The sequence below is a fragment of the Arthrobacter bambusae genome, from assembly GCF_022606295.1.
Lineage (GTDB): Bacteria > Actinomycetota > Actinomycetes > Actinomycetales > Micrococcaceae > Arthrobacter > Arthrobacter bambusae_A.
In genome coordinates, this window is record NZ_JAHHZS010000009.1 from 1 (window position 1) to 56,503 (window position 56,503).

The 56,503-nt window shown below is 63.6% G+C and carries 56 protein-coding genes, 1 tRNA gene and 1 riboswitch (1 of these 58 cut by a window edge); of the genes, 11 read left to right on the top strand and 46 right to left on the bottom strand.

All coding sequences use genetic code 11. The features are described from left to right. Together KNN17_RS08005 and KNN17_RS08010 are read left to right on the top strand one after the other, a co-directional pair. On the top strand, positions 1–129 hold a 129-nt coding region (locus tag KNN17_RS08005; protein WP_274619685.1), incomplete at its 5' end, for a fumarylacetoacetate hydrolase family protein. Between the two features lie 199 nt (positions 130–328). Continuing rightward, positions 329–757 carry a universal stress protein gene (locus KNN17_RS08010; protein WP_241708244.1) on the top strand — a complete coding sequence of 143 codons (429 nt, stop codon included), beginning with the start codon at positions 329–331 and terminating at the stop codon, positions 755–757. Positions 758–989: 232 nt separating this feature from the next. On the opposite strand, the gene KNN17_RS08015 is transcribed toward KNN17_RS08010, so the two are convergent. Further along, complete coding sequence (locus KNN17_RS08015; RefSeq protein WP_241708245.1) at positions 990–2,219, bottom strand: IS110 family transposase; 1,230 nt, start codon at positions 2,217–2,219, stop codon at positions 990–992. 829 nt (positions 2,220–3,048) lie between these two features. On the opposite strand from KNN17_RS08015, the gene mobF reads away from it, so the two are divergent. Beyond that, positions 3,049–6,609, top strand: coding sequence for a MobF family relaxase (gene mobF, locus KNN17_RS08020; protein ID WP_241708246.1), 3,561 nt, complete (start codon positions 3,049–3,051; stop codon positions 6,607–6,609). Continuing rightward, complete coding sequence (locus KNN17_RS08025) at positions 6,590–7,189, top strand: hypothetical protein (protein WP_241708247.1); 600 nt, start codon at positions 6,590–6,592, stop codon at positions 7,187–7,189. Before mobF ends, KNN17_RS08025 begins: the two co-directional genes overlap by 20 nt. Positions 7,190–7,491: 302 nt before the next feature. Here the strand turns inward: KNN17_RS08025 and KNN17_RS08030 are convergent, their stop codons facing one another. The 9 genes from KNN17_RS08030 to KNN17_RS08070 form a co-directional block, all read right to left on the bottom strand. Further along, positions 7,492–8,841: a GmrSD restriction endonuclease domain-containing protein gene (locus tag KNN17_RS08030; RefSeq protein ID WP_241708248.1), complete on the bottom strand. Its 1,350-nt coding sequence runs from the start codon at positions 8,839–8,841 to the stop codon at positions 7,492–7,494. A gap of 364 nt (positions 8,842–9,205) precedes the next feature. Next, complete coding sequence (locus tag KNN17_RS08035; protein WP_241708249.1) at positions 9,206–9,718, bottom strand: single-stranded DNA-binding protein; 513 nt, start codon at positions 9,716–9,718, stop codon at positions 9,206–9,208. A 53-nt stretch (positions 9,719–9,771) separates the two neighbouring features. After that, positions 9,772–10,941: an ArdC-like ssDNA-binding domain-containing protein gene (locus KNN17_RS08040; protein WP_241708250.1), complete on the bottom strand. Its 1,170-nt coding sequence runs from the start codon at positions 10,939–10,941 to the stop codon at positions 9,772–9,774. Between the two features lie 78 nt (positions 10,942–11,019). Further along, entirely contained in the window at positions 11,020–11,529 is a 510-nt protein-coding gene (locus KNN17_RS08045; RefSeq protein WP_241708251.1) for a DUF4913 domain-containing protein, read from the bottom strand. Next, positions 11,516–13,333, bottom strand: a complete 1,818-nt coding sequence (locus tag KNN17_RS08050; protein ID WP_241708252.1) for a type IV secretory system conjugative DNA transfer family protein — start codon at positions 13,331–13,333, stop codon at positions 11,516–11,518. Before KNN17_RS08050 ends, KNN17_RS08045 begins: the two co-directional genes overlap by 14 nt. Then, entirely contained in the window at positions 13,333–14,793 is a 1,461-nt protein-coding gene (locus KNN17_RS08055; protein WP_241708253.1) for an ATP-binding protein, read from the bottom strand. The genes KNN17_RS08050 and KNN17_RS08055 overlap by 1 nt, the downstream gene beginning before the upstream one ends. Continuing rightward, on the bottom strand, positions 14,790–16,286 hold the full coding sequence (locus KNN17_RS08060) for an SCO6880 family protein (protein WP_241708254.1): 1,497 nt from the start codon (positions 16,284–16,286) through the stop codon (positions 14,790–14,792). Before KNN17_RS08060 ends, KNN17_RS08055 begins: the two co-directional genes overlap by 4 nt. Next, positions 16,279–17,676: a type IV secretion system protein gene (locus KNN17_RS08065; protein ID WP_241708255.1), complete on the bottom strand. Its 1,398-nt coding sequence runs from the start codon at positions 17,674–17,676 to the stop codon at positions 16,279–16,281. The genes KNN17_RS08060 and KNN17_RS08065 overlap by 8 nt, the downstream gene beginning before the upstream one ends. Before the next feature lie 12 nt (positions 17,677–17,688). Next, positions 17,689–17,976: a hypothetical protein gene (locus KNN17_RS08070; RefSeq protein WP_078108165.1), complete on the bottom strand. Its 288-nt coding sequence runs from the start codon at positions 17,974–17,976 to the stop codon at positions 17,689–17,691. Positions 17,977–18,328: 352 nt separating this feature from the next. Between KNN17_RS08070 and KNN17_RS08075 the strand changes: the two genes are divergently transcribed. Then, complete coding sequence (locus tag KNN17_RS08075) at positions 18,329–18,715, top strand: hypothetical protein (protein ID WP_241708256.1); 387 nt, start codon at positions 18,329–18,331, stop codon at positions 18,713–18,715. A 14-nt stretch (positions 18,716–18,729) separates the two neighbouring features. Here KNN17_RS08075 and KNN17_RS08080 read toward each other — a convergent pair whose 3' ends face one another. Next, positions 18,730–20,037, bottom strand: a complete 1,308-nt coding sequence (locus KNN17_RS08080; RefSeq protein ID WP_241708257.1) for a hypothetical protein — start codon at positions 20,035–20,037, stop codon at positions 18,730–18,732. 88 nt (positions 20,038–20,125) lie between these two features. Between KNN17_RS08080 and KNN17_RS08085 the strand changes: the two genes are divergently transcribed. Beyond that, positions 20,126–20,512 (top strand): hypothetical protein, encoded by a 387-nt coding sequence (locus KNN17_RS08085; protein ID WP_241708258.1) that lies wholly within the window; start codon positions 20,126–20,128, stop codon positions 20,510–20,512. A gap of 11 nt (positions 20,513–20,523) precedes the next feature. On the opposite strand, the gene KNN17_RS22615 is transcribed toward KNN17_RS08085, so the two are convergent. From KNN17_RS22615 to KNN17_RS22625, 7 genes are all read right to left on the bottom strand, one after another. After that, positions 20,524–21,075: an HNH endonuclease gene (locus KNN17_RS22615; protein ID WP_372489644.1), complete on the bottom strand. Its 552-nt coding sequence runs from the start codon at positions 21,073–21,075 to the stop codon at positions 20,524–20,526. Between the two features lie 411 nt (positions 21,076–21,486). Continuing rightward, positions 21,487–21,786 (bottom strand): HK97 family phage prohead protease, encoded by a 300-nt coding sequence (locus KNN17_RS22405; RefSeq protein WP_274619684.1) that lies wholly within the window; start codon positions 21,784–21,786, stop codon positions 21,487–21,489. Beyond that, positions 21,759–22,007: an HK97 family phage prohead protease gene (locus KNN17_RS22620; RefSeq protein WP_372489645.1), complete on the bottom strand. Its 249-nt coding sequence runs from the start codon at positions 22,005–22,007 to the stop codon at positions 21,759–21,761. Before KNN17_RS22620 ends, KNN17_RS22405 begins: the two co-directional genes overlap by 28 nt. 15 nt (positions 22,008–22,022) lie before the next feature. Then, positions 22,023–22,607, bottom strand: a complete 585-nt coding sequence (locus KNN17_RS08095) for a phage major capsid protein (protein WP_242598655.1) — start codon at positions 22,605–22,607, stop codon at positions 22,023–22,025. Beyond that, positions 22,568–23,659: a C40 family peptidase gene (locus KNN17_RS08100; protein WP_241708260.1), complete on the bottom strand. Its 1,092-nt coding sequence runs from the start codon at positions 23,657–23,659 to the stop codon at positions 22,568–22,570. The genes KNN17_RS08095 and KNN17_RS08100 overlap by 40 nt, the downstream gene beginning before the upstream one ends. Positions 23,660–23,685: 26 nt before the next feature. Beyond that, complete coding sequence (locus KNN17_RS08105) at positions 23,686–24,411, bottom strand: hypothetical protein (RefSeq protein ID WP_241708261.1); 726 nt, start codon at positions 24,409–24,411, stop codon at positions 23,686–23,688. Between the two features lie 53 nt (positions 24,412–24,464). Further along, complete coding sequence (locus KNN17_RS22625) at positions 24,465–25,364, bottom strand: sigma factor (protein ID WP_372489646.1); 900 nt, start codon at positions 25,362–25,364, stop codon at positions 24,465–24,467. A gap of 190 nt (positions 25,365–25,554) precedes the next feature. On the opposite strand from KNN17_RS22625, the gene KNN17_RS08110 reads away from it, so the two are divergent. Continuing rightward, positions 25,555–25,878, top strand: a complete 324-nt coding sequence (locus KNN17_RS08110; RefSeq protein WP_241708262.1) for an ArsR/SmtB family transcription factor — start codon at positions 25,555–25,557, stop codon at positions 25,876–25,878. On the opposite strand, the gene KNN17_RS08115 is transcribed toward KNN17_RS08110, so the two are convergent. Next, positions 25,832–26,338 carry a hypothetical protein gene (locus KNN17_RS08115; RefSeq protein ID WP_241708263.1) on the bottom strand — a complete coding sequence of 169 codons (507 nt, stop codon included), beginning with the start codon at positions 26,336–26,338 and terminating at the stop codon, positions 25,832–25,834. The two genes, KNN17_RS08110 and KNN17_RS08115, sit on opposite strands and share 47 nt — an antisense overlap. 223 nt (positions 26,339–26,561) lie before the next feature. Between KNN17_RS08115 and KNN17_RS22630 the strand changes: the two genes are divergently transcribed. Both KNN17_RS22630 and KNN17_RS08120 read left to right on the top strand, forming a co-directional pair. Beyond that, a complete protein-coding gene (locus tag KNN17_RS22630; RefSeq protein ID WP_372489647.1) occupies positions 26,562–26,807 on the top strand; it encodes a winged helix-turn-helix domain-containing protein in 246 nt (81 codons plus the stop codon). A 92-nt stretch (positions 26,808–26,899) separates the two neighbouring features. Next, a complete protein-coding gene (locus KNN17_RS08120) occupies positions 26,900–27,148 on the top strand; it encodes a hypothetical protein (protein ID WP_241708264.1) in 249 nt (82 codons plus the stop codon). A 36-nt stretch (positions 27,149–27,184) separates the two neighbouring features. Here KNN17_RS08120 and KNN17_RS08125 read toward each other — a convergent pair whose 3' ends face one another. Continuing rightward, positions 27,185–28,315 (bottom strand): tyrosine-type recombinase/integrase, encoded by a 1,131-nt coding sequence (locus tag KNN17_RS08125; protein ID WP_241708265.1) that lies wholly within the window; start codon positions 28,313–28,315, stop codon positions 27,185–27,187. 86 nt (positions 28,316–28,401) lie between these two features. Further along, positions 28,402–28,483 (bottom strand) — tRNA-Leu (locus tag KNN17_RS08130). Between the two features lie 196 nt (positions 28,484–28,679). On the opposite strand from KNN17_RS08130, the gene KNN17_RS08135 reads away from it, so the two are divergent. Further along, complete coding sequence (locus KNN17_RS08135; protein ID WP_241708266.1) at positions 28,680–29,285, top strand: ANTAR domain-containing response regulator; 606 nt, start codon at positions 28,680–28,682, stop codon at positions 29,283–29,285. A gap of 193 nt (positions 29,286–29,478) precedes the next feature. Here the strand turns inward: KNN17_RS08135 and pyk are convergent, their stop codons facing one another. The 11 genes from pyk to hisI all read right to left on the bottom strand — a co-directional run bounded on the left by pyk (position 29,479) and on the right by hisI (position 44,777). After that, complete coding sequence (gene pyk, locus KNN17_RS08140; RefSeq protein WP_241708267.1) at positions 29,479–30,978, bottom strand: pyruvate kinase; 1,500 nt, start codon at positions 30,976–30,978, stop codon at positions 29,479–29,481. Positions 30,979–31,035: 57 nt separating this feature from the next. Next, positions 31,036–32,493, bottom strand: a complete 1,458-nt coding sequence (locus tag KNN17_RS08145; RefSeq protein ID WP_241708268.1) for a glutamate synthase subunit beta — start codon at positions 32,491–32,493, stop codon at positions 31,036–31,038. Then, positions 32,486–37,099 (bottom strand): glutamate synthase large subunit, encoded by a 4,614-nt coding sequence (gene gltB, locus KNN17_RS08150; RefSeq protein WP_078105450.1) that lies wholly within the window; start codon positions 37,097–37,099, stop codon positions 32,486–32,488. The genes KNN17_RS08145 and gltB overlap by 8 nt, the downstream gene beginning before the upstream one ends. 262 nt (positions 37,100–37,361) lie before the next feature. After that, positions 37,362–38,600, bottom strand: coding sequence for a prolipoprotein diacylglyceryl transferase (gene lgt, locus KNN17_RS08155; RefSeq protein WP_241708269.1), 1,239 nt, complete (start codon positions 38,598–38,600; stop codon positions 37,362–37,364). 19 nt (positions 38,601–38,619) lie between these two features. Continuing rightward, a complete protein-coding gene (gene trpA / locus KNN17_RS08160; RefSeq protein ID WP_241708270.1) occupies positions 38,620–39,432 on the bottom strand; it encodes a tryptophan synthase subunit alpha in 813 nt (270 codons plus the stop codon). Then, positions 39,432–40,814 carry a tryptophan synthase subunit beta gene (gene trpB, locus KNN17_RS08165; RefSeq protein WP_241708271.1) on the bottom strand — a complete coding sequence of 461 codons (1,383 nt, stop codon included), beginning with the start codon at positions 40,812–40,814 and terminating at the stop codon, positions 39,432–39,434. The genes trpA and trpB overlap by 1 nt, the downstream gene beginning before the upstream one ends. Before the next feature lie 111 nt (positions 40,815–40,925). Further along, positions 40,926–41,744, bottom strand: coding sequence for an indole-3-glycerol phosphate synthase TrpC (trpC, locus tag KNN17_RS08170; RefSeq protein ID WP_241708272.1), 819 nt, complete (start codon positions 41,742–41,744; stop codon positions 40,926–40,928). Positions 41,745–41,746: 2 nt separating this feature from the next. Beyond that, positions 41,747–42,019 (bottom strand): HGxxPAAW family protein, encoded by a 273-nt coding sequence (locus KNN17_RS08175; protein ID WP_078105454.1) that lies wholly within the window; start codon positions 42,017–42,019, stop codon positions 41,747–41,749. Between the two features lie 89 nt (positions 42,020–42,108). Beyond that, a complete protein-coding gene (locus tag KNN17_RS08180) occupies positions 42,109–42,714 on the bottom strand; it encodes a Trp biosynthesis-associated membrane protein (RefSeq protein WP_241708273.1) in 606 nt (201 codons plus the stop codon). Next, entirely contained in the window at positions 42,711–44,291 is a 1,581-nt protein-coding gene (locus KNN17_RS08185; protein WP_078105455.1) for an anthranilate synthase component I, read from the bottom strand. Before KNN17_RS08185 ends, KNN17_RS08180 begins: the two co-directional genes overlap by 4 nt. 57 nt (positions 44,292–44,348) lie before the next feature. Then, positions 44,349–44,777: a phosphoribosyl-AMP cyclohydrolase gene (hisI, locus tag KNN17_RS08190; protein WP_241708274.1), complete on the bottom strand. Its 429-nt coding sequence runs from the start codon at positions 44,775–44,777 to the stop codon at positions 44,349–44,351. Between the two features lie 89 nt (positions 44,778–44,866). Between hisI and KNN17_RS08195 the strand changes: the two genes are divergently transcribed. Then, positions 44,867–45,511, top strand: a complete 645-nt coding sequence (locus tag KNN17_RS08195; protein ID WP_078105457.1) for a TIGR03085 family metal-binding protein — start codon at positions 44,867–44,869, stop codon at positions 45,509–45,511. 88 nt (positions 45,512–45,599) lie between these two features. Here KNN17_RS08195 and hisF read toward each other — a convergent pair whose 3' ends face one another. From hisF to KNN17_RS08265, 14 genes are all read right to left on the bottom strand, one after another. Beyond that, the gene (gene hisF, locus KNN17_RS08200) at positions 45,600–46,376 is read right to left on the bottom strand and encodes an imidazole glycerol phosphate synthase subunit HisF (RefSeq protein WP_078105458.1); all 777 of its coding nucleotides are present in this window, start codon (positions 46,374–46,376) and stop codon (positions 45,600–45,602) included. A 23-nt stretch (positions 46,377–46,399) separates the two neighbouring features. Then, positions 46,400–47,260 carry an ATP phosphoribosyltransferase gene (gene hisG, locus KNN17_RS08205; protein ID WP_078105459.1) on the bottom strand — a complete coding sequence of 287 codons (861 nt, stop codon included), beginning with the start codon at positions 47,258–47,260 and terminating at the stop codon, positions 46,400–46,402. A gap of 176 nt (positions 47,261–47,436) precedes the next feature. Then, positions 47,437–47,700, bottom strand: coding sequence for a phosphoribosyl-ATP diphosphatase (locus KNN17_RS08210; RefSeq protein WP_078105460.1), 264 nt, complete (start codon positions 47,698–47,700; stop codon positions 47,437–47,439). A gap of 115 nt (positions 47,701–47,815) precedes the next feature. Continuing rightward, positions 47,816–48,301: a 6,7-dimethyl-8-ribityllumazine synthase gene (gene ribH / locus KNN17_RS08215; protein WP_078105461.1), complete on the bottom strand. Its 486-nt coding sequence runs from the start codon at positions 48,299–48,301 to the stop codon at positions 47,816–47,818. 37 nt (positions 48,302–48,338) lie between these two features. Further along, on the bottom strand, positions 48,339–49,040 hold the full coding sequence (gene ribA / locus KNN17_RS08220; protein WP_241708275.1) for a GTP cyclohydrolase II: 702 nt from the start codon (positions 49,038–49,040) through the stop codon (positions 48,339–48,341). Next, entirely contained in the window at positions 49,037–49,732 is a 696-nt protein-coding gene (gene ribB, locus KNN17_RS08225) for a 3,4-dihydroxy-2-butanone-4-phosphate synthase (protein ID WP_139359513.1), read from the bottom strand. The genes ribA and ribB overlap by 4 nt, the downstream gene beginning before the upstream one ends. After that, positions 49,729–50,364: a riboflavin synthase gene (locus tag KNN17_RS08230; protein WP_241708276.1), complete on the bottom strand. Its 636-nt coding sequence runs from the start codon at positions 50,362–50,364 to the stop codon at positions 49,729–49,731. Before KNN17_RS08230 ends, ribB begins: the two co-directional genes overlap by 4 nt. Then, positions 50,364–51,515: a bifunctional diaminohydroxyphosphoribosylaminopyrimidine deaminase/5-amino-6-(5-phosphoribosylamino)uracil reductase RibD gene (gene ribD / locus KNN17_RS08235; protein WP_241708277.1), complete on the bottom strand. Its 1,152-nt coding sequence runs from the start codon at positions 51,513–51,515 to the stop codon at positions 50,364–50,366. Before ribD ends, KNN17_RS08230 begins: the two co-directional genes overlap by 1 nt. Beyond that, positions 51,512–52,210 (bottom strand): nicotinamide riboside transporter PnuC, encoded by a 699-nt coding sequence (pnuC, locus tag KNN17_RS08240; protein ID WP_241708278.1) that lies wholly within the window; start codon positions 52,208–52,210, stop codon positions 51,512–51,514. Before pnuC ends, ribD begins: the two co-directional genes overlap by 4 nt. A gap of 84 nt (positions 52,211–52,294) precedes the next feature. Further along, positions 52,295–52,448: riboswitch (FMN riboswitch) on the bottom strand. A gap of 99 nt (positions 52,449–52,547) precedes the next feature. Further along, positions 52,548–53,210, bottom strand: a complete 663-nt coding sequence (gene rpe / locus KNN17_RS08245) for a ribulose-phosphate 3-epimerase (protein ID WP_241708279.1) — start codon at positions 53,208–53,210, stop codon at positions 52,548–52,550. 93 nt (positions 53,211–53,303) lie between these two features. Further along, positions 53,304–54,854, bottom strand: a complete 1,551-nt coding sequence (locus KNN17_RS08250; RefSeq protein ID WP_241708280.1) for an RsmB/NOP family class I SAM-dependent RNA methyltransferase — start codon at positions 54,852–54,854, stop codon at positions 53,304–53,306. After that, entirely contained in the window at positions 54,851–55,771 is a 921-nt protein-coding gene (gene fmt / locus KNN17_RS08255; protein ID WP_241708281.1) for a methionyl-tRNA formyltransferase, read from the bottom strand. The genes KNN17_RS08250 and fmt overlap by 4 nt, the downstream gene beginning before the upstream one ends. After that, complete coding sequence (gene def / locus KNN17_RS08260) at positions 55,768–56,334, bottom strand: peptide deformylase (protein ID WP_078105470.1); 567 nt, start codon at positions 56,332–56,334, stop codon at positions 55,768–55,770. The genes fmt and def overlap by 4 nt, the downstream gene beginning before the upstream one ends. Before the next feature lie 50 nt (positions 56,335–56,384). After that, positions 56,385–56,503 carry the end of a cytochrome gene (locus KNN17_RS08265; RefSeq protein WP_241708282.1) on the bottom strand. The gene runs 763 nt beyond the window's last position, so only the last 119 of its 882 coding nucleotides appear in the window; the start codon falls outside the window, past its right edge — the gene reads right to left on this strand; the stop codon is at positions 56,385–56,387.

Consider the following 56,503-nt stretch of genomic DNA (forward strand, 5'->3'; position numbering starts at 1 on the left):
GCCCTCAAACCCGGAGACCTGATCTTCACCGGCACCCCCGCCGGCGTCTCAACCATCACCCCCGGCGACACCATCACCGGCGGGATCGACAACATAGGCAGCTTCACCATCACTATCGGAAGTCGCTGATGGCACCGAATGTGCCTGCCTCATCTGAGAATCCTTAATCTGGAGCGTGAACCCGTCCGGTTGCGCCCCGCCAAACACTGCCTGCAGCCTCCCTCTTCACCCACCATTTTCAATCGCTGTATCCGCGGGCGCTCTCACGAGCGTCCCTGAACCACACGCCGGCTAAACGGCGACCGCCGCCCATATGAGGAGCACAAACATGGACGAAATTATCATTGTTGGAGTAGACGGCAGCCCGACAGCCAAAAAGGCAGCAGAGACCGCCCGCGACCTGGCGGCCGCTCTGTCCGTCTCGCTGCACGTGCTCTCCGCCTTCGACGGGGACCGCGCAGAGACTTACGGTAGCGGGAGCGATCAGTGGATCGTTTCCGACGCCGACGGCGCAGAGACCGTGGCCAGAACCGTGGCCAGATCGTTGGACAGCGACATCAAAGTGACCTACTCGGCGGTTCGCGGGAAGCCCGCTGAGGCTCTTATCAAAGAGGCGGATCGCTTGGGCGCCCGAATGATCGTTGTAGGGAACCGCAGAATGCGCGGCATCGGGCGGGTCCTCGGCAGCGTGGCGAACAGTGTCGCCCACAACGCCCCGTGCGATATCTACATCGCCAACACCTACTACGCGGGCTAGCAAGACTGGGTGCTCTGCTACGTTTTTTGCTGACTTTCGAGGAACTACAAGAGCCCACAGCATCAACCGGAAATCAACCCTGCCGATGGCGACTTCTCCGGCTACCAGCAGTGACGGTCTTCGCCTCCGACAATGACTCAACGAATGACTGTTCACAGACCCGTGAATAGCCCAAGCAGGGCGTAGGTGACCCACCGGAGGTGTCGCTCCGGGCAATAGGTGGGTCCGGAAATCAGGCTGCGGGGTCGATGACGACGGTGTGTCCAAGGTGTTCGAGTTGGGCTACCAGGCGGCGGATTTGGGCCTGCTCGTTCCGGCGGTGCATCCAGTCCGGCCCGAGGTCGTGGTAGGGCTCGTTTCGCTCGAGCATGTAGTAGGCGCCATCGAGGATTGAGTGCGCGCCGGCGACCTGTGCACGTCTGGGGCCGCGCCGGGAAGCGATCCGGGCCTGTTGCGACGCGAGATAGGTTTTCTTGCTGCGGGCCGCCGACGCCGCAGCCTCGACCAGTGCCGAGGTGAGCCACTTGTTTCCGTGCCTCGCACGGGCCGGGGTCCTGCGCCCAGCCGACTCGTGGATCGCCGGCGCGACGCCTGCCCAGGCCGCCAGATGCCCCGCCGATGGGAACCGGGACGTGTCCCCGCCGGTTTCAGCGACAATGACTTGGGCGACTTTCAGCCCCACTCCCGGGATCGTCTGCAGCAACTCAATCTGACGGGCCCACGGCAGCGAAGCGGCCACAATGGCCTCATCCAGGCTCGCCAAAGCTGCCTCAACCCGGTCGAGGCGACCCAGCATTGCCGCAGCCAGCCGGGCATGGTCCGCATCGAAGTGACCGGTCAACGCCTCGACCAGGTCCGGGATCTTGGAGCGCATCTTTCCCTTCGCCAGCTGCGCCAAGACCTCCGGATCCGCCTCCCCAGCGATCAACGCCGCAAGCATCGCACGTGCCGAGACCGTGGTCACCGACGACGCCACCGAGGAAATCTTGATGCTGGCATCTTCGAGCATCTTCTCCAACCGACCGGCATCCCTGGTCCGGTCCCCCATCAACTGCACCCGGTAACGCGTCAGCAGGCGAAGACGGCGGATCGGCGGAGGCGGCACGAACGATGGCCGGAGCAGCCCGTGCTCCAGGAGCTGGGCAATCCACTCGGCATCCTTGACGTCGGTCTTGCGGCCAGGAACAGCCTTCATATGCGCGGCGTTAAGCAGCCAACACTCCATCTGCTCTTCCAGTGCGTAAAACGCAGGCTTCCAGTACGTGCTGGTCGACTCCATCGCCGCCAGGGTCACTCCTTGCCCGACCAGCCAGTCCCTCATCAGCTCAAGCGAGCGGGTCATGGTCCGGAACGTCCGCGTCTCCCCGTGACGGCCACCGCCGTGCCCGGGCGTGCGCACGCACACCGTCACCGACTTCTTGCCGATGTCCAACCCGGCAACACGCTCAAACATCACATCCATCAGAACCACCCACCCTTGAAGCGAGAATCGATATCGACGCCGCTTGCAGGATCCTCTGATCAGGAAACAGACCCACGTGCTCTTACGGCAACAATCCGGCACACCCACGGACCCCGCGTCATACACGTCTACGGGCTCACCCGCACCAATGTGAATAGACGTCACCAAGCGGCACCACAATTCTCACTCCTCGGCCCGCGGAAGATCCTTCCCCGCGAGCTACACCTCTGGCATCCAAGGCGACGCCGTGAGCGCTGACTCACGGCGTGTCATGTCGCGGTTGTATCCAGAGTTGATGAATGTACGTGAGCGGAAAGGTTTGCGAGGAGTGCGGGGACGGCTTTGAACCGACTCGCACCTCTCAGCGGTTCTGTTCGACGCGCTGCGCCAATAGGCAGCGTGATCGTCGACGGCGGCACCGGACGCAGAGAGCGACGGTTCCGCCGTCGAACAACAAGGGCCTCGAACCGGAGTGCGCTTCGGAGCTCGCCGCCCATCAACCTTGTGCGAGCCAAGAACGCGACGTACCCACAAAGATCTACCGACAGCGCATCGACACCCTCCAAACTTCCCTCCGATCTCAGTCATCAGACTTCGAACGCCTCGAAGCGGAGAACACAGAACAACGCGACCACATCACACTCCTCCAAAGGGAGCTCACCGGTCTGAAACGCGCCCAACGAATCAATATCCAAGACCTGGCGCACGTCGCCGCCCGATTGGTTGCAGTCTCGCACGCACAACGCGTCGCACTAGACCGCGCAACGTTGGAAATCCTCCGCCGTCGTGGATGGAAACCCGCCCTTCGGCAATCCGCCATCCCCCGGCCATGACCATGTCAATCGCGCGGCTTTCGGCCCAGTCGGGCCTGAAGTACCTGTTCAGGACCACGATGATGGACGATATGTCGCCTACTCCCCCGGACGCGACCACCTACTACATGAAAGCAGGGACACCCCAAGGGCGCTGGCTCGGCTCCGGTTTGCAAGGCATCCACCGCGCCAGCCGCGACGCAGTCACGGAAACCGACGCGAAAGCCATCTTCGATTGCGCGATTCACCCGGACACTGGTGCTCCCCTGGGCCGACCCCACGGACAACCCAGCTTCGCCCAAAAAACTCAAGGACAAACCAGCACGCGCCGCGCCGTCGCCGGTTTCGACCTCACGTTTAGCGTCCCCAAATCCGTGTCCGTGCTCTGGGCACTGAGCCCCCGGGCCCTGCAGGACCGGATCCTGCAGACCCACCACGACGCCGTCACCGCCACGCTTCGCTGGCTCGAGGAATCGGTCATCCACACCCGCGCGGGCCGGAACGGCGTCGCGCGCATCGGCACTCGCGGGGCGATCGCGGCGGCGTTTGATCATTGGGAGTCACGTTCAGGGGACCCGCAGCTGCACACGCATCTGGTCATCGCCAACCGCGTCCAGCGGATCACCGACGGCGTCTGGGTCACCCTCGACTCAAGGACGCTCTACAAGGCCGCGGTTGCCGCCAGTGAGCACTACAACGGGCTACTCTTCGACGCCCTCCACCGCCACCTCGGGACCGACCTCGACATCCGGGAGCCCGCAGCTAGCAACCACAACCCCAGCCCGCAGCTCACCGGGGTCCACGACATATTGATCCACGAATTCTCCCACCGCTCCCGCCTCATCGATCAGGAAACCGACCGCCTCGTAGCCGCATGGACCGAGGCCCACGGCACACCCCCAACAGCGACAACCACCATCAAGCTCCGCCAGCAGGCAACTCTCTCCACACGAACCCGCAAAGCCGAAACCATCGCGCCCCTGCACCAACTCTCCGTACAGTGGCGGGCACGCGCTGAAGCCACGGGCTTCGACCCCCGACTCGTGCTGGCCAACACCGTCCGGAGGTCGCGGACTGCCCCTTTCCGCTCGTTAGACTTCACCGCCGAGTGGGTGGACGCCGTCGCGTCGCTCACCCGGGAGCGGGTCGCCTCCAAGCGCGCCACCTGGAACCGTTGGAACCTCCTCGCCGAGACCGAACGGGTCTGCGTCGCGATCCGCTGCCACACACCGGAGGACCGCAACGCCTTGATCGACGCGGTCGCCACCGCTGCCGAAGCCCAATCGCTGCCCCTAAACGACTACCGGTACAGCGTCCCAGCGGACGCGCAGCCCGATCTCCGGCTCGGCAAGCGGAGCGTCTTCGACTTCCACGGTTCCCGTCTCTACACCGACACAACGACGCTCGCTTGCGAGGAGGCAGTCTTGGCGGCAAGGAACGACGGCGGCGGGCCGGCCATCCGCGCAACCCTCGCCATGGAGGCACTCGCCGGATACCAGCACCACGGTCGGTTCGGGCTGCATGAGGACCAGAGGGCCGCGGCCGCGGAGGTGCTGCTGAGCGGGAACCGGCTCGACGCCGTCGTCGGACCGGCGGGCACCGGCAAGACCACCACCCTCGGTGCAATCAAGGCCGCCTGGGAAGCAGAATTCGGACCCGGAAGCGTTGTCGGCCTCGCTCCCGCGGCGGCGAGTGCCGAAGTTCTGGCGCGAGAGCTGAGTGTGGTCACGGAGAACGTAAGCAAGTGGCTCTACGAGTCTGTCGGCGAGGGAGCCGGCCACAGGGCTGAGCGCTTCCTCGTGACGGCGGCGCGACTGGGCAATTCAGGGGCCCCAAGCACCCGTCTGGCGCAGGAAGCTACCCGGCTGGCCGCCGAGCAAAACAAGTGGCGGTTCCATCCGAACCAGTTGGTGGTCGTCGACGAGGCCTCGATGGTGTCCACCCTTCAGCTATCGGCCCTGGTGCATCAGGCCAGGGATGCCGGGGCCAAGCTCCTGTTGGTCGGCGACCCCGGGCAGCTGGATTCCATCGATGCCGGCGGTGTTCTCGGGTGGCTGGACCGGCAAGGCAAAACCAGCCAGCTGAGCACCATCTGGCGGTTCGAGCAACCTTGGGAACGTGACGCGTCGCTGAAACTCCGTGCCGGTGACTTCGCGGCCACCACCGACTACGAGGGGCACGAGCGGATCCGGCATGGCACCTATCTGGAGATGGTCGACCAGGCCTATCTGAACTGGCAATCCGACATGCATGCCGGAAAGTCGTCCATCCTCATTGCCGCGGACAACGACACGGTGAGCATTCTCAACGAACGCGCCCAAGCAGACCGCATAATCCAAGGCGCCGTGGACGCGGAGCAGACAGCACCTCTGGGCGATGGTCTGCGTGCCGGCCGCGGTGACACGGTCATCGCGCGCCGCAACGACCGCACCGTTACTGACAGCAATGGCGACTTCATCCGCAACGGCACCCTGCTCGACGTCGTAGGGGCCGGCAGGCGCGACGGATCCCTCACCGTGGTCCGCAGGGACACCGGCGCCACCGTCACGCTTCACCGCGACTATGTTGAGTCTGCGGTTGAGCTGGGCTATGCGACGACCGCCCACCGCTCCCAGGGGCTCACGGTGGACGCCGGTCACAGCGTCGTCACACGCGGGCGCCTCACGCGAGAGCTGCTGTACGTGAGCATGACCCGCGGACGCACGGGAAACCACATCTATGTCTGCGACGATGACCTTACCGATGCCGAGCCTCTTGATCCCTCTTTGCAAGCGTCATGGCGGGAGATTCTGGGAGAAGTGCTCGCTGCCGAAGGTGCCGAGCGGACTGCCCACGAAGTCCGCGAGGCCGAACGGCTCAGTTCCGACAGCTTGGAACGGCTCAGCGCCGAATACGACTACCTCGCCCAGATCGCTGCCGCCGAGGACCTGACCAAGTTCCTCGAGGTTCACTGTCCCGGAACCATTGACGAGATGCGACAATCCCCATCGTGGGGCGCCACCGTATCAGCCTGGCGCCGATCCACAGCAATCAACCGACCAAGTGCGCAGCGAGTCGTCACCAACGCATTGGAGACGTGCACGTCAGCGAATGACGTCACCGCAGTCATCCATACTCGGCTCCGCAGCTTCCTCACCGGAATGCCCGCCGGCGGGCCTGATCCCCTGGCCGAGCCGATCCACACCGCTCGTCGTGATCTCGAAAGCATGATCGGCCAGGTACGGATGCGAATTCAAGACAGGGCAGACAAAGTCACCTTCGAGGCACTCATGCATGACCCCGAATGGAAGCGGAACCTCCTGCGGATTCTCCCGCCAGGCGTGAGTTTGGATGACACATTCCCTCTGATCAGCAGAGCCGCCACCTACCGGGACAGATGGGGCATCGGCGGCTCACCCCATCCGCTGGGTCCTCTTCCGGCGGAATATGAGTGGGAACGGAAATCGCAGTACGAAAGCCTTCAACGCATCATTGAACGGACCGCGTCCAGCTCCGTCGCGCATCAACGATCTGGCCCGCGGACAGAAGACTCGGTTGCGCAGGACGTCAGCCTTATCAATGTCGGTTGGCAACTCTAAACTTGTCGGGAAGGAAGTCATGGTTTCGAATCCAGCTATCAAGCCGAAAGTCGCGACGCCCGCCCTGATTCTCGCCAGCGCGGTAATTGCCCTATGCACGGTGTTCGTTTTGCAGAACCTGGCGGTAAGTTGGCCTCCAGATGCAATCCAAGTTTTTGGCTGGGCTGCCGTGCTGCCCTCCACCTTCATCGTCTGCATCATATGGTTGCTTCGGGCCAATCGCCGTCGCGATTGGCTGGCAAATGCCAAGCTAAGATGGAGCCACCTCGAGGAGGAGAGGCGAGCTCACGGGACGACGGCGGAAATCACAGTCCTCAGCATCGATGCTCTCGAACCCACCGGATCGTGGATCACCGTTAACTGGAACCGTTTCGGGCACGTTCAGCGCGTATGGCTGGAAGCACTGGAAGAACCTATCTGGGCCGGATCCGTCCTGCTGATATCACCGGATCCGACCCAGATCAGGCCCGGTGCGCCTTGGCCGGCCACATACTATGTACAGGCTTCGAATTTCCTTGCCTGGGCGCCGGTAACGAAACTCCGTCAAAACCGAATATCAGACGCCGCGGCAATTCGATGAGCTTCAAGTAGTCAAAATCCCTCTTGCGCCGAGCTGAATTGATTGAAAGTGCTTCTCGTCGCGTCCGCTATCCGCGCGGCAGAGACCCGCAGCGCCCGGCGGTCGGGTGCTCAACACGGCGACCAACCAGTCGCATACCTGGCACCGGAATCCTCCGGAGTGTCCCGGCCTGCTCCCCCGGGAATTCGGCCTCCGGGCGGCCGCCGCGGCGTGCGGGATCCGCCCCCACTCACGGCCGCGCCCGACGCCGCCGGTAGCTGCGCAAGCCGCGGCGGGCGCATAGTGCTCGCGGACAGGGGCGGCTATTTGTACCAGATTGCAACGCCGCCGTGGTGCGAGCATGTCCCGCTGTGGTTCGCGGAGAAAGAGAGTGTGCCGTCGTTGCACAGTGCTGTCGCTCCACCACCGGGAACCGGGGCGGGAGCAGGAGCTGCCGGGGCAGGCGCCGCTGGCGCTGCTGGAGCCACCGGAGCTGGTGCTACGGGTGCGGCCGGTGCTGGTTCTGGTGCCGGAACGGGAACCTGCGCCGGTGGTTCCGGTGCAGGTGCGACGTCCTGGGCCGGGGTGTCGGGGGTGGGTTCAGGCGTTGCCGGTGGCTTCTGGTTCGTGGGGGCTGTCTCGTTCGTGCAGTCACCCAGGACGCGTGCCATGGCATCGTGTTCGGCTTGGGTCACCCACAGGTTGTAGGTGGCCTTGACGGAGATCTGCCGGGCGACGTAATCGCAGCGGTAGCTCTTGTTCGGCGGCAGCCAGGTGGCCGCGTCGCCGTCGCCCTTCTGGATGTTGGTGGGACCGTCGACGGACTGGAGGTTCAGCGGGTCGTTGGCGAAGGCGGTGCGCTGTTCCATGCTCAATTGCTGGGCGCCTGTCTGCCAGGCATCCCCAAGGGCGACGACGTGGTCGATCTGCACGGCGCTGCTGGTCGAGGCGCCGCGTACGAAGCTGATGGTTTTCGCCGTGTATGGGTCGGCCAGGGTGCCGCTTTGGACCTTGCATTGGCCACTGTTGGCATATGCGGTCCGTGTCAGGTCGCGTTTCAGCATGTCGTTGCGGGTGTCGCAGCCGTTGCGGTCGACATCGGCCCAGGCCTGGCCGAACTGGTCACGGTCGTACCCTGTCATCGGTGCCCTGCCCTTCACCGGCAACGTGGCCAGCAGATCCAGGGCTTTGGTGGCATAGGCCGGCTGGGATTTGGGCGCCGTGTAGCTTGCCGACCTGGACAGCTCGGTCACTGTGTCCGGATCCAGCGGTGTTCCTGTCTCGGTTGCCGTCGGAGTGGGGGTGGGGCTGGAGCTCGGGGAAGCTGCGGTTCCCGCGAGTTTCTGGCTGTCGGCGCTGGTCGGAGACGCCTGAAGGCCATCGTTCGGCTTCGCCGGTGCAAGCAGGCCGCCGGTAATGAGGAGCACGAGCGCGCAGCTCAGGACGATAGTCCCGGCTTTGCGGCCCCCTGGCACCATCGCCCAGGAACGCCGGCCCGTCGCGACGACATAGAGACCTGTCAGGAAAGCGAAAATCCCGGCCATGATCAGGATCCCGCCGATACCGGACCCGAAAGCGGCGGGAACAAGGAAAAGGAGCAGGAGGATGCCCACGACAATCGTGGACACAGGCAGCCGGAACCGGCGCTTTCCCGGTGGTATGTGATTCGACAACACAAGATCCCCATTCAAATATGAGACGGTGCAGCCCCCGCGCCGTCAGGCGGCGCTGCGGTTAGCGCCATCAGGGATTCTAGTATTTGAATTACAAGTTTGTAATTCGCTTGGAATTATTACGTTCCGCGTTGGGTACCGGTGGTCATGCATCAGCTGCCCACTGGCCTCAGTCCGGCCGGCGGATCTTGGAACTGAGACCTTCGTTGAGACGGCAACGACCATTCTTCGTCGTATTCAACGTGTCAATCCCCCACGTCGGGACTCAGCAATGCTGAGACCGGACACATTCCTCGGCCCTCAAAAAGCAGCAAAGTTTGTTCCCGTGCCCGGTCCCATCACCCATCCAGACGAGTTCCCTGTGCTAGTAACTCATCTCACTCCCCTGCGCTGCCCCGAAAGGGGGCACCACCACCGGGCTCCTAGTCGCAATGTTGTACACGGGAGAGGCGGCCTCCGCGTCAGCCGAGACCTCAGGGCCAACCTGAATGCCAGCCTCCGGCCCAGAAACCGCAGTGTGCGCCGAGCGCTGGTAGACGGCGGTACCGAAGCGCAGATCCGGCCCGATCGTGTCGGCGACGATGCGGCGGGCTTCTCGTTTCTCGCCGTCCTTTTCGTAGGAACGGAATTCAAGTTCCCCCGCCACAGTAACGGGGTCACCCTTCTTTAGTGAGTTCGATGCATTCTCAGCTAGAGCCCGGAAAGCCGAGACGTTGTGGAAGACAGGTTCGCCGTCTTGCCAGGTCCCGTCGGCTCCCTGGATTCGCTGGTTCACGGCGACGCGGAGTTTGGCGTGGGCCACTCCGGACTCGCCGTAGGTGAGCTCGGGGTTGGCGACGAGGTTGCCGGCGATGTTGATCGGGATTTTGGTGCTCATTGTTTTTCCTTTCCGGTCCCAGCGGGACTCTCCCGCCGGACAGATATTTTGAGTCAGATTCCCGGGCCCGCGATTGTGGGGCCGTCTGCGGACGCCGCGGGGAGCCCCACGCCTACGTAGGACGCCGGCTTTACGAACAGGTGTCCAGCTTCGACGGCCGGAACCTTGCCCCCGAAGCCAGGTGGATGAGTGACTTCGAGGATCCCTTTCGATGCTGCTGTGACTCGCCCCAGGACGGATTTCGCAATATCAACGCGGGAGGCGGGAAGTTTGCGGTCCGTACCGTCCGCCAAAACACCCCTTTCCGTCTCGATGACGGCGTCTGCCCAGCCGGCAAGGTAGGAGGCCGATTGTGGTCCGCGGTCGATCCCGTGGGCCCGTAGCACCGTGTACGCAACTGATTCGGCCTCGACTTCAGCAAGCCCGCGGTGGTCTGCGCTGCTTCCGTAAAGCCGCCCGACGTCGTCGTCCGGGCCGTGCAGCAGTACGTGCCCGAGCTCGTGGGCAAGTACCGCGGTGCGCTCCTCGGTGCTTAGCCACGCTCCCACTTGGACGCGGTGCTTGGCGAAATCTGTGTAGCCGCTGGTGAGTCCGTATTGGGCGGCGTCGACGTGGACTTCGAAGCCGTGCCGGTGAGCGACCTCTGCCAACGATCCGAAAAGCTGTGAGGCGTCGACGCCGGGCCCGGTGCCGTCTCGCGGCACGAGCAGCGGAGTCCCTTGGGTTTGTGAGACATCAAAGACTGCCTGTCCGCGCCACCCGGTGATGACGGTCTTCTTTCCGTCGTCGACTGCGCCACGTGGAAGCTTCTCTCCGACGCGTATCCGCTGCCGGGTCCCATCGGGCAGTGTGAACTCCTGCATGCGTGCTGTGCGCGGCGCAATCACCCACAGGGCATGCTCCCCTTTCAGAACTGTGCGGCCGTGGCGTTCCCATTCCCTGTACCCCGCGACGAGCGTGGGCTCTTCGGTACCGCGCTGTGCCATCTGCATGATGAGGAGGGCCACGTTCCCGCCGGAGTATCGCCACAGCGTGGCCGAAGCGTCCAGCAGTACCTGCCAGTGGGAAGGTGATTCAACGGCTTGTTCCAGGATCGTGTGGAGGCCCTCCGTCAGGGCGGAGATGCGTTCCTCCGGTGTCATCCGCGACTGGCCCAAAGCCACCAAGGCGGGCGCAGGATCCTGCGCCTCGGAGCGCGATACGCCCTCACCTCTAGGAGCCACGACAGTCACCTCCATGCCTCTTGGAATCCGCAAACCGGGATATTTGTTCATGTCCGCAGACAGGCGGACTGCATGACTTCAGAACTCGGCGCCGAGTTGATGGTGAGCCGCCTGCCATTCAATGAACTCCGGACCATCCACCGCGAGGACTCTTGGGGTGGGGTCTTTGTGCGACTGCAGGCCGACGCAGCCGGCCGTTCGGGTGTGGGTTCTGAGGCGTTCGACGGCATGCGGGAGTCGCTCGTGAAAGGCCAACGGTCCGAAGCCAGCATCGTCGACGGTGTAGGACGCCTGTTCTGCCCGCTGCAGGGCGTAGAGCTCCGCGACGATCTCGGGGTGCTTCCACCAGCAATCGGGCACCACGGACGTCGTCAACTGATAGGTCCCGACCAGCCATCTCACCCAGTCTGCGAGCGCAGCCCAAACGCTTTCGGCCTGCTGAGAGCTCATGTCCCGCCATCGATAGGTCGTGCCCTGCGACCCGCTTGGAGCGCGGAAGGCCGAGCGGAACAGCTCGGCTGTCAGCTCGTCGTCGTCCGCTCCGACTGAGGGAATGTCAAAGTGTTCGACGTCGTCATAGTTCCCCATCACTGTTTCCTTCGGCTATTTGCTGTCGCAGTTTGTGCCCCTCGGTCAGCGCGCGTTCGGTCTCTGCCTTGGAGCGTCCAAGCTCGGCTGCGTCCTTGCGTTTGTGCCATTCGCGCAGGTCCAAAAGGATTGGTCTGGTGCGTCGGCCTAGCATGAGGGCCGTGCCGGCTGGCAGGCGGCGGATCTCATCGAGTGCGATGACGGGGCTCTCGCGGATCTGCTCTCCGTCCTGACGGCCTTGGGATGACCACGAGCGTGTGGTTAGAGTGAGGCTCCGCTCGCCCAACAGTCCCGCGAGCGAGCGTAGGTCACGTTCATCGGAGCCACCGCCGAAGATCACCTTGATGATGGCCGAGTCCCAGATCGTGGCGGCTTCGTCGATGGACCACCCTGTCCGCGCCTGGGAGAGCGACTGCAACACCACGAGTGTTGAGATACCGATTCCGCCACCGTCCGAAAGCGCAATGGGCAGGCCGGGCCAGGGAGCAAGATTGGCGATTTCGTCGAGGATCAAAGACAAGGGCGGATCGAGTCGACCGCCGGGTGAGACGAAGGCCATCTCCCGGGCGGCATAGTCGATGTCGTCTATCAGCGCAGACAGATACGGGCCTGCCGCGGCGGCACCTGCTCGTGTGCCGATCAAATAGAGCGTGCCGCGATCACGGATGAAACTCTTCGGATCGAATTCCTCCGACTTGTCCTGAGGGTCGAGCGCAGCCAACACCTTGGGCGAAGACAATGGAGCCACGGCCGCCGAGACACCAATCCAGGAATTGGACGTGTTCCTCGGGTCGTCCTCGAGGATTCCCATCAGGTCGGCCTGCCACCCCAGTGCAGCCCCCGGACGGCTGAGAACCTCCAGAGCCTCACGGGCCAGCACCGGGCTTGAGGACCAACGCCGAAATGCACGCACGCCCTCTCCGGACAATGCCGCCGCGTGGAGCAGACACTGCAGGACGATCAAGGAACGCTTCTGCCACGCCGCGTTTTCACCCTTCATCTCCGTATCAGCGGTGATGACCAAGGCCCGGCGCGTGGCGATATCCGGGTCCTGACAGCCGCGGACCGGCGACCAGCGCAGCGTGGATGGCAGACCGGACATCCCCTGCGGATCGAACACTGTCACAGGCCTGTCCCCCGTGGCGCGGGCTTTCATCGTGACAACGAGATTGTCCGCCCGGGTGGACGTCGTCACCACGGCACCGGGCGCGTCCAGAATGGCATTGATCACCACATAGAGTCCCTTACCCGAACGAGGTGCCCCCTGGATCACCATCGATTCTTCTGTTGAGACGTGAATCGTGATGCCGCGTGAGCGCCCGAGCGTCCAGGCCACGTCCTGAACAGTCGGGTTGCTCACCGCGGGACGGGTGAACTTCCCGCGCCGCCGAACCGCCCTGGCCCCGAAGTCATGCAGAATCTCGGAGCGTCGAGCGATGCCATCCCGGTTCAAGATCTCTTGCCGAAGCCAAGCCCCCGATTGCTTCCATCTTCGCCAAGACCAGATCCCACCCACCGCGAGCGCGGCGACCGCGAGCAGTACCGGGGCGACCAACCACCAGACATCGCTGGCACCGACGTCGCAGTCGGGAGTTCGGCGCACGATCCAATCGATCCGGCCAGTGAAGAGTCCGACGGCGGCCGCCGGATTTAGGGGCGACGCCGGCGTGGTGCCGCATCGCCAGGTGACGACGAGGCGGGCGGCACCTTGAACAAGGAAGGAAAATCCGACGAGGCCGGAGAGCGTGATGAGTCCGGCGGTGATCAAAGGGCTCGTGTTTCCTGCGCGCGAGTGCGTGAACATCAGATCATCCGGTCGTCGGTGCCGAAGACTTCCAGCTCATCGGTGGTGACCCTGTTGGCAACTATGAACGAGCGGTTTCCGACTTTCCAGAGCCCTACGCCCTTGGGAAGGTTCTCCACGTGCTCGCATTCGGCTTCGGTCAAGCCGAGAGCTTCCTTTGTCAGGCGCATGGCGTCGTGCTTCTGGCGGTAAATGATCCGAGTGTCGGCCTCCGTGAGGAGCCCAAGGGCTTTCTGCCGGTGCCCGCTAGTGCTGTCACCGATCTCGTTGAGATCGGCGACCTTGTGCATGATGAGCAGGTTTGCGATCCCGTAGGTGCGGGCCAGTCGCCATTGCTCGCTCATTTTGGCCAGCATGTAGGGATCGGCAAGCATCCGCCAGCCCTCGTCGTAGACCACCAGCCGCTTGCCGCCGTCGGGATTGGTGACTGCCGCTTCCAGCCAGGTCGCCCCGCACGCTGCGGCGAGTGACAGGGCCTGCTCCGAGGCACCGATCAATGCAGAGGTATCCATGACCATCATCGGGGCATCGGCGTCGAAGGCGACGGTGGAAGGAGCATCGAACATACCCTCCAAATCGCCTGACACCGTCCGCCGCAGCGAGTGGCTGACAGCCGTTCCGCCGTCCCTGCCGATGAGCCCGATCGTTTCCTTCGAAGGGTTGAGCAAATGATCCAGGACCATTGGCAACGTCGGGTTCGAGTTCTGCGCCACCGTCTCCATCAGCGCCATGTCCAACGCCGTGTGCTCCACCGGGCGAAGGGGCATGCCCTGCCGCATGAGGGACACCAACGCCACTAACAGGTAGCGACGGCGTTGGCGGACCACGGCCTGCCACTGCGCCTCACTCAACGCGCTGGAACGCGGACCCGCGTCCAAGGGGTTCACACGGGCTGAGCGGCCGGGGCCGACAGAAATGACTTTGCCGCCAACAGCTTTGGCCACGGCAACCCATTCGCCCTTGGGGTCAGACGCCACAGCGGCCTTCCGCCCCAGCGTGATCGAGCGGGCCACCAAGGATTTCCCGCACATGGACTTGCCAGTGCCGACGGTGCCGATGACAACGATAGAGGGGCCGCTGATGACACCCTTGTCATAGAGAATCCACGGATCGTAGGAAAAGGCCCCGGACCCGAAGACGTCCGTGCCGATGTACGTTCCCTCATGACCCAAGCCCGATTCCGTGATGAACGGATAGGCCGCCGCAAACGTCAGCGTGGAAGCGCGGTGCGGTGCCGGACGCAGCCGATGCGGACCGCGCAGAGAGTTCGGTTCCCTACTCCCCCAGTCCCCACCGTGTTCGCTACCGTCCAACCGGTCGTCGAGCCTCTCTCCGAAGCTCTGCAGGGCAGACAACCATGGTCCGCTCTCCCCCGCTACTTCGCGCCGGCGTCGGTCCTTCCTTTGCCGGCGGTTGCCACCCGACGGCACGTATTGAACATTTTGGATGGTCCGCTTCACCGCAGCCCCCTCCCAAGCGGAAGGGCACCGGCAACGAATGCCGCCCATTGCTGCCCTGCCAGCAACCGCAATTCAACGAAGGCCCCTGCAGCCGCCGATTCAAGCTCCTGCCTGTGCCGCGCCAGATCCTCGAGCGTGGCTGCCGTGATCGTGACGTACGCAGCGGGCCGCACGTCACCGTGGCCAGCGACGATCTCTTCCTCCCGCTGGGCCACCTCCTCTTCTTCCGCCTTTTGTTCACGCGTGAGGGGCCTGTCGAAGTGCGCATTGATCCGCCGCCGGGTTTCATGGGCTTCCTGGGCAGAACGGATATCCCGCAGCGCCTCAGTTGTGGGCACTGCTCGGATCACTTCAGTCACCGTATGGCGGAAATCTCCCACGTAGATCAGCGGATGCAGAAAGCCCGGAATGACCTTCTGCCGCGGCCACTCAGCGATCCAGAACGTTTGATGAAAACCGGAGTCGGTACGCAAGTAGGTCCAGTGCTCCTCGACGGCCATGGGCCCCGACGGCAGTTTGGAATCCGAATCACTTTCGGGGTCAAGGTGCGCGCCAACTGGCGCTGGAGGCCTAACTGGAGCGGCGATTGCGGCCGGGTCGAAGGCGCCGCGTAAGACGTCGAGGATTCCGTCCTCGGGGAGCCACTCCTCCACCTTGACGTTGTGTGTTCCGAGTGCGGTGGTCATGGCCTCCACCTCCAGCCGGAGCACACGTTCAACGCCCACCAGACCCCCGCCCGACTCTTTGATCCGGCGCCGGGCCTTGGCCGTGTCCACGACAAGAGTCAGAAGCAGATCGTGGCTCATCGCCGACCCGGCTGCAGAAACCAGATCCTCATACGAACGCTCGCCCCAGCTCAGTTCTCCTGTGTCTCCAATCCGTTGCGGTACGGCGTGTTCGTAGAAGTCACGCAGCGCCTGCGAAGGATATGGAACCGTGTAGTCCTGGACGGCAATTCTCGAGACGGTGCTGCGCTGGGCCATACCTGCCTGAACACGGGACCAAGCCTGCACTGCCCAGGCCTTGTCGTCCGCGTCCAAGAGCGCAAAAGACCTTGTGCTGCACCGCAGTACCGCGATGGCGTCCTTGCCCCGGGCGTCAATGATGAACGATTCGCCCCGCGATGTTCGACGCAGCTCAAGGTCTCCCAATCCGCCAGGGAGTGCCAGACGACCCGACAGGACAGCCCGCTCGGGCCGGACGAGAAACCGCGTCTGTTTTACCAACGCTCGATAGAAGAACACGACGGCGTGATTGGCCCATACCGGATAGGGAATCCGCGAGTACTGCAGCAATCCGAGCAGCATCAGCGTGAGCCACATCGGTCCCGATGCAAATAGTCCGATCGGCCCGCTCGCCGCTGAGGCCACACTCGCCACGAGGACCCCGCACGCCAGAAAGAGCAACTGATACCACTTCAAGCCCAGGAACAAGCCGCGACGCTCATACCGAGGAAACTTGACGGCCTCGAGGGTTCGCGAATTCTCAGACACGGGAATCACCGTCCTTCAGGGGCTGGACAATCGTTGTTGGTCGGACCGGTAGTGGCACTGTCGGCGCTATCGATGGAGAGGCATTAGGAACAGACGAGGGGCGTGACGCTGAAGGCTGCGGTTGATCGTCAATAGTGCCCAGGGTTGATCCATGGACCTGCGCCCCAGACGTCGCCGCCGACGCGCTGGCGCCCCGCGCCAGAGTCGACGCAGGACCGGGAGCTGACCCGCCGACGTCGAGCATTAAGGTAGGGCCGCTTCCGGCAAAAGGTCGCGACGCGGTCGTGCCGGTCGGCGTTCCCGGAAGTGGCACTCTGGGCGGCAAGGCCGTCGTCGGAAATTGCGGACGACTGGAGGGGATCGGTCGAGTTATCGACGAACGGGCAGCCATGCCGGCGAGCGTGAATCGGCCACCCGTCTGTCGGCTGATCTGCCTTGCAGTGAAGCTGGAGCTGCGCGAAAGGACGTGTCCGCCACCGGCAGTTTGTGCAGCCGCCGCCAGTTCGCCGCCGGCGAAACTAACAAGCCGTAAGGCCATCAGAGGAGCGCCGCACGCCAGTGTCATTCCGACGACGCCGGCAGCCAGTCCAGCGAACGACTTCGACTCGGCGAAAAGCTTGATGGCAACGGCCAGAACGGTCGCGGCTAGAGGCTTGGCGAGCAGCAGGGCGACCACGATCTCACACCACCGTCGTGCCCACGCTTTCGTCTTCTCCCACGGCATGAGCATGAGAGCGACCGGGGCGACGGCTGCAAGGACGATGAGCGCGAATGACCGGAAGATCATCGAACACATCAGAATGAATGCCAATATCCAGACAACGATGACGGCCATCGCGGTCACGATCACCGCCCCGGCCGCCCCGCTGCTCGACCCTGGGGCCAGCGACACAACGTTCCAGTCCCGGCCGGATCCTGCGGGTGCCCGTTCGAATCCGAAGAGCCGCATAAACACCACGTATGGATCCGTCCCCATGGAGTCGAGGATTGATTGCGATGCGGAGTCGCCGATGTGAGTGAGCTGGCGAGCTAGGAAAACTGCTCCGGCCACCATGGGGATGGCGGCTGCACCTCCTACCAGCGCCCTCACCAAGCGGCGCGGCTGTTGGCTGATGAGACCGGACAACAGCTGAAGGATCATAGCCACGACGAGCGGTGTCATCATGACGACCACCCACCAATTCGTCAGCCCCTGCACAGCGATCCACTGCGAATCATCAACATTCGAGACACTGAATGCGCCGGTGATGAACGACCAAATCCAGGACGCGATGTTCTGGAGAATATTCGCAAAAAGAGCCGTGACGGCTCCGAGGAAACCATCGTTCGCTTGGGAGACAAGGCCACACCCGGGCGGCCACCATCCGTTCAGGTCGCACTGAACTGGCATGACGGATCGGACCTAGAATCCGAGCGGGAACGCCGATTGGGACCAAAGAATGTAGCCATTGATCCCGCCCAGGATTGCAGCCACTGGACCAGTCCAGAGCAAGATCATGCCACCGCCGGACGCGAGCCTCGACGACTGGCTCAGCTTTCCGGCCAGGAGCATGGCCGCTCCGACGATCGCCACGATAGCGATCACGATGAAGGCGCCAACGAGGATGCCTCCTCCAATCTCCTTCAACGAAGCGAGAAAGGGGAAGTTAGGATTCGGGGTGATTCCTGGGTCTACAGCTGCAAGCAACATCGAGCGCTCCGTCCGTCGTCTTCCAGAGGAATGAGCCGTGTGGGCTCACGACTTCATGGAGGCGGAGGGCTGGTGCGACATGACAACCTTTCAGACAGACACTCGTTCGAAGAAAGGCATCGTTTGGTCGACATGCATGTATCGGGCCAGGCAACACTCCACGTGGTTTGAGGCGGCTGATGACCTGCCAGCGCAGATCCAAAGACCCCTACCATTCAAAGCGTTCCTGGGGGGTCCCTCCCTTTTCGGCATGCAGGGCGGGAAGATGCGTTGCCAAAAAAGGAGAGGGCCGCCGTACGCCAGTGGACCCATATCACTTCTCTTATCTCCCCGGCTCACCTGAATCGATTGAGTGGGAGCCCACACACGCCTGGTACTCTCCACCTCGCGCCTCGAAGCCATGACCGGCCGGGAACGGTACGCCATGCTCATGGATGTTGAGCCAGGGTTCGTGATCCGCACGCCCCGCCCGGAATTGGCAACCCGCACATACTCGCAGAGTGACGATAGCGGGGATATCTGCACCCACGAGCTAAAGCTCTCCCCACGCGGAACCCTTGAACTGACCCTTGAGCAGACTGACATTGGCGACCCCTCGGGCGAACTGCACGTCGGCGAGCCGGTTGTGTTCCTCTACATCGGAGACGAGCGCCTAGCGCTCACGCCTCATGACCTTGTGGCTCTCGCCAAATCCGCCAACGCGGACGCTGTACAACTCACCCGCGCCTTGAGAGGCTGAACCGAAACGCGCGATCATCCTTGCGAATCCGGAACCAAATCGGCTCGCCAGCGGTGAACTGTTCCGTTCTGATCGACCGTATAGGTCTCGGTAGCCTGCCAAGTCGCTGGATCAATTTCGTAGGACTCAAGTACCTCGACGCCTTCCTCGAAGCGGCAGTTCTCCACTATCAGAGTGCCTGTGGAAACAGGACGGGCGGCCCCCATTCGCCCTGCATACCCAAATACGTTGCCCTCGAAGACGCAGTTTCTAAATGTCACCGACTCACGACCGGAACTAACGAACAGGTTCCCCGATTTAAAGGTGCAATAGTCGAATGTGACCTTGTGTTGATTAGCATTTACCACCAACGTGGCACCGCTCAGAATTACCCTGTTGAAAGCGGCTACGACCGGGAACCCGTTATCCCCTGGCCCTGGAGCAAGCGAAACCCTAAGCTGACCACGGTTTAGAGCCGCGTGGAACAAGGTGAATGCACCGGTCGACGTTACGTCCTGAAGATCAAGTATCCCTCCGTCGAGCACTACGTCTCCGAAGTAAAGGGGCTTGCCAGCCCCGGATGGGCGCCGCAGCGTCAGGGTGCCTCGGTCACGAAGAACAAGTCCGTCGACCGAAGGAAATCCCTGAGGGTCAGAGAGATCGATATTAGCCCCGCCCCAGTGCTTCCGCACGGAAGTGTCGTGCTTCAAGCGGCTCAGAATGACCTCAGTTAACGTGGCCATGACCTCCGCTCTGGCTGAATCATCAAAATAATGAGCGTATCGGAAGTAAGCAGACAGAAGATCTATGCAAACTTGGCGTTCGTCATGGTTACCGATCTCGGCCCAATCGTCGGCCAAGGCCGCCAAGCTGTAAATTCCGGCAAGCTTGATCGCCAAGTGTTCGGACCCTAGCTGCTCTGCCGTCTGGACATATCGGGAGCGCAGTTCCGCCGTCACAGAGTCCTTGCGCCGGTCTTGGTCCAAACCATGCTGTTTGTTCGCTAGTTCCAGAGCCTCGGCAGCGGTTTGTTGTGCTTTGGCCGCAGTGAGTTGGGCTTGGATACCAATTCGCTGAGTCTCTTCAGCAGTCTGCTGCCTCCTGTAAGAGAAGAACAGCGTCACCCCAACGCCCAGGGCTGCGCCCATCGTTACTGCGTTCCGGATGATCTCAAACCACTTGTCCTGGCTCATTCGCGGGCTGTGAAAGAAAGGGTTCAAATCCTTCGTCTCATATGCTGCGAGGAGCCAGATCAATCCGCCAACGGTAGCAACGGAGGCAAGGAAGCCCAGCAGAAATACTAGATAGAGCTTCATGGGCTGGCGTGGCGGGCGATTCGACATACCGCACACTTTAGGGTCCTTGGGACACCGATCCACAAAAGAGAGGCCACTGCGTGTCGTTACATGGACCTTCGCCTATGATGTGGCCATGACTGCAATTGGGGGAAACGAGCAGCCCAAGAAAAACACGCTCAGATGGGCACTCATCACCTTATCCGCACTCGTCGTGCTTTTTGTGGCTCAGTGTTCGATAGCTTTGGCCAAAGACCCTAGCAAGACCCCGCTGAATCTAACTGACGCGGGGGCGGCGGGGAACTGCATTGGGGAACTGCAACTGGAGTACCAAGCGAACGGCATGCACATAGTTGGCAGAGCCGAAGACTTCACCGTGACGTCAAAGACTGACGTCCGCACAGAGCTTGATGGGAAAGTAACCCTCGTGGACCTCAACACCGGGGGTAGCTTCCGGCGCATCACATGTGTTGTAGAACGAGGCAAAGACGGTTCAGTCCAGACAAGCCCCAGCGTTCGCTGACCTGTCGGAACCTAGCGGTTCACAGTTATCCCTGCGGACTTGAACCGGTTGCAAGGACCGCAAAGAATTTGCAGGTTCTCAGGGTTATTGCTGCCACCCATTGATACCGGAATGACGTGATCGTATTGAAGTTCGGTTTCTGACCCGCAGTTTCGGCACCGGCCTTCGTCGCGAGTCCAGACCAAAAGCTTCACATCATCAGGTATCTGGCGTCGCGCTGGGGCGTTTCGCGGCGTCGATCCCATTGCAACCGTCGCTTGGGCGCGCTCGATGTGTTGCCTGTCTCGTTGCTTCCTGGTCATTATCAGGGCGTAAATCTCCGCGGCCTTAAGCCCGTCGTTTTCCCAATAGAACTTATTCTCGAACTGCCAGTATTTTCTGCCGTGCACCGTAACTACGGGACTCGGATACCTGCGCTGACCTTCTTGACGTTCGCTAAACTCCTGCTTTGTCAGCTTCTTAAGTTGATAGGACTTCCTTCCGACGGTCAGAAAAACTGGACCCTTGCCCGTCCAGAACCCGGGCCGGTGAGTGAGACTCACATTTTCGGCTCTGCGCAGCATCCCCAACTACCCCTATTCTGATCCTGGTGTCGCCAAGTCGGCACGGGATCGTACTGGTCCATCTGAATTTGAGTCTACTGGCCAGGACTCCGAAAACTTCCCGTTCAGTAGAGGTCGACGTGCCGACGCGTTTCGAACCGGGATTAACGCGAAGGCCCGCCATTGGCGGAGGAATTTCACCACGGCGGGCCTTGCGGTTTTGGGCGCTGGCCGGGAGCGGAGAAAGGAGACGCTCCCTTTCGGCCATCGTTCCGGGTGCATGGCTGTCCATGGCCCGGCACCCGACGACGTTTACGCCCGGTCTATGGGAGACCGAGCTTCCGCCTGAGCACTTCCAGCCGTGGAGCGTCTCCGCTCAACAACTCCGTCAGTGGGATTCCGTGGCGGACTGCGGAGCGCAGCCGTTCGTAGTCAACGCCAGTGCGGCTCGCGAGCGAACGCATGCCGGGCCGTCGTGTCCCGATAGGCCGGGGAAACAACGGGTGCCACGTCGATAAGCTGCACGCTGTGAAGCGTCCGCAAGAGCACGCCTTGGTCGTCGTTCCAATCGTCTTCTACCGTGCGGAAGGCGAAGGATGAATAGCGGAGATCCCCGCGCTTCGCGAGCGCGGCGACGTCGCGCCCGGCCTGTGTGTCCGGCAAATCAACCTGATGCCGCAGCCCGTAACTATCTTTGGAAAGCGTCAGCGTACCGGCCTCGGTCGTGCCCAAGAGAGTTGGTCGTCCGAGTGGTTGAATCGGGCCACAACCGGCGCTCTGTCGCCAAGCGATTTGTTGAACGCAGCCGGGCCCCCCTGTTCCCTGAATCCGCCCAGGTTTTCGGACAAATTGCCGAATACACTGGCGTAGCCGACCAGTGTGCCCACGCCGTCCGTGCCGGACGCGCGGAATTCCAGGACGCCCGGCAGAACGCGAGCCTCTTGTTCGCGCATTCGTCCAACCCTTTCTTAGGTAGCTGCTGCGCCAGCGAAGTGCTTCACAGCGCCCGTTTGGTCCACCAGGATGCCGTCAGCCCGGACAAGGCAGCGGAAGGCAACGACGTCGGAATCGAACTTGAAGTCATCGCTGCGTTCGAAGCGGATACCGTTGACCAAGCGGACGTAGTACTGGGACAGGTCACCAAATGCGATGCTCATGGCGTTGACGGCCGTGGCGGCAACGTTTGCATCCGCGTAGACCGGCTTGCCTAGGATCATGTCCGGGGAACCGACGGTCACCGACGTGTCCCAGAGGTAGCGGCCCTGGTTGTCCTTGAGCTTCCGGAGAACTCCCGACGTCGTGTCGTTCACGAGCCAGCCTGCCTGAGGGCTGTTCCGGTATGGCGGAATCACCGAATAAAACAGGTCAATTACGTTGTCGAAGTTCGGTGCACCAGTTACGCCGGTCGCGCCGATCACGCCAAGCGTGGAGGACTGAAACAGCCCCGTGGGCTTGCCGGAACCGTTGCCCGTCACGAGGTCCGCGCCAAGCGCGTTGCCGACAGCCCTTGAAATTATCCCAACAAATCGAAGTACGCAGTACCCGAGTTCCATTCGACAGGATGCCGCAACGTCCCAACAGCCGGATTCAGCGCGCTGTACATCATGCCGTCACCGGCATAGATGCCGACGTGCCCCCAATTGTTCGGGCCCTGCGGGTTCTGCACCACCAAGTCCCCTGGCTGTGGATTGTCAGTTCGGTGCCCCACGGTCCACTGATCTACACGTGGCAGGTTGAACCCCACCTGCTTGAAGATCCATTGGACGTAGCCTGAGCAGTCCCAAGCTTTGAACGCCGTTCCACCCCACACGTACGCCCCACCCAGCCCTTCTTGAGCAAAGTGCAGAATGTCCTTCCGGATCTGGCTCAGATTCGTCGGCATGACCGGCGACGCCGAACCGTTCGGAACGCTGTCGCAAGAAGCTGGTGCATTGCCACCTGTGAGGGCGTCAACGACTTCCGTTGCCTCAGGTTCCCACCGCGCGTACAGCTCGGGAAAGGCCGACACTTGCACAGCTTGGGCGGCCTCGCCCTTATCCATGGACTGCCAGGCGGGGACATCAAGCAGCCCGCGCGGGCTCCCGTGGTTGGGTCCGCCCGGTCCGCCGTAGAAGGCCCGTGCGTTGTAGTTAGGGTCCATTAGTTGCTCGATGGTCCCCCAGCCAGCCGCTGGACGTTGCTGCGCGGTCCCAAGGGAGTCGTGGTCGCTGCCGACTCCGTCGTGCCGGATCAAAAGCGAAGCGGGGACGTTTGTGTTCGCCAGGACTCTCAGCCCGGATTCCTGGAGGGCCATCATGATCGCGATGATTTGGCCGTCCCTCGGCACTCCCTTCTGCTTTCCGACTGCAATGTAAATCCGCGCAACCGACACCTGTCCGGAAGTTAGGGTAGCCGGCGCCTCGCTGTTTGGCTGAATCTGCAGACCAGTGGCTTCATCCGATGGCGCATGGCCCTTGCCGATCGCATCGAGCGAGCAAGTACTAGCAGTGGTTGCCGAGTTGGCGGCAAACACTGCCACACCAGCGTAAAACGCAAAGGCACAGATCAGGGTTAGCGCCATAACCACAGCCGCCGATGACCGCAGAATAGCGCGGTGCTTCGCCAAACCGGCCAGACTCGCAGGAGCGGGCATCAGTACACGATCCTGCTCGGCGTCGCGTAGAAGCCAACCACGTCACAATGATCAGTCGGGGCCGTGCTGGCCGGTGGACAATTCACCATGACGCTCACGGGAGCCGCATAGGCGTTGCGGTCAGATTTCGATTGATCAATAACGCTCAGAGTGGCCGTGCAGACGTGAAGGCCAGCCCACGGCGCCGGGTGCTCGCGCACCTTGGCCAGCTCGCCGTCGCACACAAGGGACTGGACCGTCGCCGATCGGCGCGCCTGCTCCCCTGCCAAGGTTGCATAGGTTCCCGCGTTGACCCCGGTCGCTTCGAACTCCTGCACAAACACCGTTAGGGGGTTGGAACCGTCCGGCAGAACGTCCCACCAATCACGGAGCCGGGAGTAGACCTCAGAGTACGACGCCGTTCTCGTGTCCCAGGTGTAAATCGCCGTCGCCGCCGCGGAAGCAAGCCTCCGATAGTCCGTTGTGCGCGGTTCTCCGACCGCGGGTGGAGTTTCCAACGCGGAAGCTGCGGTCGGCGACGCGACTGGCGAGAAGGTCGACGACGCCGCCGGGCCAGTGGGTGCCGAGCCAGCCGTCAAGGGTGAAGCAGGCTCCGTTCGGGTCCCGCCCGCGGGAAGCGCAAGAATGAACATTGCCGCCACCACACTCAGAATTGCCAGGACGCCGATCCACCAGGACCGCCGTTTCCCTGTGCCCAGCAGAAAACGCCTCTGCAACAGCCCCATGTCTGCCTCCTTGTCCCCCTTCTATTGCAAGCAGTACCGGCTCACGACATGACTCATGGGGCCGCTGTCATTCCATTCCGGAGAATCTTCCACGACGCCTGATACAACCGCCGGGCAAAGCCGATCTGCACAGCGACATAGCGTTCGGTGACCCCGAGCTCAGCCGCCAACGATTCCAGGGCTCGATTTCTCTCCGGCCCACGAACACCTCGACGAACGATGGTCGATGCGACTCGACGGAGCACTAGCGTCGGCAGGCATTCAGCTGCATATCGGCAGAGATCTTCGACGCTGCGGACGTCTGCCGGCTCTACGTCCAAGGCACTTTGAACGGTCTTCGCCGTCTGGCGCACTACTGTCACCGCATGCCAGCGGCGGCGATCCTGTGGCGAGGGCGGACCGTATCGACGCGGCGCAGTAAGACTATCCATGGCTAGGCCCCAGATGCTCTCATTCACACTCGCTCTGGTCAGGGCAATAATCGCTCGCGCCCATTCCTGGTCTACTACCCCATCAGCGCCTCTCTCCCAGTTCCGGTCGATAGCCAAGAGAGCGAGGGCGTCAGACGAATCCGGGGAGTCACCGCAGCTTGGTTCGACCAGCAGCGGCAGCGTCTGATGGGACAGCTCACGGCGAATGTGTGCGGCGCATACGTTGCCCGTCACTCCCTGTACCCATGCCTCAAAGCGAACACCGGGGAGTTGGCGATAGTGGCCGCGCGCGACTCCATCCCAGACCGCCACCCGGATGTCCTGCATGACGTCGTCCGCATCGCATGCTCGCCCGATCCGGGAGAGATGGGAAACGACGTAACGTCGGACTCCCTCGACGGCCACCATGATCTGGTCAACCGGGATTGGCACCGGTTCGAGAGGCCTGGTAAGGGAAACATCAATAGTCGCTGGTATTGGTTGTTCTTGTTGGGCTTGATTCGCCCCGTCTTCGACACTCATGGTCTTCACCGCTTCGACAAAGCAGGCTCCAATAGTCCGGCGCGGGTACCCCCGCACATGAGGGTGTCAGCCCGTGATCGACTCCACCCACAATCGCAACAAAGCTATGCAAACTATTGTCAAGAATAATTAAAGTACCGTCAAGACTGCGAGTCTTACTTTTCTGTACGCGTTCGGTAAGAATGGTTCCATGCCAAGGATTACCCAGCCCCGCGACGACGCTTGGTCGTCCGACGTCGAGGCTGCCGTCGCGACCTTTGGGAATAGGTCGCGGAACGAGATCCTCCGCTATCTTTCAGCCCACGGCCCCGCAACACGCGGAGACATCGTGGATGCAGTGAGTGCCGGTGAGCCAAGCGTGGCAAAACACCTTCTGGCCCTTGAAACGTTCGGCGTGATCAAAGTCGACGTAGAACCCGGTCGGAGGCACGGCCGGTCGCCTCGTTATTCAGCAAACGCCGCCCGCATTAAGGAACTTCTGGATGCTCATCTTGAGTATCTGATGGAGAACTAGCAGCAGCATCCTCGGCGGCAGGATGCCTGCCGATGTCCTTGTTGAGATACTCGGAGATCACACGAAGAGTCTCCGGCGATACATCCCCTAGAGTTCGGGCCGCAAAGGACTTCACCCGTGCCGCGCGGAGGGACTTGACGAACTCAAGCTGGGAATCGATGCGTTCTGGCAAGTTAGCTTTGTTGCCCACCAGAAGGTATGAGCGGTCGACGTTGAAGATGTCACACAATGCGGTTAGCAATTCAGTATCGCTGACGAGGCGACCGCGTCCGTCCTTCATGTAGAACCAGCGGGCTCTGGAAAGCTTGATACCCCTTCCGGCCAGTTCATCCTGGACTTCGCGGAACGTCACCGGCTTCCCTCGTTCCGCTACGACGACGTCAAGGAGCAGATTCAGGCGCCGGGCAAGTTCCGCCTGAGGGGTCAGAGTGCCAGCCAAGCCCATCTCTTCTCTTGGCATAGCCACCCCTTCGGAACTTACTGGGACCCTGCCGCAGAATCAGATTTCGCAGCACTTACTAGTGCCCCCAGTATTTCGCGGGTGATCCCGCAGGGCAATGAGCCCGCCCACGTTCACACGGGCCTTCACAGGTTAAGTAGTCCGGAGTAGCCTGCTGCTGTAGACCCGTCTACAGCAGCAATTTCTATCGTTCACAGGTCTGGTCTCAATGTCGAACATCTTGATGAACCGAACACGAAGCCAAATCATCCGTTTCCTTCTTAGGAATGGGCCCGCGAGCTGCACGGAAATCGGTTCGGAACTCCGAATCTCTTCCTCAGCCATCCGCCGTCAGATCGCACTTTTGAAGGGCGCCGGGCTCGTGGAATCTTCCGATTCATCAAGGGTTTCGGCCTCTCCACAGAGCGTACGAGCGGCCGCCGAAGCCTTTTCCGCGACCTTGGGGAGCGAAGGTCTGTCCGTGTATTGATCGGCCAATGTGGTCACTTGGGCTTAGTCATGTCAATTCCTGCATCCACGGGCATGAACTGCCAACACCACTCACGAAATCAGGGAAGACAAATGGACCTTGAGTTCTTCGAGCCGGCCGAGGCGGCTGCCATCATGCGATGCACTGAGGCCTGGCTTCGCGACGGCGCCGCCGCTGGGCGTTTCCCACATACCTGCTGGGGCAAGGGAAAGATCATCTTTACGTCCGAGCACATCATGGAAATCGCTCGCCTGAGTGAGGTGCCGGTGCAAGCAGCACCGACGGCGCCCGCCCGACTCATCGGAACTCGCGGGAAGGGCCGGCTGTCCCCGGTGAACTAACGTGCGGACCGCGCGGCTTTGGCGCCGCCCACACCTTCAGTGAACGAATCCGGTGATCGAACGCTCTGTGGCGTCAGCGCCTGCCTGCAGCGCCTGTGGCATCAGATGCCCGTACACCTGTTCCGTTGTCCGGGTTGAAGCGTGGCCGAGGCGCCGCGAAATGGTAAATAGCGAAACCCCGTCCTGGATCAGCCAGGACGCATGCGTGTGCCTGAGATCATGTATACGTGGCGTCTTCGTCAGCCCAATCGCCTGCGCCGTCCTGACGGCTGGCACCCAGTAGTGATGCCAATACAGCTTGTGGACGATTCGCTGTCCTTTTGGAGTGGTGAATAGAAGTTCCTTCCCGGGGCGACTGGCCACCAGCGGGATCAATAGCTCGACCAGTGCCGGATTGAGTCCGATGGTGCGCTTTCCGGCGCCGGTCTTCGTGGCTCCAATGTAAAACTGCGACTGCCCGTCCCGTTTCCAGGCCTTGTTGATCCGTACCGTGGGCGGCTTGGACAAAAGGTCAACATCCCCCACGGTAAGCGCCGTTGCTTCGCCGAACCTTGTTCCGGTCATGACGAGGAAGCTCGTAAACGCCTTGTATCTCTCCCCCATGCCTTCCATGATCAGGCTGAATTCGGAATGCGTGAGAAACATCGCTTCATCCTCAGCCCGGTCAAGGCTAGGCAGCTGCACGCCACGACAAGGGTTCCGGGGGATGTATTGAAGCATCTCGGCAGTGTTCATCGCCGCAGAGATAAGACCATGAACATTGTGGATGGTCTTCGGTGAACGGCCCTTGGCCATCATCGACTTGACCCAGTGATTCATGTGCCGATAATCGAGCTTGTCCACCGGGATATGACCAATGACGTCCCGCACATGAAGGTCCAGCATCGTCTGGTAAGTCCGGGTGGTTCCACTTGAGGGCCGGATCAGGAGGTCAATATGCTCCTGAATCACTTCGGCCACAGTCGGTACTTTCGACTGGTTCGCGAGGATTGCTTGCTGGGCGATTTCGAAGGATTGTCCGTTCGCGTCCAACAGCCGTTTGAGGGTCTCGGCCTCCGATTCGGAGGCGACAGTCAGGCCTTGTTGCTCGTGGCTCTTCGGGTCTCGCCAAAGCACCATGAAGGACGATGTACCGTCCTTTTTCATGCGTTTGCGAATGCTGGCCACATAAAAATGCTAGGCCCGTGTCAACACTTTTGGTCTTTTTGTCAACAGTCAGGGGCCAAATAGACCCCTGACCTGCGGAAACACTGTGCCCGAGGTGGGACTCGAACCCACACACCTTTCGATACCGCATTTTGAGTGCGGCGCGTCTGCCAATTCCGCCACTCGGGCGCGGAAACACCGAAACAAGACTAACCGACGTCGGGCTCTTCACAGAACTCAACGCTCCCTGTTGCAGTGCGCGAAACTACTCTACATGCAGATAGGCTAATTTCCAGAACCGGCTCGGCCGAGCAATAAATCATACGCACGGACCGGGTGCAACTAAGATGGTTGAGAACCCGCCGTACGTCTTGAAGGAGATCCCGTGTCAGAACAGACGGAGTCCAAGCCCGCATCCCAGCCGGCACGCCGAGTAGTTGTCGCAGAGGATGAGACCCTCATCCGCCTGGACATCATCGAGATCTTGAAGGGCGAAGGCTACGACGTTGTCGGCGAGGCCGACAACGGTGAGAAGGCTGTCCAGCTGGCCGAGGAACTGAAGCCGGACCTGGTCCTCATGGACGTCAAGATGCCTGTCATGGACGGCATCTCCGCCGCGGAGAAGATCGTCAAGGCGAGGATCGCCCCCGTGGTCCTCCTGACAGCGTTCAGCCAGAGGGAACTCGTGGAGCGCGCACGCGATGCCGGCGCCATGGCCTACGTCGTCAAGCCCTTCACCCCGGCAGACCTGATCCCGGCCATCGAGATCGCCCTTTCCCGCCACGAAGAGATCAAGGCGCTCGAAAACGAGGTGTCCGACCTTCAGGAGCAGTTCGCCACGCGCAAGCTTGTGGAGCGCGCCAAGAGCCTCTTGACCACGAAGATGGGCCTCACGGAGCCGGAAGCGTTCCGTTGGATCCAGAAGACCTCCATGGACCGTCGCCTCAGCATGCGCGAGGTCGCCGAGACCATCATCAACCAGGTCAACTAGCACTCCCCCGCGAAGGGCGCCGCTTCCACGTGAAGCGGCGCCCTTCGTCGTCTCCGGGCAGCCCCCGACGACGAACAGCACCCGCCGCGGCGACGAACCACCCAGCCCCAAACAAAACAGAACAAAAAACAAAGGAGGCCCCGCCACACGGCGGAGCCTCCCCTGCTAGATCCGAAAAGCTAATCCGAAAAGATCAGACCTTCGACTTGGCCTTCTTCTTTTCCGGCCACGGTCCGACCTTTTCCTTGCGGGCTGCGGCTTCTTCCACGCGGGACGTGTCCGCGAGGTCTCCCACCTTGTGGACCTTGAGTGAGTTCGTGGAACCGGCCTGTCCAGGAGGGGAACCGGCAGCAATGACCACGAGATCGCCGTTCTCCACGATCTTCATCTCGAGGAGGCTGCGGTCCACCTGGGCCGTCATGGCGTCGGTGTGGCCCACCATGGGGACGAGGACGGGCTGGATGCCCCACGTCAGCGCCAACTGGTTCCAGACGTGCTCCACGGGGGTGAAAGCGAACACCGGCTTGACGGGACGCAGACGGGACAGGCGGCGGGCCGAGTCGCCGGACTGGGTGAAAGTACAGATGTACTTTGCGTCCAGCTGGTCGGCGATTTCGACGGCGGCACGCGTGATGGCGCCACCGCGGGTCTTGGGCTTGGTACCCAGCGGAGGAACGCGTTCGAGGCCGTGCTCTTCAGTGGACTCGATGATGCGGGCCATGGTCTTGACCGTCTCGATCGGGTACTTGCCCACGCTGGTCTCGCCGGAGAGCATGACTGCGTCGGCGCCGTCGAGCACTGCGTTGGCGCAGTCCGAAGCTTCGGCACGGGTCGGTCGCGGGTTGTCGATCATCGATTCAAGGACCTGGGTGGCCACGATGACGGGCTTGGCCCATCGGCGGGCCAGTTCGATGGCGCGCTTCTGGACGATCGGCACTTCCTCGAGCGGGAGTTCCACGCCGAGGTCGCCACGGGCAACCATGATGGCGTCGAAGGCGTCGATGATTTCGTGGAGCTGGTCCACTGCCTGCGGCTTCTCGATCTTGGCGATCACCGGCACGCGGCGGCCCTCTTCGTCCATGATTTCGTGCACGCGCTTGATGTCGGAGGCATCGCGGACGAAGGACAGTGCGACCAGGTCGACACCGCGCTTCATGGCCCAACGGAGATCGTCCTCGTCCTTTTCGCTCAGCGCGGGGACGTTGACGGCAACGCCTGGCAGGTTGATGCCCTTGTTGTTGGAGACCCAGCCGCCGACGGTCACCGTGGCGACCACCTTGACGTCGTCAACCTCGATGGCGCGCAGCGCGACCTTGCCATCGTCGATCAGCAATGCATCGCCGACGTTGACGTCTTCGGTGAGGCTCTTGAGCGTGGTGGAGCAGATGTCCCTGGTACCGGGGACGTCCTCGGTGGTGATGGTGAAAGTGTCACCGACGGCGAGCTCGTGGGGGCCGTCGACAAATCGACCCAGGCGGATCTTCGGGCCCTGCAAGTCGGCCATGATGGCAACGGGCTTGTGGAGCTGGGCGGAAGCCTTGCGGACGTTCTCGTACGTGTTGTCGTGTACCGAGTAGTCGCCGTGGCTCATGTTCATGCGGGCGACGTCGACGCCGGCTTCCAGCACCGCGAGGGTGTTGTCAAAGCTGGAAATTGCCGGTCCGAACGTTGCCACGATTTTTGCGCGTCTCATATACCTACCCTAGTAGTGTGCTGCAGTTGGAGTTGGGAAAGCGTCGTGCGCCGGTCCTTAGAGGACCGCTATAGCCCGGTCGGTGGGAGCCACCGGCGCGGGGAGAATGGTGCTGCCCATGAGGTACCTGTCGACGGCGGCCGCGCAGGCGCGGCCTTCAGCGATAGCCCAGACAATCAAGGACTGCCCGCGGCCGGCGTCGCCTGCGACGAAAACTCCCTCGGTGTTGGTCATGTAGTACCCATCTCGGGCCACGTTGCCGCGGCCGTCGAATTCTGCGCTGACCTGTTCGGTGATACCGGCAGGTTCCGCGCCCGTGAAGCCGAGCGACAGGAAGACCAGATCGGCCGGAATGACGCGCTCCGTGCCGGCCTTCGGCAGGCGCTTGCCGTCCACGAACTCGGTCTCGGCCACCTTGACCCCTGTGAGCTTGCCGTTTTCGCCGACAAACTCGACGGTCGAGGCGAGGTAGGTGCGTTCGCCTCCCTCTTCGTGCGCGCTGGCAACCTCGAACAGTGTGGGAAACGTCGGCCAAGGCTGGTGGGTGGCACGCTCGAGCGGCGGCTGCTTGCCGATCGCGAGGGTCGTGACGGACGCGGCGCCATGACGGTGTGCCGTGCCGAGGCAGTCGGCGCCGGTGTCTCCGCCGCCGAGGATGATGACGTGCTTGCCCTTGGCATCGATCTGGCCTTCCACGGTTTCACCGGCCACCACGCGGTTGGCGGGCACCAGGTAATCCATGGCGAAGTGGATGCCGTCGAGATCGCGGCCCGGGATGGGAAGGTCGCGCGGAACGGTGGCACCGGTGGCGATCACCACCGAGTCGTAACGGCGGCGCAACTGCTCCCACGTCACGTCGCTTCCGACCGCCACACCCGTGCGGAAGCGGGTGCCCTCGGCCTTCATCTGCTCGACGCGGCGGTCGACCTGTTCCTTCTCCATCTTGAAGTCGGGGATGCCATAGCGCAGCAGTCCCCCGATCTTGTCGTCACGCTCGTAGACGGCCACAGTGTGGCCGACGCGCGTCAGCTGCTGCGCGACCGCAAGTCCCGCCGGGCCGGAGCCGACGACGGCGACCGTCTTGCCGGAGAGGCGCGCCGGCGGAAGCGGTTGGACCCAGCCGTTTTCGAAGGCGTCGTCGATGATCGAAACCTCAACCTGCTTGATGGTCACGGCAGGCTGGTTGATGCCCAGGACACAGGATGCTTCGCACGGCGCAGGACACAAGCGGCCCGTGAACTCCGGGAAGTTGTTCGTGGCGTGCAGGCGCTCGATCGCTTCCTCGCCCTTGCCGCGCCACGTGAGGTCGTTCCACTCCGGAATGAGGTTCCCCAGCGGGCAGCCCTGGTGGCAGAACGGAACACCGCAATCCATGCAGCGGCCTGCCTGGCTCTTGAGCACGCCCTTGTCCTGGGCTTCGTAGACTTCCTTCCAGTCCATGATGCGGACGGGAACGGGACGGCGTGGCTGCGTCTCGCGCTGCCGGACTTTCAGAAATCCGCGTGGATCAGCCACCGGTTACCTCCAGGATTCGAGACCATACTTCTTCGCCATCGGGATCAAGGCCTTCCTCGATGGCATCGAGACGGGTTTGCAGGACTGCGGCGTAGTCGCGCGGCAGAACCTTGGTGATGCGGGCAGCGGTGTCATCGAAGTTCTCGAGCAAGCGGCCTGCCAGGACGGATTCAGTTTCTTCCAAATGCTTGACCAGGAGGCCGTGCACGATGGTGCGGTCCTCGTCGTCGAGCTCAAGCAACTGCAGTTCGCCGGAATCCAAGGCCTGCTTGTTGACCCTGGCAGGCTGGAGGTCCAGCACGTAGGCGGTACCACCGGACATGCCGGCACCGAAGTTGCGGCCGGTGCGGCCGATGATCAGCGTCTGGCCGCCCGTCATGTACTCGCAGCCATGGTCACCGATGCCTTCGACGACGGCCGTGGCCCCCGAGTTGCGGACCAGGAAGCGTTCGCCCACCTGGCCGCGCAGGAACATTTCGCCGCTCGTGGCGCCGTAGCCGATCACGTTGCCTGCGATGACGTTGCGTTCCGCTTGGAAAACGTTGGTGCGGTCGGGGCGGACGATGATGCGTCCACCCGAGAGGCCCTTGCCGACGTAGTCGTTGGAGTCGCCGAACATGCGCAACGTGATGCCGGCCGGAAGGAAGGCGCCCAGCGACTGCCCGGCGGTGCCTTTCAGCGTGACGTCTATAGTGTCCGTGGCAAGCACATCGATGCCGAACGTCTTGGTGACGACGTGACCCAGCATGGTACCCACTGAACGGTCCGTATTGATGACGTCGACGGCGATCTTCACCGGCGTGCGGTCGCTCAAAGCCTCGGCGGCCATGCCGATGAGGCGCTGGTCGAAGTGCTTGTCGAGTTCGTGGTTCTGGCCGGTGAGGTTCCGCAGGGGAACGTCGTCGTCGAACTCGAGACCGTGCAGGATCGGGTCGAGGTCGAGTCCCTCGGCCTTCCAGTGGTCCACCGCTTCGCGGGTGTCCAGGACCTCGGCATGGCCGATGGCCTCCTCGAGGCTGCGGAAACCGAGTTCGGCAAGCAGTTCGCGGACTTCCTCGGCAAGGAATTCGAAGAAGTTGACCACGAATTCGGGCTTGCCAGTGAAGCGCGAGCGGAGCTCCGGGTTCTGGGTTGCGACGCCCACCGGGCAGGTGTCGAGGTGGCAGACGCGCATCATGATGCAGCCGGACACCACCAGGGGCGCGGTCGCGAAACCGTACTCCTCGGCACCCAGCAGCGCAGCGATGACGACGTCGCGGCCCGTCTTGAGCTGGCCGTCCACCTGGACCACGACGCGGTCGCGGAGCCCGTTGAGCATAAGCGTCTGCTGGGTCTCGGCAAGGCCGAGCTCCCACGGGACACCGGCGTGCTTGAGCGAGTTCAGCGGCGAGGCGCCGGTTCCGCCGTCGTGCCCTGAAACGAGCACGACGTCGGCCTTCGCCTTGGTGACGCCGGACGCCACCGTGCCGATCCCGACCTCGGACACCAGCTTGACGTGCACACGAGCCGAGGGGTTGGCGCGCTTGGCGTCGTAGATGAGCTGCGCGAGGTCCTCGATGGAGTAGATGTCGTGGTGCGGGGGCGGGGAAATGAGCCCCACGCCGGGGGTCGAGTGGCGGGTCCGGGCCACCCAGGGGTAGACCTTCTGCGCCATGAGCTGGCCGCCTTCACCGGGCTTGGCGCCCTGGGCCATCTTGATCTGGATGTCCTCGGCGTTGGTCAGGTACAGGCTCGTCACGCCGAAACGCCCGGAGGCAATCTGCTTGATCGCGGAGCGGCGCTCCGGGTCCAGCAGGCGGTCCACGTCTTCGCCGCCTTCGCCGGTGTTGGACTTGGCGCCCAGCCGGTTCATGGCGATTGCGAGCGTCTCGTGGGCTTCCTTGGAGATAGAGCCGTAGCTCATCGCTCCGGTTGAGAAGCGCTTCACGATGCTGGAAACCGGCTCGACTTCCTCAAGGGGCACGGCGGGACGCTGGCTGTCCTTGAACTTCAGGAGCCCACGCAGGGTCATGAGGTTCTCGGACTGGTCGTCGATTCCCTTGGTGTAGGACTTGAAGATGTCGTAGCGGCGTTCGCGCGTGGCGTGCTGCAGGCGGAAGACCGTCTCCGGGTTGAACAAGTGCGGTTCGCCGTCGCGGCGCCACTGGTATTCGCCGCCGCCGAGCAGCGGACGGTGCGGCAGCTCGATGCCGCCTTCCGGGTAGGCCATCTGGTGGCGCGCGGAAACCTCAGCGGCGATGACGTCCAGGCCGACGCCGCCCAACTGCGAGTGGGTGCCGGAGAAGAATTCGTCCACGAGGTCCTGGGACAGCCCCAGTGCTTCGAAAGTCTGGGCGCCGGTGTAGGAGGCCACCGTGGAAATGCCCATTTTGGACATGATCTTCAAGACACCCTTGCCGAGGCCCTTGATGAGGTTGTACACGCCGTCTTCAGCGGTCACGCCGACGACTTCGCCGGTGCTGATGAGCTGCTCCACGGACTCCATGGCCAGGTAGGGGTTGACGGCGGAAGCGCCGAAGCCCACCAGCACTGCCACGTGGTGCGTTTCGCGGACGTCGCCGGCCTCCACCACCAGGGCGGTCTTGGTGCGGTTGGCGCTGCGGAGCAAGTGGTGGTGCACCGCGCTCACGAGCAGCAGGGACGGGATCGGCGCCCACTGCGCGTTCGAGTCACGGTCCGACAGCACGATGTACTGCACGCCGCGGTTGATCGCACCGGAAACCTGCTCGCAGATTTCGGTCAAGCGGCTTCGGAGCGATGCTTCTCCGCCCTCCGGGCGGTAGAGTCCGCGGACCTTCATGGCGACCTTGTCGCCGTCGGCATTCTCGATGTTGGCGATCTTGGCGAGCTGGTCGTTGTTGATCACCGGGAACGGCAGGGAGATCTGCGGCTGGCGCACCTGCCCGACGTCGAGCAGGTTTCCGTTTGGACCGATGGCGCACTTCAGCGAGGTGACAAGCTCTTCGCGGATCGCGTCCAGGGGCGGATTGGTGACCTGCGCGAAAGACTGCACGAAGTAGTCGAACAGCAAACGCGGACGCTTGGACAGCACGGCGACCGGGGTGTCGGAACCCATGGCGCCGAGCGGTTCGGCCCCGGTACGGGCCATGGGCCCAAGGAGGATCTTCAATTCCTCGGTGGTGTAACCGAATGTCCGCTGGCGGATGTTCACGGACGCCGCGGTATGCAGCACGTGTTCGCGCTCGGGAAGGTTGTTGAGGTCGATCAGGTTGTCCTTGACCCATTCAGCCCAAGGGTTGGCGGCGGCCACCTCGGCCTTGACCTCGGCGTCGTCGATGATGCGGCCGGCTTCGGTGTCCACCAGGAACATCTTGCCCGGCGAAACACGGCCCTTCTTGACCACCTTGGCGGCCTCGACGTCGATCACGCCGACCTCGGAGGCGAAGACGATCAGCCCGTCTTCGGTGATCCAGTAGCGGCCGGGGCGCAGGCCGTTGCGGTCAAGGGTCGCACCCACGAGGTTGCCGTCGGTGAAGGACACTGCTGCGGGACCGTCCCACGGCTCCATGAGCAGCGAGTGGTACTCGTAGAAGGCGCGGCGGGCAGGATCCATCGTGGCGTGGTTTTCCCATGCCTCGGGGATCATCATCATGATCGAGTGCGTGATGGGCCGTCCGGAAAGCCAGAGCAGCTCTGCAACCTCGTCGAAGGACGCGGAGTCCGAGGCACCCGGCGTGCAGATGGGGTACAGCTCCTCCGGGGAATCGCCCAGCAGCGGGTTGGCGAGCTGGGACTGGCGCGCCCGCATCCAGTTCCGGTTGCCCTTGACGGTGTTGATTTCACCGTTGTGGGCGATGGTGCGGAACGGCTGCGCGAGCGGCCACGACGGGAACGTGTTCGTGGAGAAGCGCGAGTGCACGATGGCCAGCTTGGTCTTGAAGCGCTTGTCCGAGAGATCCGGGTAGAACGGCTCCAGCTGGGCTGTGGTCAGCATGCCCTTGTACACGATGGTGCGCGAGGACAGCGACGGGAAGTACACGCCGAACTTGTTCTGGGCACGCTTGCGGACACGCCAGGCGCGGGAGTCCAGTTCATTCCTGTCCAGCACCTCGCCCGTCGCGGAGGCGAGGAACGGCTGCGCGAAGTAAGGCATGCAGGCACGAGCCATGGCACCGACCAGGTCTCCGACCACGGGCACTTCACGCCAGCCAAGAACCGTCAGGCCCTCGTCTATTGCAAGGGCTTCGATGCCGGCCTTCGCGGTTCCGGCTTCGCGGGCTTCAGCCGGAAGGAAGGCGGTACCGACGACGTACTGCCCGGGTGCCGGGAGTTCGAACTCCGTGACGGCCCGGAAGAATTCGTCCGGAACCTGCATGAGGAGCCCGGCGCCGTCGCCCGTGCCTTCGTCGGCGCCCACGGCGCCCCGGTGTTCAAGGTTGCGCAGGGCAGTCAGGGCCGCTTCCACGATGTCATAGCCGGGTTCACCACGCAGGGTGGCGATGATGGCAAGGCCACAAGCGTCCTTCTCCTGCTCAGGGTTGTAGAGTCCCTGGGCTTCCGGGAGCGCAGCAAAACGTTTGAAGGGCGAGATGGCACCTTGCGGTTCGACTGCTTCGGACCAGCTTGGGTTATGAAGATGGGTCATTGAAGACGTCCTTCCTCGAGATCGTGCGAATGGAAGGGACAACGTTGGCCCCACCTTGCCAGCCGTGTGACGGGCATAACAAAGCGCTAGTTACTAGAAATTGTAGGACAGCGGGCAAGACGCAACGAACAGTTACGCATGCCCCTGACCCAAGCTTGACCGCGGAGCCTCTGTGTGCTGCCGGGCTACTGCCAAGGGTGCCACGACGCTGTGGCCGGGGGTCTCTGGGCGGTAGCCCGGTTCCCCGATGCCGTAGCGCTGGCTACTTGGTTCTGCCAGCTTCCGGCCCGGATCCAAGGACACTGCTGGCGGTGGTTTCGGTGGACGCTGAGCCGGAATCCGACGTGACGCCGGCATGTGGCTCCTCGGCCGTTTCCGTTGGCTCAGCAGTATGGCCCAGATCGCTTTGGTTATTCCGGAGATTACCATGCGCACCGGTATCTGAGACAGATCCGTCCGCATCATGGGACTTCGTATCGGTCACAATTGGGCTGTCCGCCTCCCGGGCGGCAGCCGTGTCGTCGTCGGCAGTCCGCTCATCGTCCCCGGCATGTGGGTGGCCGACGGCGGGCTCATCCTCTTCGGCGGTCACCGCGACGGGCTCCCTGCCGGGAAGGTACGCCGTGTCCGGCTCGGGCCTGCCGCGCAGGCTCAGCGCGATGAAGATGATGAGCGCCGCGATGAAGACGAAGATACTGGTCCACACGTTGAGCCGTGTGGTGATGCCGAAGAGGTTGATCTGTTCGGCGTCGTCGATCCGCAACGCTTCGATCCAGACGCGGCCGAGCGTGTAGTAGATGGCGTACAGCCAGAAGAGCCTGCCGCGGCGGAAATGGAAGCGGCGGTCCAGGACGAGGAGGACCACGACGCCGATGATGTTCCAGAGGGATTCGTAGAGGAACGTCGGGTGGAACAGCGTGTCGCTGGGCATCCCGGCCGGAAAGTTGGGGCTGTTGGGGTCTATTTGGAGGCCCCACGGCAGCGTGGTGGGTCCGCCGAAGAGTTCCTGGTTGAACCAGTTCCCCCAGCGTCCGATCGCCTGTGCCAGCAGGAGCCCGGGGGCTGCGGCGTCGAGGAAGGCAGTGAGCTTGACGCCGGAACGGCGGCATCCGAGCCAGGCGCCGACAACGCCGAGAACCACGGCACCCCAGATGCCCAGGCCGCCCCGCCAGATCTGCGGGATCAGGGAGAGGTCGCCGGTGCCGTTGAAGCCCGGTCCGAAGTACGCGTCCGGCGATGAGATCACATGGTAAAGCCGGCCGCCCACAATGCCGAAGGGGATCGCCCAGATGGCGATGTCCCACAGGCTGCCTTCAGGAGTGCCGCGACGCTTCCAGCGCACGGCGGTGAGCCACAGGCCCACGACGATGCCCAGGAGGATGCACAGCGCGTAGGCATGGATGCGGAGGGTCCCCCACGGAAGCGGAATATCAAATCCGGACCATGAGGGGCTCGGAATGCTCATGGGAGCCATTGCCGCGACGTGGAGGAGACTCTGCATTGTCTACGCTTTTCCTTTTCTAGGCCTGCGCTGTGGCCCGGCCGAGGCCGGCACTGAGGTTCTTGGTGAGTTGCGCGACGGCGTCAACGCCGCCGTCGCGGATCGCGGCAACCAGCGCGGTACCAACGATCACGCCGTCCGCGTAAGCGGCGATCTCGCGGACATGGTCCGCGGTGGAGACTCCGAGTCCGACACAAACACGTTCGGCGCCGGCTGCATGCGTGTCCGCCACAACCTTCTCCGCGGCGCTGCTGACTGACTGCCGCGCTCCGGTGACACCCATGATGGAAACGGCGTAGACGAAGCCGCGGCTTGCCTCCACCGTCATGGCCAGGCGCTCCGGCGTGGACGAAGGCGCTACAAGGAAGACCCGGTCCAGTCCGTATTTGTCCGATGCAGCGAACCATTCGGCTGCCTCGTCCGGAATGAGGTCCGGAGTGATGAGCCCTGCTCCCCCGGCCTCGGCCAGCCTGCGTGAGAACTCGTCCACGCCCATGCGCATGACGGGGTTCCAATACGTCATGACCAGCACTGCGGCGTCGGTGGCCGCGGTGATGCCCGCGACGACGTCGAACACGCTGGCGACGTGGAAACCGTTGGCGATTGCTTCCGTGGTCGCAGCCTGGATGACCGAGCCGTCCATGACGGGGTCCGAATACGGGATGCCGATTTCGATGAGGTCCGCGCCGTTGCGGGCCATGGCAATGCCGGCGTCGATGCTTGACTGAATGTCCGGGTAGCCTGCCGGCAGGTATCCGATCAACGCGGCCCGGCCTTGTGCCTTCGCGCGGTCGATCGCGGCCGCGGACTTGCTGCTCATCTGCTCAGTCATCAGTTCCGGCCCCCGTTTGCTTCTTCAGTGCTGATCTCAAGGTTGCTGCGTTCGGACGTTCCCTTGGGCTTGCGGGTGGAGAGGGTGGTGCCCTTGACGTTGCCGTTCTCATCCAACATGTCGAACCATTCGGCGGCTGTTTCCACGTCCTTGTCGCCGCGCCCGGACAGGTTCACGATGATGATCGTGTCTGCCGGGTTTTCCTTGCCTTCCGTGAGCTGCTTGCCCACCTTGATGGCGCCGGCGAGGGCGTGCGAAGACTCGATGGCGGGGATGATGCCTTCGGTCCGGCAAAGCAGGCGGAACGCTTCCATGGCCTCGGTGTCCGTGATGGGCTCGTACGTGACGCGGCCGATGTCGGCGAGGTAGGAGTGCTCCGGACCCACGCTCGGGTAGTCCAGGCCGGCGGAAATCGAGTGGGACTCGATGGTCTGGCCGTCCTCGTCCTGCATGAGGTAGGACCGGGCACCATGGAGCACCCCGGGGCGCCCAAGGGTGATGGCTGCGGCGTGGCGGCCGGTTTCGACGCCCTCGCCGCCTGCCTCAAAGCCGTAGATCTTCACTGAGGCGTCGTCCAGGAAGCTGTGGAAGATGCCGATGGCATTGGAACCACCGCCGATGCAGGCACAGACGGCGTCGGGCAGCTTGCCGGTCTGCTCCAGGATCTGGGCGCGCGCTTCTTCGCCGATGACCTCGTGGAAGAAACGCACCATCGCCGGGAACGGGTGTGCGCCGGCCGCGGTGCCCAGCAGGTAGTGGGTGTTGTCGACATTGGAAACCCAGTCGCGGAGGGCGTCGTTGATGGCGTCCTTGAGCGTCTGTGATCCGTTGGTCACGGGAACCACGGTGGCGCCCAGGAGCTGCATGCGAGCCACGTTGAGCGCCTGGCGGCGGCAATCCTCGGCGCCCATGTAGACGACGCATTCGAGTCCGAGCAGGGCCGCAGCGGTGGCACTGGCAACGCCGTGCTGGCCCGCGCCGGTTTCCGCGATGACACGGGTCTTGCCCATGCGCTTGGCGAGCAAGGCCTGTCCGAGCACGTTGTTGATCTTGTGCGACCCGGTGTGGTTCAGGTCTTCGCGCTTGAGGAAGATGCGGGCCCCGCCGGCGTGCTCCGAGAACCGCTTGGCCTCCGTGAGGAGCGACGGACGGCCTGAGTAGTTCTTGTTGAGGTCCTTCAGCTGGGCGAGGAACTCGGGATCGGCCTTGGCTTTCTCGAACGTGTCCTCAACTTCGTCCAGGGCGGCGATGAGGGACTCGGGCATCCAACGTCCACCGTAAGAGCCGAAATATGGCCCAGCGGCGTTGCGGAGCGAGGTTCCGCCTTGTAGGAATGCGTCGGCCACATTCTCATCCGAGTTGGCTGTTGATGCGTCCACCATCAGTCTCACCGTCCTGTTCAGTTGGTAGTTGGGTTCTTCCGGGAGCCGCGGCACAGCAGGCAGCCATGGTGTCTGCTGTTGTCCGGGTCCCGGCCGCGATTCAGGCCTGCCTTAGGTCCTGACTGCGATGGCGGCAGCTCCGGCCGCCTTGAATTCGCTGATCCGCTCGTGTGGCGTGGAGTCACTCACAAGGGCCTCGCCCACAAGGATTGCGTGGGCACCGTTTCCCGCATAGTGCGCGACGTCCTCGGCGTTCCGCACCCCGGATTCAGCCACGACAACTGCTCCCGCGGGAATGCTTCCCGCGAGCGAGGCAAACAGGGTGCGGTCGACGTCGAGCGTCTTGAGGTTGCGGACGTTCACGCCGATGATCCGTGCCTGGGCTGCGGCCGCACGCTCGATCTCCTCGGGCGTGTGGGTTTCCACCAGGACGTTCATGCCAAGCTCGTGGCTCAACGCGCTGAATTCGCGCAGCTGTGCATCGGAAAGCGCCGCGACGATCAGCAGTATGAGGTCCGCGCCGTGGGCGCGGGCTTCCCAGATCTGGTACTCGTCAACCGTGAAGTCCTTGCGCAGCAACGGGATGTCGACGGCGGCGCGGACCGCGTCCAGGTCAGCGAGGGACCCGTTGAAGCGCCGCTGTTCGGTGAGGACGCTGATCACGGAAGCGCCGCCGTCCGCGTACTGCACCGCAAGTGCCGCAGGGTCGACGATGCTCGCGAGATCGCCTTTCGACGGGCTGCGGCGCTTGATTTCCGCGATGACCTTCAATTCGTCGCGGCTGGCAGACGGACCGCCCAAGGCAGCCCACGCGTCCAGTGCGGGCGCGGCGGCCGCTGCGCGCTCTTTCAGCTCGTCAAGGCCAACAACAAGGCGGCGTGCCTCCATGTCCTCCCTGACACCGACGATGATGTCATCAAGAACGGTCACGGTCAGTGGCCGGCGTTCTTCAGCTTGCTGCCGTCGACGCCGTAGCCCGCCTTGCGCATGGCCCAGCCGGCGATCAGGCCGGCGAACATGACAACAATGCCGGCGATGAAAATGGGGGTGCTGGCGATCACAAAGGCGATGGACGAAATCAAGGCCCCTACCAGCATGACAATCACGCAGGTCCACGCGGCCGGGCTGTTGCCGTGGCCGATGGCGTCGCTGTGGCTTGCAGCGGTCACAGGGGCCTTGCTCGCGGACACTGTGGTTTTGCTCATGTGAAAATCTCCTCAGGATGAATACTGCTTACATTCTGCCATTTATTGACTGCACCCGGGACATCGTCCGATGTCCGGACAGTCGGGTCTTAGGTGGGGTCTTCTCCGCGGGAGAGGCTGTCCCAGCTGTCGATCTCGTCGACCGGTCCGGAACCCGCGAGGGCCGCCCGGCTGGCGACGTCGTACTTGGTGCGCGCCTTCCAGTGCCGGCCCGCGAGCGGAAGCAGGCCACCGCACAGGGCGAGCAGGCCGGCAGCCACGACGGCGAGTACCGGGAAGACAGTCGACGATGCGGCCGCCTGCCCGCCCGAAATGCCTGTGGTCGCCGCAATGGTTCCTTGCGCCGCACCGAGTGGGTCTGCCAGGACGGTCACCGCGGCAATGAGGATGCCCGCCGAGGCGAGCACGATGATCGTTGAAATGATCCAGCGCGAAACCTTGCCCGCGATGGACGATGCCAGTCCCCCGGCAAGGGCGACGAGCGCGAGCGCGGTCACCGCTGTGGCGGCCTTGCTCCCCTGGACGTGGAGGTCGGCATTCGCCGCGGCGGCGGGATCGAGCCGGACGTTGATCCAGGTCTGCGTGGTGGTCCCGAAAACGGCGAGGGCAAAAATGGCCATGGCGAGCACCACGTTGCCCTTCCGTGCCCACACGGGAGGCTTTGCGGTGGCCGTCTGAGGGCGGTCGGCGGTCACAGCGCGGGCTTCCCGTCGACGATCGATTCCGCGGAAACGGCGTCGGGGGAAATGTTGTGGAGCGATCCGGCGGTGTGCACGGCACGCAAGGGGGCCGCCGCCTTGTTCACGGTCTCCAGCGCTTCGGAAGGCTTGTGGGAATCGGCCACGATGCCGCCGCCGGCCTGGACATACGCCCGGCCCTCACGCAACAGTGCCGAGCGGATGGCGATCGCCATGTCCATGTCGCCTGCGAAGTCCAGGTATCCGACGACGCCGCCGTAGATGCCGCGCCGGTGCGGTTCGAGTTCGTCCAGGAGCCGCAGTGCGCGCGGTTTGGGCGCGCCGGACAGCGTGCCGGCGGGAAAGGTCGCCTTGAGGACGTCGTATGCCTTCGCCCCGGGCGCCAATTCTCCGACGACCGTGGACACGAGGTGCATGATGTGGCTGAAGCGTTCGACCTCCATGAACTGCGTAACGTCAACCGTTCCGGCCACGCAGACCTTGGACAGGTCGTTCCGGGAGAGGTCCACGAGCATGAGGTGTTCGGCGCGTTCCTTCTGGTCCGCGAGCAACTCGGTGGCCAGCGCTTTGTCGGCTTCCACGGTTTTGCCGCGGGGCCGCGATCCGGCGATCGGGTGGGTGATGACCTCGTTGCCGGTCACCGTCACGAGGGCCTCGGGAGAGGAGCCGACGATCGTGTACTCGCGTCCGTCGGGATCTTCGAGGCTGAAGAGGTACATGTAAGGGCTCGGGTTGGTGTTTCGCAGCACGCGGTAGACATCCAGCGGGTCCGCGGCGCACTCCATTTCGAAGCGTCGCGAAATGACCACCTGGAAGACCTCGCCGTCGACGATCGCTTCCTTGCCGCGATCGATCGCGTCGAGGTACTCCTGCTCGGCCCAGCGTTCCTGGACGCTCGACGCGAAGTCGAGGGCTTCGGACTGCAACACCGATACAGGCTGCTTCACGGGCGTGCTGATCTGGTCCAGCAAGCGCTTCACCCGGGCGACGGCGTCGTGCCAGGCTTCGTCGACCCGTTCGGAACTGTTGTCGAAATTGATCGCGTTGGCAATCAGCAGGACGGTGCCGTCCATGTTGTCGTGGACAGCCATGTCCGTCACGAGGTTCAGGGCCAGTTCCGGCAGGTTGAGGTCATCCTCCGGGGGGCTCGTCAGCTTCTCCCAGTGCCGGACGGTTTCCCAGCCAAGGAAGCCCACAAGGCCGGAGGTGAAGGGAGGAAGGTCCGGGAAGCGGTCGGTCTGCAGGGCTGCAATGGTGTCGCGGACGGCGTCGACCGGGCTGCCGTCCACGGGCACGCCGACAGGAGGCTCGCCGATCCAGTGCGCCTGGCCGTCCTTGCTTGTCAAGGTGGCACGCGACCGCGAACCAATGAAGGAATAACGTGACCATGCCCCGCCGACAGCTGCCGACTCCAGGAGGAAGGTGCCGGGCTGGCCTTGGGCCAGCTTGCGGTAGAGCCCGATGGGGGTCTCGGCGTCGGCCAGTACCCTCAGCCGGACCGGGATGACACGGCTGTGCGCGGCGAGTTCGCGGAACTCCTCCAGGCCCGGGCTGATGATTCCAAGGTCCTGCATGGTTTGTGTTCTCCGCCTCTTCTTGTCTGCTTGCCTCAGTGGATGGTGTGTAGCGGGTTAGTCCCGCTCGCCGGTCACGGCGGCGAGGCTCCGGTCATCGAAGCACGTGCGCGTACCGGTGTGGCAGGCCGCACCGACTTGGTCGACGCGGACCAGGAGGGCGTCGCCGTCGCAGTCCAAGGCCACCGATTTCACGAACTGGACGTGCCCGGAGGTGTCTCCCTTGCGCCAATATTCCTGGCGGGAGCGGGAGAAGAATGTGACGCGTCCCGTGGTCAGGGTCCGGTGCAACGCTTCGTCGTCCATCCAGCCGAGCATCAGCACTTCGTCGGTGTCGAACTGCTGGATGACCGCCGCCACCAAGCCGGCGGAATCGCGCTTCAGCGCGGCGGCCAGCTCGTGCGGGAGCGGACTAACGGGCACGACGGCGGGCTCCGCGGCGGAAGCGGCAGCGGGCGTGGCTGGGGGTGTTGACTGCTCAGACATCAGATCAAGTCTAGTGCCTCAAGTGGAGGCGAAATTCAGCGGCGGTTCCACTGCGCAACAGAGAGCGTCTCGTGCTAGTTTCACAAGTGATGCATTTCGTCGATCCCTCCCGCGAAGTACTGGCCGAAACACTCCTGGCGGCCGGACCTGACTCCCCCACGCTCTGCGAAGGGTGGCTGACAAGGGACCTCGCCGCGCACTTGTACTTGCGGGAGCGCAAAGCGGCCGTCGGTATTGGCTTGCTCATCAAGAGCCTCGCCCGGGCCTCGGACAAAGCCACGGCCAAGCTGGCCTCCAAGCTCAAGACCACGGAAGATTACGCCGAGCTGGTGAACACCTTCCGTTCAGGGCCGCCCGCTTTGTCTCCCCTGAAGATCAAGGCCCTCGACGAGTCCTCCAACCTCATTGAATATTTCGTTCACACGGAAGACATCCGCAGGGCGGGTGACCGTTGGGCTCCACGGGCCCTCGACGAGGAATACTCGGACGCCTTGTGGGATGAATTGATCAAGCGAGCCGCCATTCTCTATCGCGGCGTGGACCTCGGGATCGTGCTGGTACGGCCCACCGGCCCCCGACACGTTGCCAAGCGGGCGCCCGTATCCGTCGCCATCGTGGGCGAACCTGGTGAACTCCTCATGCATGCCCATGGCCGAACGCATCACGCCCTGGTCACCTTCGAAGGCCAGCCGGACGCCGTCGCGCTGCTCCAGTCCGCCGAAGTCGGCCTCTGACCCGCGCTTAACCCCGACTGACTCGCAGTTGTTGTCGTTATGAGCGCTCATAACGACAACAACTGCGAGTCAGTTGGGGTGGGACCCGCTAGCGGACCAGGAAGCCTGCTTCGCGGATCGCGGCTTTGACCTGGGCGATCATGTCATCCGGGCCGAAGTGGAACACTGACGCGGCCAACACGGCGTCGGCACCTGCTTCAACAGCCGGCGGGAAATGCGCCGGTTTGCCGGCGCCGCCGGAGGCGATGATAGGGATGTGGACGGCCGCACGGACCAGGCGGATGAGTTCCAGGTCGAAGCCGTCCTTGGTACCGTCGGCATCGATCGAATTCAGGAGGATCTCCCCCACACCGCGGTCCGCGGCTTCCTTGGCCCACGCAATGGCGTCGATTCCGGTCCCTTGGCGTCCACCGTGCGTGGTCACCTCGAAGCCGGACGCCGTGGGCTCGGAGCCGGGCCTGGTCCGCCGCGCGTCAACCGACAGGACCAGCACCTGCGATCCGAAGTGGCGGGTGATCTCGTCGATGACGTCAGGGCGGGCGACGGCGGCCGTGTTGATGGAGGCCTTGTCCGCGCCGAAACGCAGGAGCTTGTCCACTTCGGCCACGCCCCGGACGCCACCGCCGACGGTCAGCGGGATGAAGACTTCCTCGGCGGTGCGGCGAACGACGTCGAACGTGGTTTCCCGGTTGCCCGACGACGCCGTGACGTCAAGGAACGTGAGTTCGTCCGCCCCGGCGTTGTCATAGCGGTGCGCAAGCTCCACGGGGTCTCCGGCGTCGCGCAGACCCTCGAAATTGATGCCCTTCACCACACGGCCGGCGTCGACATCCAAACAAGGGATGACCCGTACTGCTACAGCCATTGCTGCTCCTCGATGGTCTCGTGTCAGATGCGGCAGGCGTGGATGCTGCTGACCAGGATGGCGCGGGCGCCGAGGTCGTACAGCTCGTCCATGATCCGGTTGGTTTCCTTTTTCGGAACCATGGAACGGACGGCAACCCAATCCGAGTCGCGCAGCGGCGACACCGTGGGCGATTCGAGGCCCGGGGTGAGGGTGGCGGCTTCTTCCACGAGGTCCTTGCGGATGTCGTAGTCCATGAGGACGTACTGACGGGCGACGAGCACGCCCTGCAGGCGCCGGATCAGGACCTCGATCTCCTTCGCCGTGCCGTTTGCGGCACCACCCTCGCCGGTGCGGCGGATCAGGACGGCTTCGGACTTGAGGATGGGCTCTCCGAAGATCTCCATTCCGGCAGCCTTGAGCGTGTTGCCGGTTTCGACGACGTCAGCGATCGCGTCGGCGACGCCGAGACGCACGGAAGACTCGACGGCGCCGTCAAGGCGGACCACCTTGGCTTTGACGCCGCGCTCGGCGAGGTAGTCGCGCAGGAGGCCGTCGTAGCTCGTGGCGAGGCGCTTGCCTTCAAGCTGCTCGACGCCGGTGAAGTCGCCGACAGGCCCGGCGAAACGGAAGGTGGACGCGGCAAAGCCAAGGGGAAGCAGCTCTTCTGCTTCGACCTGCGCGTCGAGGAGGAGGTCGCGGCCGGTGATACCGACGTCGAGGGTGCCCTGGCCTACATACACGGCGATGTCTCGGGGGCGGAGGAAGAAGAACTCAATGTCGTTGTCGGGATCGACCATGACCAGTTCACGGGTGTCGCGGCGCTGGCGGTATCCCGCCTCGGTCAGCATCGCGGAGGCGGCTTCGGACAGGGAGCCCTTGTTGGGGACGGCTACTCGCAGCATGGGGGACTTTCTTGGGAAGTGGAAGGGGAGGTTTCAGGCATTGTGCTCACGGCGCTGTTCTTTTCTTCCGCGGAACGGGACCCGGAAGAGACCTTCCCGGAAGAGACGGCGCAGTCAGCGGGGGCCACGCTGGGCTCTGCCAGGACCTTTTCAGGTCCCGGACCGAGCGGACGTGGCTAGAGATGCTTGTAAACGTCTTCCAGGCCCAGACCCTTGGCGAGCATCAGGACCTGCAGGTGGTAGAGCAACTGGGAGATTTCCTCGGCTGCGGCTTCATCGGATTCATACTCTGCAGCCATCCAGACTTCGGCGGCTTCCTCCACGACCTTCTTGCCGATGCCGTGGATTCCGGAGTCCAATTCGGCCACGGTGCGGGAGCCTGCCGGACGGGTCGCTGCCTTTTCGCTCAGTTCTGCGAACAGCGTCTCGAAATTCTTCACGCCCTACAGCCTACTTGCTCGCGGCCGGTGACCGCCTGTCGGGTCATTGAATGACGGAAGGGATGTGAGCGAACGCACAACGTGTGCCGGCACGCCCACATCCCTTTCGTCGCTGTTAGGCGTACTGCTTGAGGGTCAGCGCAGTGGAGAGCGCAGCGGTCACGGCTTCGTGGCCTTTGTCCTCGGACGAGCCGTCCAGCCCGGCGCGGTCCAGGCCCTGCTGCTCGGTGTCGCAGGTGAGCACGCCGAAGCCCACCGGCACGCCGGTGCGGACGCTTACTTCGGTGAGCCCCGACGTCGCCGCCTGGCACACGTAGTCGAAGTGCGGCGTGCCTCCGCGGATGACGACGCCGAGGGCAACGACGGCGTCGAAGTGCGGCGCGAGCCGTGCAGCTGCGACGGGAAGCTCAAAGGATCCCGGGACGCGCAGCACCGTGGGCTCGGCGATGCCGGCTTCCTTGGCGGCACGCAGCGCGCCGTCGAGAAGGCCATCCATGATCTGGGTGTGCCAACTGGCAGCCACGATGGCGAGTTTCAGCTGGTGGGTTTCCTCGGGATTGAGGGTGGTGAGGTCGATGGTAGGGGCGCCGTGTCCGCTCATGGGTGTGTGGTGATCCGTTCAGTCTTAAGGGTGAAGTTCAGTCTTGTTCGAGGTCAAACGTGCCGGCAGTTGCGTGCGTGCCGGCCGGTTCAGCGTCACCGAGGGTCAGGCGGTGGTCCATGCGGTCCTTCTTGGTCTGGAGGTACCGAAGGTTTTCTTCCCGGGACGGGACCTCGGTGGGCACCATCTCGACCACCTTCACGCCGGCCGCGGCAAGCCGGTTCTGCTTGTCCGGGTTGTTGCTCAGGAGCCGGATTTCATGAAGGCCCATTTCGGCAAGGATCTGGGCGGCGGCCTTGTAGCAGCGGGCGTCCACGGGGAGCCCCAGCTGCTCGTTGGCCTCGACCGTGTCGAATCCGGCCTCCTGCAGGGCGTAGGCCTTGATCTTGTTGGCCAGGCCGATGCCGCGGCCCTCCTGTCCACGAAGGTAGAGGAGAGTCCCGCCCTCTTCGCGGATGAGTTCCAGGGCGTAGGCCAGCTGTTCTCCGCAATCGCAGCGGTACGAACCGAAAACGTCGCCCGTGAGGCACTCGGAATGCAGACGCACCAGGGGAGGCTTGCCGGCAAGCGGCGCTTTCGGGGAACTCACCGCCAGGTGCTCTGCCCCGGTGGCGAGGTCGGTCCACGCCTGTGCCACGAACTCACCGAAGGCGGTGGGTAGCTGGACAATCGGGCCGCCGCTCACGGGATGCGTTGCGCGCGCGGGCGTGCCGCCGTCCTGCGTTGTCGCTGTGGTCATCGCTGCTCCTCGTTTCCTGCCGGAATTGCAACCTGGTGCCCCGCCTCCGACGCTACAACATAAGCCACGAGATCCTCTATCGAAATCAGAGGACATCCATGCTCGGCAGCGAACTCCCGGAGGCTGTCCAGGCGCATCATTTCACCATCGTCATGTACCAATTCGGCGATCACGCCCACCGGGGCGAGCCCCGCAAGCCTGCAGAGATCAACTGCCGCCTCCGTGTGTCCCGGACGTTCACGCACTCCCCCCTTAACGGCCCGGAGCGGAAAAATATGCCCGGGCCGCGTGATCGAGGACGGAGTGCTGCTGGAATCAGCCAGAATCCGGGCGGTCAGGGCCCTGTCCGTGGCGGAAATGCCGGTGCTTACGCCCAGCGCAGCATCACAGGACACCGTGTACGCCGTGCCTTTGGCGTCTTCGTTGACCAGGACCATGGGCGGCAGCGCCAGGGCATCGGCCCGCGACTCCTCGAGGGGAACGCAAATGACTCCCGAGCTGTAGCGGATGGTCCAGCCCATGAGGGCAGGCGTCGCGTGTTCGGCGGCGAAGATGATGTCGCCTTCGTTTTCGCGGTCTTCATTGTCCACCACGATGACGGGACGGCCGGCTGCCATGGCCTTGACGGCCTTCTCCACCGGGTCCAGCCCCTGGCGCACCACTGCGGTACTGCCGTTGTGTGCGGCGCTCACTGGGCAGACCCAGCGGCGGTTGCCGAACCGAAGGAGAGCAGTCGCTCGGTGTATTTCGCGAGGACGTCCACCTCAAGGTTGACGCGCCCGCCCGTGACCTTGGCCCCGAGCCCGGTTTCGTCCAGCGTGGTGGGAATGAGTCCCACCTCAAACCAGGGGTTCACTTCTTCGGCCGGGCTGACGGCAGTGACGGTGAGTGAAACGCCGTCGACGGCGATCGAGCCCTTTTCGGCGATGTACCGTGCCAGCGGAGCCGGCACGGCAAAGCGGAGGCGGTCCCAGTTACCCAGCGACTCGCGCTCCAGAAGCTGCCCGACGCCGTCGACGTGGCCCTGCACGACGTGGCCGTCCAAGCGGCCGCCCGCCTGGACACAACGCTCAAGGTTCACCGAATCACCGGCGGCAAGCTCGCCGATAGTGGTGCGGACGAGGGTTTCGCCCATGACGTCGACGCTGAACTCCCGGCCGTCGATGTCCGTTGCGGTGAGGCACACGCCATTGACCGCGATGGAGCCGCCTAAGCCAAGGCCTTCGGTGGTGCTCGGGGCCGTGAGGCGCAGCGTGGCGCTGGCCTCGCCGTCGTGCTCGACGGACAGCACCGTGCCTTGTTCAGCGACGATTCCGGTAAACATCAGTGTCCTCCTGTGGTGGTGTCCGAGGCGTCCTTGCCCGGAAATGGTTCGTGGTGTTCGGTGTGCGACTTGCTCCAGCCCGGTTTGTTTCCGTCCGATGGTCCGGACCTCAAATGCAGCCTGAGGTCCCGGCCCAGCGCATGGACCGCGCCGCCACCGGCGTCGTCCCAGTTCCAGTGCTGGGCGTCGGCGAGGGTGGAGATGCCGAGATCCATGAGGGCAGGCGTACCGGCACCCAACAGGGTGGGCGCAAGATAGACGATCAGTTCATCCACCAGGCCGGCGGCGAGGAAGCCGCTCAGGATGCGGGAGCCGCCTTCCACCATGACGTGCCGGACGCCTTCGGCGAACAGCAACTCCAAGGCCTCTGACGGGTCGCGGGTCGGCAAATGGATGAACTTGCCGTCAGTCCCCCGCACGGCGGCATCGGCCGGGACCTCCCGCAGCCCCATGACGGCCCGGAGCGGCTGGCTTGGCGATTCCACGCCGTCACTCTCCCGCGCCGTCAGCCGAGGGTTGTCCACCAGGACGGTCTCGGTGCCCACAAGAATGGCGTCGATCAGGCGCCGCAATCCGTGGTTGTCGGCAAGCGATTCAGGGCTGGAGATCCATTGGCTGGTTCCGTCGGCGGCCGCGATCCTGCTGTCGAGGGTCTGGGCAATGTGGAGCGTGACGAAGGGGCGCCTGGCGTCCACCGCGTTGAACCACTCGCGGTTCAGCTTCAAAGCCTCGGCCGCGGCGAGCCCGGACCGCACATCCACGCCGGCAGCGCGCAGCCTGCCGGCACCGCCAGCGGCTGGATCGTGGGGATCATCGACGGCGTAAACCACCAGTGATATGCCGGCGTCAATGATCGCAGTGGTGCACGGTCCTGTGCGACCTACGTGGTTGCAAGGCTCCAAGGTCACCACCATGGTTGTTCCCGCGAGGTCGAGGCCTTTCGCCTTCGCCTTGGCGATCGCATCCGCCTCGGCATGTGGCGTGCCTGCGCCGCGGTGGTAACCCGTGATGAGCTGTTCTCCGTTGGACCCGAGCACAACCGCACCCACCAAGGGATTGGCACCGCGGTGTCCCCGCAGGGCCACGTGCAGCGCCGTGTCCATGGCCGCGGACTCAGCTTCCGAAAAATTCGGTTCAATAGCGTCGCTCATGAGAGGGCTCCTGCGGTTTCCGGCTCGGGCGTTGGCCTGAGCGGCCGGCTTTCACGTCGGTCTGCGCGCCACCAGACGAAGAATCCGGCAAGGGTGAAGAACCCGTAAAAGAGGTACATGAAGGCGCTGGCAAAATAGCCCGCGCTGAAAAGCAAGGGAACGCCCACAATGTCCACGGCGACCCAGATCAGCCAGAATTCGGTCCAGCCGCGCGCCATGCCATACGTCGCCAGGAGTGAACCCATGAAGGTCCAGGCGTCCGCCCACACAGGGGGGTAGGAACCCATGGAAGCGAAGACGGGAGTGAGTGCGGCTGTTCCCGCAATCATGGCGGCCACCATGCCGACCCGCGGTGGGGGGCTTGCCCAGCCGGGCACGATGGCGTGGCCATGCGCGCCTGCTTCGAGTCCCCGGCGCCAGCGGTACCAGCCGTAGACGGCGACCGTAATGAACATCATCTGGCGTCCGGCCTGGCCCCACAGGGTTGCCGGCGAGGCGGCGCCGAAGACGTTGCCCAGAAAGACCGTGAGCAGGAGCAGGTTGCCCGCGATTCCGATGGGCCATGCCCAGACTTTGCGGCGCATGCCGCCCAGGGCGCTGGCGAGCCCGAAAATGTTGCCTAGCACTTCGCGAAGAACAAGCACAGATCCGCCTACGGGAATCTGTGCTTCGAAGAGCCATCGCAGAAAGTCCATGTCGTTCCTTCCCTCGAATGCCGCGATGGCTCCGGGGGTGTACGACAGCGCGATGCCGGGCGCACGGAACGCCCAAGCATGACTGTACGTGCTTCTCCCATCCAGACTTTAACTGTCGGTACTGGAGTTCCACCAGTTCAACCGTCCGCCGTCGAGAATCCCGTGAGGGAACGCGATGGCTCGCGGGTCGCGGACTGTAACCGCCGGTTCGGAATTACACCGACCCCGGAGCACGTATGTGTGTTGCTATTCTGACACAACTGGAGGCATGGACGATGTATTCCCGGTGCAATATGCATGCCATTGCGTCATTGTTGTCACATTGCCGCGCGTCCGGTCACATTGCCGCGCGGCCTGCCGCCCGGAGCCGCTCAATGGCGGCAGCGGGGTCCTCATGTCCGTACACCGCGGAGCCCGCAACGAACACATTCGCACCGGCTTCTGCTGCCCGGACAATGGTCTCCTCGGTGACGCCGCCGTCGACCTGGATGGCGACGCCGATACCCGAGCCCTCGATCGCCGCCCGCGCCCGCCGGATCTTCGGCAGGGTCACGTCCAGGAAGGACTGCCCGCCGAAGCCAGGCTCCACGGTCATGATGAGGAGCATGTCCAGTTCGCTGAGCATGTCCAGGTACGGTTCCACCGGAGTGGCCGGACGGAGGGCCATGCCTGCCTTCGCACCGCGGGCACGGAGCTCACGCGCGAGCTTGATGGGAGCCATCGCCGCTTCCGCGTGGAAAGTCACGGAAGCCACGCCTGCGTCGGCGTAGGCCGGTGCCCAGCGGTCGGCGTCGGAGATCATCAGGTGGGCGTCGAGCGGCACCGGACTCACGGCCTGGATCCGCTCCACCACCGGAAGGCCGAGCGTCAGGTTCGGCACAAAATGGTTGTCCATGACATCGACGTGGACGGCGTCGGCGTTGCTGATTCTCTTCAGCTCGGCTTCCAGGTTCACGAAGTCCGCGGACAGGATGCTCGGGTTGATACAGCACTCAGTCAAGGCAGTTCCCTCAGTGTTGGTGGCGGTCTGGTGGTTGTGGCAATTCTCCAGCTTAGGTACGCGGGACGTTCAGCCGGGGAAAGGCGCCGAAGGTTACGGCTTCTTCCGGATCAGCGCCAGGAACATCGCGTCGGTTTGATGCACGTGCGGCCACAGCTGGGCGGTCAACTCGTGCCCGGCGCCGAGGTTGCCGCTCAGGCTGACCGCGTCCAGGGCCGCACCGGCGTCGATCTGCTCCAAGTCGTCCCGCTTGCGCAGGACATCGCTGACGACGGCGGTGGTTTCGGCCGGGTGCGGGGAGCACGTCACGTACGCCACCACTCCGCCCGGTTTGACGGCGTCGATGGCCGAATGGAGCAATTCACGCTGCAGCGGTCCGAGATCGGCAAGGTCCTTGGGGGTCCGGCGCCAGCGCGACTCGGGCCTGCGCCGCAGGGCGCCCAGGCCGCTGCAGGGAACGTCGACCAGCACGCGGTGGAAAGCCTCCGGTTGTTCCGTGCCGACGTCGCGGCCGTCGCCAACCCTCACGGTCCAGGAGCCCGCGGGAACCGCAGAGAGGGCTTGGCTGACCAGCTTGGCCCGGTGTTCCGCGGGTTCGTTGGCCAGGAGGGTCGCACCTTCCTGGTGGGCGAGGGCTGCCAGCAGCGCGGCCTTGCCGCCTGGACCGGCACACAGGTCCAGCCATTTCTCGCCGTCTTGGGTGGCCTGTCCGAGGTCCACACCCGCGACGGCGCGGGCTACCAGCTGCGATCCGACGTCCTGGACGCGCGTGGTGCCCTCGCGGATGGAGGACATGCGCCCCAGGTCGCCGCCGCTGGACAGCGCCGAGTCGATCACGAGTTCACCGGGAGTGGCCCCGTTCTCCAGGGCTTCATCGAGGTTGCCGATGCCGGGAAGCGCCACGAGGTTCACCACAGGGGCGGCGTTGTCGGCTTCGAGCAGTTCGGTGATTTCACTCGCGGGACGGCCATGCATGACGAGCGACTGGCGCAGCGCCCTGACGATCCATTCCGGGTGCGCATGGCGTACGGAGGCGATCCTGGTTTCGTCGGTCTCGTTCTCCAGCAGGTGGTCGAGCCACTCCGGGAGCGTCCGGGCGGTGACTTTTCGGAGCACGGCGTTGATAAGTGACGACGGGCCGGCCCCGATGACCGCGCGGGCCAGCCCGACAGTCTGGTCGAGGGCTGCGTGGGCAGGAACGCGCATGGCGAGCAATTGGTGGGCACCCAGCCGCAATGCATCCAGGACTGCCGGATCGAGTTGGTCGAGCGGCCGGTCGACGCACTCGGCCAGGACGGCGTCGTACATTCCTTGGCCGCGCAGCGCTCCGTAGCTCAGTTCGGTGGCGAATCCGGCGTCGCGCTTGTCGAGGTGGTGGTGGCGGATCCGTGAGGGCAGCACGAGGTTCGCATACGCGTCTTCCGAAGCGACCGCGCGCAAGACTTCGAAGGCCACCAGTCGCGCCGGATCCGCGCGCCGGGTCCGCTGGGACGGTGCGTTGGTGGTGAAACCGCGTTGCGGGCCCCTGTTGCGTTCGCGGCCCTGGGCGTTGCGGTTGCTTTCGCCGCGGGGACCGCGGTTGCCGTGGCTACCGCCGTCCCTGTTCCCACTGTTGTCGGAGCCGCGCCGGCCGGACTCATTCATTCGAATTCCACGCTTTCTGGTGTTGCCAAACCACGGGCCCAATCGGCCGACGGCATCATCTTTTTGCCCGCAGGCTGGATCTGCCCGAGCTGCACCGCATGGGATCCGGTCCCGACCAGGACGTTCTTGCCGTCAATCCGGATCTTGCCGGGTGCAAGGTCCCGGATGTCCGGGCGCAATCCCACGGGTTCCAGCTTGACCCGCTGCCCGTCGAGCATGGTCCACGCTCCCGGTTCGGGGGTGACCCCCCGGGCCCTGCGGTTGATGGCGAGGGCCGGTTGCGTCCAGTCGAGCCGGCCGTCGTCGAGCGTCAGTTTGGGCGCGAGCGAAACGTCGCCTTGCTGGGGCACGGGAGCCGCACTGCCGGACTCGACGGTGGACAGAGTCTGGGTGAGCAGGACCGCGCCGCTGCGGGAGAGCCGTTCCAGCAAGTCGCCCGCCGTGTCTTCGGGGCGGACGGTTTCCGTCAACGTCCCGAAAACCGGCCCGGTGTCGAGTCCTTCTTCCAGGTGGAAGGTGGCCGCCCCGGTGATGTCATCGCCGGCGATGACTGAGCGTTGGACCGGTGCGGCGCCCCGCCAGGCGGGGAGCAGGGAGAAGTGGAGATTGATCCAGCCGTGGCGCGGCACACCGAGTGCGGCTTTGGGGACAAGGCCTCCATAGGCCACGATTGCGGCGACGTCCGGCTCATATGAAGCGATCCGCTCCGTTGTCCCGGCGTCCACCTTGGAGGCGTGGATGATGTCGATGCCGAGCTCAGCGGCACGTGCTGCCACGGGCGACGGCGTCAGGATCCGTTTGCGGCCGGTCGGGGCATCCGGCCTGGTCAGCACCGCCACGACCTCGAAACCCGCCTCGATCAGCGCGTCAAGGGACGGTACGGCGACGGCCGGAGTGCCGGCGAAGAGCACCCTCATTCGGCGGCGCCGAAGCTGCCGAAGCTGGAGCCCACCGTGTTGGCCCTCTTGGCGGTGGTCCGTTCGGTCACGGAGTGGTAGTCCGCGGCGCGGATGGCCCGGAGGGCGGTTTTCCGGTCCTCACCCTCGAGACGGTCAGTGAACAGGATCCCGTCAAGGTGGTCGGTCTCGTGCTGGAAGCAGCGGGCAAGCATGCCCTCCGCCTCCACGGACACGGGATTGCCGTGCAGGTCCACGCCGGTGGCACGGGTGGTCCTGCGGCGGCGGACCGGGAACGCGAGTCCGGGAATGGAGAGGCAGCCTTCCACTTCGTCGGGCTGGAAATCATCGCTGCTCTCGAGCACGGGGTTGATGATGTGGCCTTCCACGCCGCCGATCCGGTAGGTGAAGACGCGCTGGCTCACGCCGACCTGCGGCGCGGCGAGCCCTGCACCGTCCACGTCTTCCATCGTCTCGGTCATGTCCGACACAAGTTTGGCGAGCTCAGGCCCGAATTCCGTGACTGGATCAGCAACTGTGCGGAGCACGGGATCGCCGATGATACGGATACTCAAAATGGCCATGTGCTGTCTTTCCTCACGATCGGCGAAGCTTCGGTCCCGGCAAAAGGGGCCTAGGCCAGTTTAGTTGAGCCTGCGGATGCCGTGGCGGCAGGGTAAGACGGCGGAGCCACAGGGAGCAGCGCCGTTCCGGCTGCGGCCACGTCGGCAGACATCTCCCACACTCTCTTCA

Excerpts from the sequence above, each read along its gene's own strand:
- KNN17_RS08010 (WP_241708244.1), top strand. The coding sequence starts at position 329 with ATGGACGAAATTATCATTGTTGGAGTAGACGGCAGCCCGACAGCCAAA.
- KNN17_RS08015 (WP_241708245.1), bottom strand. The coding sequence starts at position 2,219 with ATGGATGTGATGTTTGAGCGTGTTGCCGGGTTGGACATCGGCAAGAAG.
- mobF (WP_241708246.1), top strand. The coding sequence starts at position 3,049 with ATGACCATGTCAATCGCGCGGCTTTCGGCCCAGTCGGGCCTGAAGTAC.
- KNN17_RS08025 (WP_241708247.1), top strand. The coding sequence starts at position 6,590 with ATGTCGGTTGGCAACTCTAAACTTGTCGGGAAGGAAGTCATGGTTTCG.
- KNN17_RS08035 (WP_241708249.1), bottom strand. The coding sequence starts at position 9,718 with ATGAGCACCAAAATCCCGATCAACATCGCCGGCAACCTCGTCGCCAAC.
- KNN17_RS08045 (WP_241708251.1), bottom strand. The coding sequence starts at position 11,529 with ATGGGGAACTATGACGACGTCGAACACTTTGACATTCCCTCAGTCGGA.
- KNN17_RS08050 (WP_241708252.1), bottom strand. The coding sequence starts at position 13,333 with ATGTTCACGCACTCGCGCGCAGGAAACACGAGCCCTTTGATCACCGCC.
- KNN17_RS08065 (WP_241708255.1), bottom strand. The coding sequence starts at position 17,676 with ATGCCAGTTCAGTGCGACCTGAACGGATGGTGGCCGCCCGGGTGTGGC.
- KNN17_RS08070 (WP_078108165.1), bottom strand. The coding sequence starts at position 17,976 with ATGTTGCTTGCAGCTGTAGACCCAGGAATCACCCCGAATCCTAACTTC.
- KNN17_RS08080 (WP_241708257.1), bottom strand. The coding sequence starts at position 20,037 with ATGTCGAATCGCCCGCCACGCCAGCCCATGAAGCTCTATCTAGTATTT.
- KNN17_RS08085 (WP_241708258.1), top strand. The coding sequence starts at position 20,126 with ATGACTGCAATTGGGGGAAACGAGCAGCCCAAGAAAAACACGCTCAGA.
- KNN17_RS22615 (WP_372489644.1), bottom strand. The coding sequence starts at position 21,075 with ATGCTGCGCAGAGCCGAAAATGTGAGTCTCACTCACCGGCCCGGGTTC.
- KNN17_RS22620 (WP_372489645.1), bottom strand. The coding sequence starts at position 22,007 with ATGCGCGAACAAGAGGCTCGCGTTCTGCCGGGCGTCCTGGAATTCCGC.
- KNN17_RS08095 (WP_242598655.1), bottom strand. The coding sequence starts at position 22,607 with ATGGAACTCGGGTACTGCGTACTTCGATTTGTTGGGATAATTTCAAGG.
- KNN17_RS08105 (WP_241708261.1), bottom strand. The coding sequence starts at position 24,411 with ATGGGGCTGTTGCAGAGGCGTTTTCTGCTGGGCACAGGGAAACGGCGG.
- KNN17_RS22625 (WP_372489646.1), bottom strand. The coding sequence starts at position 25,364 with ATGAGTGTCGAAGACGGGGCGAATCAAGCCCAACAAGAACAACCAATA.
- KNN17_RS08110 (WP_241708262.1), top strand. The coding sequence starts at position 25,555 with ATGCCAAGGATTACCCAGCCCCGCGACGACGCTTGGTCGTCCGACGTC.
- KNN17_RS08115 (WP_241708263.1), bottom strand. The coding sequence starts at position 26,338 with ATGCCAAGAGAAGAGATGGGCTTGGCTGGCACTCTGACCCCTCAGGCG.
- KNN17_RS22630 (WP_372489647.1), top strand. The coding sequence starts at position 26,562 with ATGAACCGAACACGAAGCCAAATCATCCGTTTCCTTCTTAGGAATGGG.
- KNN17_RS08120 (WP_241708264.1), top strand. The coding sequence starts at position 26,900 with ATGGACCTTGAGTTCTTCGAGCCGGCCGAGGCGGCTGCCATCATGCGA.
- pyk (WP_241708267.1), bottom strand. The coding sequence starts at position 30,978 with ATGAGACGCGCAAAAATCGTGGCAACGTTCGGACCGGCAATTTCCAGC.
- gltB (WP_078105450.1), bottom strand. The coding sequence starts at position 37,099 with ATGACCCATCTTCATAACCCAAGCTGGTCCGAAGCAGTCGAACCGCAA.
- lgt (WP_241708269.1), bottom strand. The coding sequence starts at position 38,600 with ATGCAGAGTCTCCTCCACGTCGCGGCAATGGCTCCCATGAGCATTCCG.
- trpA (WP_241708270.1), bottom strand. The coding sequence starts at position 39,432 with ATGACTGAGCAGATGAGCAGCAAGTCCGCGGCCGCGATCGACCGCGCG.
- trpB (WP_241708271.1), bottom strand. The coding sequence starts at position 40,814 with ATGGTGGACGCATCAACAGCCAACTCGGATGAGAATGTGGCCGACGCA.
- KNN17_RS08175 (WP_078105454.1), bottom strand. The coding sequence starts at position 42,019 with ATGAGCAAAACCACAGTGTCCGCGAGCAAGGCCCCTGTGACCGCTGCA.
- KNN17_RS08185 (WP_078105455.1), bottom strand. The coding sequence starts at position 44,291 with ATGCAGGACCTTGGAATCATCAGCCCGGGCCTGGAGGAGTTCCGCGAA.
- hisI (WP_241708274.1), bottom strand. The coding sequence starts at position 44,777 with ATGTCTGAGCAGTCAACACCCCCAGCCACGCCCGCTGCCGCTTCCGCC.
- KNN17_RS08195 (WP_078105457.1), top strand. The coding sequence starts at position 44,867 with ATGCATTTCGTCGATCCCTCCCGCGAAGTACTGGCCGAAACACTCCTG.
- hisF (WP_078105458.1), bottom strand. The coding sequence starts at position 46,376 with ATGGCTGTAGCAGTACGGGTCATCCCTTGTTTGGATGTCGACGCCGGC.
- hisG (WP_078105459.1), bottom strand. The coding sequence starts at position 47,260 with ATGCTGCGAGTAGCCGTCCCCAACAAGGGCTCCCTGTCCGAAGCCGCC.
- ribH (WP_078105461.1), bottom strand. The coding sequence starts at position 48,301 with ATGAGCGGACACGGCGCCCCTACCATCGACCTCACCACCCTCAATCCC.
- ribA (WP_241708275.1), bottom strand. The coding sequence starts at position 49,040 with ATGACCACAGCGACAACGCAGGACGGCGGCACGCCCGCGCGCGCAACG.
- KNN17_RS08230 (WP_241708276.1), bottom strand. The coding sequence starts at position 50,364 with ATGTTTACCGGAATCGTCGCTGAACAAGGCACGGTGCTGTCCGTCGAG.
- ribD (WP_241708277.1), bottom strand. The coding sequence starts at position 51,515 with ATGAGCGACGCTATTGAACCGAATTTTTCGGAAGCTGAGTCCGCGGCC.
- pnuC (WP_241708278.1), bottom strand. The coding sequence starts at position 52,210 with ATGGACTTTCTGCGATGGCTCTTCGAAGCACAGATTCCCGTAGGCGGA.
- KNN17_RS08250 (WP_241708280.1), bottom strand. The coding sequence starts at position 54,854 with ATGAATGAGTCCGGCCGGCGCGGCTCCGACAACAGTGGGAACAGGGAC.
- fmt (WP_241708281.1), bottom strand. The coding sequence starts at position 55,771 with ATGAGGGTGCTCTTCGCCGGCACTCCGGCCGTCGCCGTACCGTCCCTT.
- def (WP_078105470.1), bottom strand. The coding sequence starts at position 56,334 with ATGGCCATTTTGAGTATCCGTATCATCGGCGATCCCGTGCTCCGCACA.